The sequence below is a fragment of the Microbacterium azadirachtae genome (genome assembly GCF_000956505.1).
Taxonomy (GTDB): domain Bacteria; phylum Actinomycetota; class Actinomycetes; order Actinomycetales; family Microbacteriaceae; genus Microbacterium; species Microbacterium azadirachtae_A.
Genome location: NZ_JYIX01000025.1, coordinates 1 through 56111 on the forward strand (window position 1 = coordinate 1; position 56111 = coordinate 56111).

At 70.5% G+C, this 56111-nt stretch carries 55 protein-coding genes (1 of these 55 running past the window's edge); 17 read left to right on the top strand and 38 right to left on the bottom strand.

Going from position 1 to position 56111, the window contains the following annotated elements; all coding sequences use genetic code 11:
- Positions 1-37: 37 nt before the first annotated feature.
- The 6 genes from cydB to glp form a co-directional block, all read right to left on the bottom strand.
- Positions 38-1063 carry a cytochrome d ubiquinol oxidase subunit II gene (gene cydB / locus RS86_RS02965; RefSeq protein ID WP_045270733.1) on the bottom strand — a complete coding sequence of 342 codons (1026 nt, stop codon included), beginning with the start codon at positions 1061-1063 and terminating at the stop codon, positions 38-40.
- A 14-nt stretch (positions 1064-1077) separates the two neighbouring features.
- Complete coding sequence (locus RS86_RS02970; protein ID WP_045270734.1) at positions 1078-2490, bottom strand: cytochrome ubiquinol oxidase subunit I; 1413 nt, start codon at positions 2488-2490, stop codon at positions 1078-1080.
- The gene (locus RS86_RS02975) at positions 2477-3208 is read right to left on the bottom strand and encodes a helix-turn-helix transcriptional regulator (RefSeq protein WP_082076526.1); all 732 of its coding nucleotides are present in this window, start codon (positions 3206-3208) and stop codon (positions 2477-2479) included. Before RS86_RS02975 ends, RS86_RS02970 begins: the two co-directional genes overlap by 14 nt.
- A 143-nt stretch (positions 3209-3351) precedes the next feature.
- On the bottom strand, positions 3352-3624 hold the full coding sequence (locus tag RS86_RS02980; RefSeq protein ID WP_045270735.1) for a DUF6457 domain-containing protein: 273 nt from the start codon (positions 3622-3624) through the stop codon (positions 3352-3354).
- Entirely contained in the window at positions 3621-4322 is a 702-nt protein-coding gene (gene mobA, locus RS86_RS02985; protein ID WP_052680037.1) for a molybdenum cofactor guanylyltransferase, read from the bottom strand. Before mobA ends, RS86_RS02980 begins: the two co-directional genes overlap by 4 nt.
- A complete protein-coding gene (gene glp, locus RS86_RS02990) occupies positions 4307-5542 on the bottom strand; it encodes a gephyrin-like molybdotransferase Glp (protein ID WP_045270736.1) in 1236 nt (411 codons plus the stop codon). The genes mobA and glp overlap by 16 nt, the downstream gene beginning before the upstream one ends.
- 105 nt (positions 5543-5647) lie before the next feature.
- On the opposite strand from glp, the gene radA reads away from it, so the two are divergent.
- Positions 5648-7015: a DNA repair protein RadA gene (gene radA, locus RS86_RS02995; protein WP_045270737.1), complete on the top strand. Its 1368-nt coding sequence runs from the start codon at positions 5648-5650 to the stop codon at positions 7013-7015.
- A gap of 7 nt (positions 7016-7022) precedes the next feature.
- Here radA and RS86_RS03000 read toward each other — a convergent pair whose 3' ends face one another.
- The 11 genes from RS86_RS03000 to RS86_RS03050 all read right to left on the bottom strand — a co-directional run bounded on the left by RS86_RS03000 (position 7023) and on the right by RS86_RS03050 (position 17133).
- Positions 7023-7433, bottom strand: a complete 411-nt coding sequence (locus RS86_RS03000; RefSeq protein ID WP_045270738.1) for a dehydrogenase — start codon at positions 7431-7433, stop codon at positions 7023-7025.
- 214 nt (positions 7434-7647) lie between these two features.
- A complete protein-coding gene (locus RS86_RS03005; protein WP_045270739.1) occupies positions 7648-8328 on the bottom strand; it encodes a hypothetical protein in 681 nt (226 codons plus the stop codon).
- 9 nt (positions 8329-8337) lie between these two features.
- Positions 8338-8841 (bottom strand): amino-acid N-acetyltransferase, encoded by a 504-nt coding sequence (locus tag RS86_RS03010; RefSeq protein ID WP_045270740.1) that lies wholly within the window; start codon positions 8839-8841, stop codon positions 8338-8340.
- Positions 8842-8943: 102 nt separating this feature from the next.
- Positions 8944-9333: a Rieske (2Fe-2S) protein gene (locus tag RS86_RS03015; protein WP_045270741.1), complete on the bottom strand. Its 390-nt coding sequence runs from the start codon at positions 9331-9333 to the stop codon at positions 8944-8946.
- Complete coding sequence (locus RS86_RS03020) at positions 9330-9641, bottom strand: hypothetical protein (protein ID WP_045270742.1); 312 nt, start codon at positions 9639-9641, stop codon at positions 9330-9332. The genes RS86_RS03015 and RS86_RS03020 overlap by 4 nt, the downstream gene beginning before the upstream one ends.
- 1 nt (position 9642) lies before the next feature.
- Positions 9643-10908, bottom strand: coding sequence for an amidohydrolase family protein (locus RS86_RS03025; protein WP_052680039.1), 1266 nt, complete (start codon positions 10906-10908; stop codon positions 9643-9645).
- A gap of 26 nt (positions 10909-10934) precedes the next feature.
- Entirely contained in the window at positions 10935-12107 is a 1173-nt protein-coding gene (locus tag RS86_RS03030; RefSeq protein ID WP_045270743.1) for an ABC transporter ATP-binding protein, read from the bottom strand.
- Positions 12108-12152: 45 nt separating this feature from the next.
- Entirely contained in the window at positions 12153-13271 is a 1119-nt protein-coding gene (locus tag RS86_RS03035; protein WP_045270744.1) for an ABC transporter substrate-binding protein, read from the bottom strand.
- A 20-nt stretch (positions 13272-13291) separates the two neighbouring features.
- A complete protein-coding gene (locus RS86_RS03040) occupies positions 13292-15067 on the bottom strand; it encodes an ABC transporter permease (RefSeq protein WP_045270745.1) in 1776 nt (591 codons plus the stop codon).
- Between the two features lie 239 nt (positions 15068-15306).
- On the bottom strand, positions 15307-16356 hold the full coding sequence (locus RS86_RS03045; RefSeq protein WP_045270746.1) for a pyridoxal phosphate-dependent aminotransferase: 1050 nt from the start codon (positions 16354-16356) through the stop codon (positions 15307-15309).
- A gap of 96 nt (positions 16357-16452) precedes the next feature.
- On the bottom strand, positions 16453-17133 hold the full coding sequence (locus RS86_RS03050) for a FadR/GntR family transcriptional regulator (RefSeq protein WP_045270747.1): 681 nt from the start codon (positions 17131-17133) through the stop codon (positions 16453-16455).
- A gap of 158 nt (positions 17134-17291) precedes the next feature.
- On the opposite strand from RS86_RS03050, the gene RS86_RS03055 reads away from it, so the two are divergent.
- The gene (locus tag RS86_RS03055) at positions 17292-18494 is read left to right on the top strand and encodes a M20 metallopeptidase family protein (protein ID WP_045270794.1); all 1203 of its coding nucleotides are present in this window, start codon (positions 17292-17294) and stop codon (positions 18492-18494) included.
- A 101-nt stretch (positions 18495-18595) separates the two neighbouring features.
- Here RS86_RS03055 and RS86_RS03060 read toward each other — a convergent pair whose 3' ends face one another.
- Positions 18596-20206, bottom strand: a complete 1611-nt coding sequence (locus tag RS86_RS03060) for a thiamine pyrophosphate-binding protein (protein WP_045270748.1) — start codon at positions 20204-20206, stop codon at positions 18596-18598.
- A 146-nt stretch (positions 20207-20352) separates the two neighbouring features.
- Here RS86_RS03060 and RS86_RS03065 point away from each other — a divergent pair, with 146 nt between their 5' ends.
- A complete protein-coding gene (locus RS86_RS03065) occupies positions 20353-21510 on the top strand; it encodes a PucR family transcriptional regulator (protein WP_045270749.1) in 1158 nt (385 codons plus the stop codon).
- 97 nt (positions 21511-21607) lie between these two features.
- A complete protein-coding gene (locus RS86_RS03070) occupies positions 21608-22990 on the top strand; it encodes an aldehyde dehydrogenase family protein (protein ID WP_045270750.1) in 1383 nt (460 codons plus the stop codon).
- Between the two features lie 148 nt (positions 22991-23138).
- Here the strand turns inward: RS86_RS03070 and RS86_RS03075 are convergent, their stop codons facing one another.
- The 8 genes from RS86_RS03075 to RS86_RS03110 form a co-directional block, all read right to left on the bottom strand.
- Positions 23139-24782, bottom strand: coding sequence for an FAD-dependent monooxygenase (locus RS86_RS03075; RefSeq protein WP_045270751.1), 1644 nt, complete (start codon positions 24780-24782; stop codon positions 23139-23141).
- A complete protein-coding gene (locus RS86_RS03080) occupies positions 24779-25456 on the bottom strand; it encodes a 4-carboxy-4-hydroxy-2-oxoadipate aldolase/oxaloacetate decarboxylase (protein ID WP_045270752.1) in 678 nt (225 codons plus the stop codon). Before RS86_RS03080 ends, RS86_RS03075 begins: the two co-directional genes overlap by 4 nt.
- A complete protein-coding gene (locus RS86_RS03085; RefSeq protein ID WP_045270753.1) occupies positions 25453-26106 on the bottom strand; it encodes an RraA family protein in 654 nt (217 codons plus the stop codon). The genes RS86_RS03080 and RS86_RS03085 overlap by 4 nt, the downstream gene beginning before the upstream one ends.
- Positions 26103-26774: an RraA family protein gene (locus RS86_RS03090; RefSeq protein ID WP_045270754.1), complete on the bottom strand. Its 672-nt coding sequence runs from the start codon at positions 26772-26774 to the stop codon at positions 26103-26105. The genes RS86_RS03085 and RS86_RS03090 overlap by 4 nt, the downstream gene beginning before the upstream one ends.
- Positions 26771-27808 (bottom strand): hypothetical protein, encoded by a 1038-nt coding sequence (locus RS86_RS03095; protein WP_045270755.1) that lies wholly within the window; start codon positions 27806-27808, stop codon positions 26771-26773. The genes RS86_RS03090 and RS86_RS03095 overlap by 4 nt, the downstream gene beginning before the upstream one ends.
- Before the next feature lie 33 nt (positions 27809-27841).
- A complete protein-coding gene (locus RS86_RS03100) occupies positions 27842-28843 on the bottom strand; it encodes an amidohydrolase family protein (protein WP_045270756.1) in 1002 nt (333 codons plus the stop codon).
- A 230-nt stretch (positions 28844-29073) separates the two neighbouring features.
- Positions 29074-30954, bottom strand: a complete 1881-nt coding sequence (locus RS86_RS03105) for an FAD-dependent monooxygenase (RefSeq protein WP_052680041.1) — start codon at positions 30952-30954, stop codon at positions 29074-29076.
- A gap of 190 nt (positions 30955-31144) precedes the next feature.
- Complete coding sequence (locus RS86_RS03110; protein WP_045270757.1) at positions 31145-32593, bottom strand: aldehyde dehydrogenase family protein; 1449 nt, start codon at positions 32591-32593, stop codon at positions 31145-31147.
- A 330-nt stretch (positions 32594-32923) separates the two neighbouring features.
- Between RS86_RS03110 and RS86_RS03115 the strand changes: the two genes are divergently transcribed.
- Positions 32924-33181: a hypothetical protein gene (locus tag RS86_RS03115; protein ID WP_045270758.1), complete on the top strand. Its 258-nt coding sequence runs from the start codon at positions 32924-32926 to the stop codon at positions 33179-33181.
- Positions 33182-33345: 164 nt separating this feature from the next.
- Here RS86_RS03115 and RS86_RS03120 read toward each other — a convergent pair whose 3' ends face one another.
- Positions 33346-35871: an ATP-dependent Clp protease ATP-binding subunit gene (locus tag RS86_RS03120; RefSeq protein ID WP_045270759.1), complete on the bottom strand. Its 2526-nt coding sequence runs from the start codon at positions 35869-35871 to the stop codon at positions 33346-33348.
- A 347-nt stretch (positions 35872-36218) separates the two neighbouring features.
- Between RS86_RS03120 and RS86_RS03125 the strand changes: the two genes are divergently transcribed.
- From RS86_RS03125 to RS86_RS03135, 3 genes are read left to right on the top strand one after another with little or no spacing between them, the layout of a single operon-like run.
- Positions 36219-36854, top strand: a complete 636-nt coding sequence (locus RS86_RS03125) for a hypothetical protein (RefSeq protein ID WP_045270760.1) — start codon at positions 36219-36221, stop codon at positions 36852-36854.
- Entirely contained in the window at positions 36851-37492 is a 642-nt protein-coding gene (locus RS86_RS03130; protein ID WP_045270761.1) for a hypothetical protein, read from the top strand. The genes RS86_RS03125 and RS86_RS03130 overlap by 4 nt, the downstream gene beginning before the upstream one ends.
- Positions 37489-37728 carry a helix-turn-helix domain-containing protein gene (locus RS86_RS03135; RefSeq protein WP_045270762.1) on the top strand — a complete coding sequence of 80 codons (240 nt, stop codon included), beginning with the start codon at positions 37489-37491 and terminating at the stop codon, positions 37726-37728. The genes RS86_RS03130 and RS86_RS03135 overlap by 4 nt, the downstream gene beginning before the upstream one ends.
- Positions 37729-37757: 29 nt before the next feature.
- On the opposite strand, the gene RS86_RS03140 is transcribed toward RS86_RS03135, so the two are convergent.
- The 3 genes from RS86_RS03140 to RS86_RS03150 all read right to left on the bottom strand — a co-directional run bounded on the left by RS86_RS03140 (position 37758) and on the right by RS86_RS03150 (position 40361).
- Complete coding sequence (locus tag RS86_RS03140; RefSeq protein WP_082076527.1) at positions 37758-38363, bottom strand: hypothetical protein; 606 nt, start codon at positions 38361-38363, stop codon at positions 37758-37760.
- Between the two features lie 5 nt (positions 38364-38368).
- Positions 38369-38815: a YbjQ family protein gene (locus RS86_RS03145; RefSeq protein ID WP_045270763.1), complete on the bottom strand. Its 447-nt coding sequence runs from the start codon at positions 38813-38815 to the stop codon at positions 38369-38371.
- Positions 38816-38921: 106 nt separating this feature from the next.
- Complete coding sequence (locus RS86_RS03150) at positions 38922-40361, bottom strand: HNH endonuclease signature motif containing protein (RefSeq protein WP_052680042.1); 1440 nt, start codon at positions 40359-40361, stop codon at positions 38922-38924.
- A 264-nt stretch (positions 40362-40625) separates the two neighbouring features.
- Between RS86_RS03150 and RS86_RS03155 the strand changes: the two genes are divergently transcribed.
- Positions 40626-41885: an LCP family protein gene (locus RS86_RS03155; protein WP_235281569.1), complete on the top strand. Its 1260-nt coding sequence runs from the start codon at positions 40626-40628 to the stop codon at positions 41883-41885.
- 27 nt (positions 41886-41912) lie between these two features.
- Here the strand turns inward: RS86_RS03155 and RS86_RS03160 are convergent, their stop codons facing one another.
- On the bottom strand, positions 41913-42503 hold the full coding sequence (locus RS86_RS03160) for a hypothetical protein (RefSeq protein WP_045270764.1): 591 nt from the start codon (positions 42501-42503) through the stop codon (positions 41913-41915).
- A 99-nt stretch (positions 42504-42602) separates the two neighbouring features.
- Here RS86_RS03160 and RS86_RS03165 point away from each other — a divergent pair, with 99 nt between their 5' ends.
- A complete protein-coding gene (locus tag RS86_RS03165) occupies positions 42603-43337 on the top strand; it encodes a hypothetical protein (protein ID WP_152642052.1) in 735 nt (244 codons plus the stop codon).
- 85 nt (positions 43338-43422) lie between these two features.
- On the opposite strand, the gene RS86_RS03170 is transcribed toward RS86_RS03165, so the two are convergent.
- The gene (locus RS86_RS03170; protein ID WP_152642053.1) at positions 43423-43791 is read right to left on the bottom strand and encodes a hypothetical protein; all 369 of its coding nucleotides are present in this window, start codon (positions 43789-43791) and stop codon (positions 43423-43425) included.
- Positions 43792-44152: 361 nt separating this feature from the next.
- Between RS86_RS03170 and RS86_RS03175 the strand changes: the two genes are divergently transcribed.
- On the top strand, positions 44153-44773 hold the full coding sequence (locus RS86_RS03175; protein WP_045270767.1) for a VOC family protein: 621 nt from the start codon (positions 44153-44155) through the stop codon (positions 44771-44773).
- Between the two features lie 277 nt (positions 44774-45050).
- Complete coding sequence (locus RS86_RS03180) at positions 45051-46529, top strand: dicarboxylate/amino acid:cation symporter (RefSeq protein ID WP_082076528.1); 1479 nt, start codon at positions 45051-45053, stop codon at positions 46527-46529.
- 79 nt (positions 46530-46608) lie between these two features.
- On the opposite strand, the gene RS86_RS03185 is transcribed toward RS86_RS03180, so the two are convergent.
- The 4 genes from RS86_RS03185 to RS86_RS03200 all read right to left on the bottom strand — a co-directional run bounded on the left by RS86_RS03185 (position 46609) and on the right by RS86_RS03200 (position 49821).
- A complete protein-coding gene (locus RS86_RS03185; protein ID WP_045270768.1) occupies positions 46609-46926 on the bottom strand; it encodes a type II toxin-antitoxin system PemK/MazF family toxin in 318 nt (105 codons plus the stop codon).
- Positions 46926-47159 carry a hypothetical protein gene (locus RS86_RS03190; protein WP_045270769.1) on the bottom strand — a complete coding sequence of 78 codons (234 nt, stop codon included), beginning with the start codon at positions 47157-47159 and terminating at the stop codon, positions 46926-46928. The genes RS86_RS03185 and RS86_RS03190 overlap by 1 nt, the downstream gene beginning before the upstream one ends.
- Positions 47160-47221: 62 nt before the next feature.
- Positions 47222-48964 (bottom strand): cation:proton antiporter, encoded by a 1743-nt coding sequence (locus tag RS86_RS03195; protein ID WP_045270770.1) that lies wholly within the window; start codon positions 48962-48964, stop codon positions 47222-47224.
- 209 nt (positions 48965-49173) lie between these two features.
- Complete coding sequence (locus tag RS86_RS03200; protein WP_045270771.1) at positions 49174-49821, bottom strand: phosphoribosyltransferase; 648 nt, start codon at positions 49819-49821, stop codon at positions 49174-49176.
- A 181-nt stretch (positions 49822-50002) separates the two neighbouring features.
- Between RS86_RS03200 and RS86_RS03205 the strand changes: the two genes are divergently transcribed.
- Positions 50003-51046, top strand: a complete 1044-nt coding sequence (locus RS86_RS03205) for an LLM class flavin-dependent oxidoreductase (protein ID WP_082076532.1) — start codon at positions 50003-50005, stop codon at positions 51044-51046.
- A gap of 13 nt (positions 51047-51059) precedes the next feature.
- Here the strand turns inward: RS86_RS03205 and RS86_RS20575 are convergent, their stop codons facing one another.
- Positions 51060-51749 carry a hypothetical protein gene (locus RS86_RS20575; RefSeq protein ID WP_045270773.1) on the bottom strand — a complete coding sequence of 230 codons (690 nt, stop codon included), beginning with the start codon at positions 51747-51749 and terminating at the stop codon, positions 51060-51062.
- Between the two features lie 69 nt (positions 51750-51818).
- Here RS86_RS20575 and RS86_RS03215 point away from each other — a divergent pair, with 69 nt between their 5' ends.
- Entirely contained in the window at positions 51819-52448 is a 630-nt protein-coding gene (locus RS86_RS03215; protein WP_045270774.1) for a nucleoside/nucleotide kinase family protein, read from the top strand.
- A 77-nt stretch (positions 52449-52525) separates the two neighbouring features.
- Here RS86_RS03215 and RS86_RS03220 read toward each other — a convergent pair whose 3' ends face one another.
- Positions 52526-53578 carry a LacI family DNA-binding transcriptional regulator gene (locus RS86_RS03220; protein WP_045270775.1) on the bottom strand — a complete coding sequence of 351 codons (1053 nt, stop codon included), beginning with the start codon at positions 53576-53578 and terminating at the stop codon, positions 52526-52528.
- 131 nt (positions 53579-53709) lie between these two features.
- Between RS86_RS03220 and RS86_RS03225 the strand changes: the two genes are divergently transcribed.
- From RS86_RS03225 to RS86_RS03235, 3 genes are all read left to right on the top strand, one after another.
- On the top strand, positions 53710-54813 hold the full coding sequence (locus RS86_RS03225; RefSeq protein ID WP_045270776.1) for a substrate-binding domain-containing protein: 1104 nt from the start codon (positions 53710-53712) through the stop codon (positions 54811-54813).
- A 65-nt stretch (positions 54814-54878) separates the two neighbouring features.
- Positions 54879-55931 (top strand): ABC transporter permease, encoded by a 1053-nt coding sequence (locus RS86_RS03230; protein ID WP_045270777.1) that lies wholly within the window; start codon positions 54879-54881, stop codon positions 55929-55931.
- Positions 55928-56111, top strand: the 5' end (the start) of a protein-coding gene (locus RS86_RS03235) for an ATP-binding cassette domain-containing protein (protein WP_045270778.1). It continues 596 nt past the right edge of the window; only the first 184 of its 780 coding nucleotides appear in the window; it begins with the start codon at positions 55928-55930; its stop codon lies beyond the right edge, outside the window. Before RS86_RS03230 ends, RS86_RS03235 begins: the two co-directional genes overlap by 4 nt.

Genomic DNA, 56111 nt, shown 5'->3' on the forward strand with positions numbered 1-56111 from the left:
GGCCGGGACGGCGGGGACGGCGGGGACGGCAGGGGGCTCATGCGTGCGCGGGCGCCGCCTCGATCGTCGACCGGCGCACGCGCTTGCGGAACACCCAGTACGTCCACGCCTGGTACGCGAGGACGAGTGGCATCGCCACGAGCGCGGTCCAGCTCATGATCTGCAGCGTGTACGGCGTGCTCGACGCGTTCTGGATCGTGAGCGAGTTCGCCGGATCGATCGTCGACGGCAGCACGTTCGGGAACAGCGCGGAGAACAGCATGAGCACGGCCGTCAGGATCGTGACGACCCCGGCGGTGAACGCCCAGCCGTCGCGGCCGCGCAGCGAGAACACCACCGACACGATGAGGAACACCGCGGCCACGGCGCCGAGCCCGATCGTCGCCCAGAGCAGCGACGGGCGTCCGGCGGCGATCGCGATCGTCCACACCACGGTCCCGGCCGCAGCGAGGATCGTCGGCAGGGCGGAGAGCCGCGCCACCCGGCGAGCGCGCTCGTGCACGACGCCGTCGGTCTTGAGCGCCACGAAGTACAGCCCGTGCAGGAAGAACAGCAGCAGCGTGGTGACGCCGACGAGCAGCCCGTACGGGTTCAGCAGATCGAACACGGATCCGCGGAAGATGTGCCTCTCATCCAGCGCCACGCCCTGCACGATGTTGCCGAACGCGACGCCCCACAGCAGTGCGGGGACGGCGGATCCGATCACGATCATGGTGTCGAAGCGGCGCTTCCAGCGCGGGTCGTCCCGCTGGTGCCGGTACTCGAACGACACCCCGCGCAGGATGAGCGCGAGCAGGATCACCAGGAGCGGCAGGTAGAAGCCGCTGAACAGCGAGGCGTACCACTCGGGGAACGACGCGAACAGGCAGGCGCCTGCCACGATCACCCAGGTCTCGTTGAGGTCCCAGACCGGCCCGATCGTGTTGATCACCTGGCGGCGCGAGACGTCGTCCTTGCCGAGGAACGGCAGCGACATGCCCACCCCGAAGTCGAAGCCGTCGAGCACGAAGTAGCCCACGAAGAACAGGGCGACGATCCAGAACCAGAGCGTTGCGAGATCCATGTCCGTCTCCTTCCTCAGTACACGACCGACGGGACAGGGGCGTCCTCGTCGTGCTTCTCTGTGATGTCGGGCCCCTTCTTGGCGGCGCGGACGATGAGCCCGACCTCCACGACTGCGAGGGCGGCGTAGATCGCGGTGAAGGAGATGAGCGAGATGAGCACTTCGACCCCGCTCACCCCGGGCGAGACGCCGTTCTTGGTCGTCATCAGGCTGAACACGATCCAGGGCTGTCTGCCCATCTCGGTGAAGACCCAGCCGACGATGTTCGCGCCCAGCGACAGCGGGAACGAGTAGATCGCGATCTTCCACATCCACTGCGCGGGCTCGCGCTTGGCGTTCTTGCGGGTGAACCAGAGGCCGGCCACGGCGACCAGCGCGTGGGCCATCCCGAGGCCGATCATCCAGCGGAAGGCCCAGTACGTGACCCACAGCACCGGGTTGAACTCGGTGAGGCCCGTGGAGGCGAACTTCTGCGCATACTCCGCGTTCAGGTCGTTGATGCCGTGCACGCAGCCGTCGATGGTGTGGTTCGACAGCAGCGACAGCAGATAGGGCACGCGGATCGAGAACAGCTCGCTCTTGCCGTCGGGGGTGCCGAGCGTGAACAGGCTGAAGGCCGCGTCCTTGCCGCACACCGTATTGAAGGTCGCCTCGGCGGCGGCCATCTTCATGGGCTGCGTGGCGTACATCGCCAGGCCCAGCTGGTCGCCGGAGAGCACGATGCCCGCGGTCGCGACGAGGATCGCCCACAGTCCGAACTTCAGCGACTTCCGCATGGTGGCGACGTGCTGGCCGCGGGCCAGGTGCCAGGCCGAGACCGAGATCACGACGCCGGCCGCGAGCATGAACGCGCCGAAGATCGTGTGCGGGAACGCGGCGAGCGCGACCTTGTTGGTCAGCAGCGCCACGAAGTCGGTCAGCTCGGCACGGTTGGTGGCGGGGTTGTACGTGTAGCCGACCGGGTTCTGCATGAACGCGTTCGCGGCGATGATGAAGTACGCCGACAGGATCGTGCCGATCGCGACGCCCCAGATGGTGGCGAGGTGCACCTTCTTCGGCAACTTGTCCCAGCCGAAGATCCACAGTCCGATGAACGTCGCCTCGAGGAAGAACGCGAGCAGTCCCTCGAACGCGAGCGGGGCGCCGAACACGTCGCCGACGAAGCGGGAGTAGTCCGACCAGTTCATGCCGAACTGGAACTCCTGCACGATGCCGGTCACCACACCCATGGCGAAGTTGATCAGGAAGATCTTCGAGAAGAACCGGGTCAGGTGCAGGTACTCGATCTTGCCGGTGCGCACCCACGCGGTCTGGAAGATCGCGGTGACGGTGGCCATGCCGATCGTGAGCGGCACGAACAGGTAGTGGTAAACGGTCGTCAGCCCGAACTGCCAGCGGGACAGGACGAGCGGATCAAGCCAATCCATGCGCGGAGCCTCCTGCGTTCGTGGATCCGGTGCGGGATCCGGTGCGGTGAGCGGATGCGGATCCGGTCGGGGATCCGACGCGGTCGTCGATGGCGAAGCGGGATCCGCCGACCCGGTCCAGTTCGACCGTGCACTCCTCCGGCCGCGCCGCCGAGCGTACGCAGCGCGCGGTCAGCGGCCCTCCGGCCTGGGCGAGCACGCCCTGCATGAGGCCGAGGTGCACCTGGCACAGCACGGGGCGGTGCTCCGGCCGGGCGGCGGCGTGCGGGCACGGGGTGAGCTCGACGGTGAGCCGGTCCTCGTCGATGACGGGCTCGAAGCCGCTCTCCTCGAGGTGTTCGACGAGGGCGTCGAGCTGGTAGACCGCCTGCTGGCCGAGGCCCGAGGATTCGATCTGCAGCATGCGCCGCAGCAGGTCCCCGCGGCGGGCGGCGTCATCGACCTTCTGCTTGGCGACAGGGCTCGACGCCTCCGGCGCGCCCGTGGCGGCGCTGTACAGTACCCGCGGACGTCCGCGGGTCGTGCGGTGCTCGGTCGCCTGCACGACGTAGCCGCCCTCGATCAGTCGCTGCAGGTGCTCGCGCACCGTGTTCGGATGCAGCGCGGTGGCCTCGCACAGCTCGCCGATCGTGCGGTGCGGACGCGCCTGCACGAGGTGCAGGATCCGTACTCGCGAATAGCTGGAGATCGGCCCGCAGACGGGCCCGGCGCTGGCCATGGCTCCATACTCGCATCGCGCCTCGCCGCCGACGGGGACTTCGGCCGTGAATAATGCCGCACGCGATAGGAGGTTCGGATCACCACCATGCGGATCCCGGATGCCCGGATCCCGGATGCCCGGAACTCACCCGCGGGGAGCGATCAGTCCCGGCCGTGCGCGAGGGCCAGCTGCGAGATCGCGGAGACCGCGGCACGCACGTCGTCGGGGCTCCCGCCCGCGCGGCCGGCCACGAGCCCTGCGACGAAGGCGCTGAACGGCGCGGCGGGACGCGCGACGCCGTTCGCGACGTCGCGCGCGAGGTCCAGGATCAGGGCGATCGGCACGTCCTCCTCGGCGAGGTCGAATCGCTCGCGCAGCTCGGCGGCCCAGTCGTCCAGCGCCTCGGGGGGCAGGGTGCGGTCGTTCGGGGTCATCGGGACTCCTCGTCGTGGTGGGCGTACGGGTCGTGGGTGGCCGGCGGGTCGGCGAGCACCGCCCGGGCCCGTTCCAGGTCGGCGGGAGTGTCGATATCGGCCGTGATGCCATCCTCGTCCGGGATCCACCGGGTCGGAAGCCCTCCGAGCAGTTCGCGGGCGGCGGCGCCGGACGGTTCCACGATCGCGGTGAGCGCGGCGCGCACCGCCGCGACGCGGTAGGCGCCGGCCAACCACTGCGCGCGGTCGTCGGCGCGGAACACGATCGCATCGACGGGGTCAGGGGCCGCGTTCTCCCCCTCGTCGGCGCGCACGGCGTCGCACAGCGTCCGCACGACGTCGGCCGGATGCACGAGGTCCCCGGCGAGCAGCAGCGCCCACTCCACCCCGGCGAGCAACGGCAGCCCCGCCGCGATCGCCGCGACGGGCCCGCCGTAGGGCGGATCCTCCCGTACCCAGATCACGGGAGCGTTCGCCGCGCCGGCCATCGGCGCGGTCTCATCGGTGTCCCAGGCGGCCCCGACCGCGACCACCGGGGCGACTCCCCTCTCCCCGAATGCGGCGAGCGTGCGCTGCCACGGCGTCGATCCGCCGAGCTCCTGCAGGGGCTTGGCGGCGCCGTCGAAGCGCCGCGCGCGACCGCCCACGAGCACGAGGGCGGCGACGGCTCCCACGGGCGTGCTCAGTGCAGCTCCCACACGTCGACGAGATCCCCGACCTCGACCGCCTCGACCTCAGCGGGAACGATCGCGTAGGCGGTGGCGCCGGCGAGCCCCACCGTGAGGTGCGAGCCGGATCCGCCTCGCGTCGCCGGCACGACCGCGCCATCGACGATCACGGCCGGCAGATACTGGCGGCGCGCCGGAGGAGTGCGCCAGGCCGCGCCCGCGGGCAGGCGGCGGGGCGTGCGGTGCACCTCGGCCCGACCCTGAAGCCGCAGCAGCGCGGGGCGCACGAACGTCTCGAACGACACCGCGGCGCTGACCGGATTGCCGGGCAGCCCGAACAGCAGCATGCCCTCGGCGGTCGCGCCGAACGCCTGCGGCTTGCCGGGCTGCATCGCCACCGCGACGAACTCCATCGTCTCGCCCATGCTCAGCCGCACGGCCTCGTACGCACCCGCGCTCACCCCGCCGGAGAAGATCACCACGTCCGCGCCGAGCGTCGCGGCCCGCGCGGCGGCCTCGGCGGGCCCGTCGCCCTCGTCGCCGACGACCTCGCGCAGCACGACCTCGGCCCCGGCCTCGGCCGCGAGGCCGGCCAGCAGCACGCCGTTCGACTCGGGGATCTGCCCGCGCTGCAGCGGTGCGCCGGGAGGCACCAGCTCGGATCCGGTCGACACCACGGCCACCCGCGGCCGGGGCGCGACCTGCACCTCGGCGATCCCGACCGATGCGAGCGCCGAGAGCTGCCGCGGTCCGAGCAGCGCGCCGGCGGGCAGGGCCACGGAGCGGGCGGCCGCGTCAGCCCCGGCCCGGCGCACGTGCGCCCCCTCCGCGCGCGGCGCGCGCTGCACGACGGCGGTCTGCAGCGAATCCGCGAGCCCGCCGACGGTGTCCTCGAACGGGACGATCGTGTCGGCCTGGGTCGGCAGCGCGGATCCGGTCATGATGCGCACCGCGGATCCCTGGGCGAGGGGCGGATCCTCCGGACTCCCCGCCGCCAGATCCGCCGTCACGCGCAGGGTCACAGGATCCGCCTCGCTCGCGGCGGCGACGTCGGCGTATCGCACCGCGAAGCCGTCCATCGCGGAGTTGTCGAAGACCGGCACCGGGTTCACGGCGACCGCGTCGACGGCGAGCGTGAACCCGGCGGCCTCATCCACGGGGATCGACACCGCGGCCCGCGGGCGGACGGCGGCGAGCACGCGCTGCTGCTGCTCCTCGACCGTGCGGAAGGTGGTGGTGCCCTGGCTCATGCGCGCTCCCTCGTCGTGTGGTTCGAGGCTACCGGTGCGCCCCTCGCCCCGCCCGTCGTCGGCGTCACGAGACGGAGCGTCGGTGCCCCCGGCTAGCCTTGCTGCATGGCCTCCCGGAAACCCTCCGCACCCGCGTACGTCTGCACCGAGTGCGGATGGACGACCGCGAAATGGGTGGGCCGGTGCGGTGAGTGCCAGCAGTGGGGCACGGTGACCGAGCAGGCCGCGCAGACCGGCATCGTGCGCCGGATCGAGGCGACGACCCCGTCCGCCGGCCGGCAGGCGCGCCCGATCACGTCGCTCACGTCCCAGGACTCGCCACGGCGCTCGAGCGGGGTCGCCGAATTCGACCGCGTGCTCGGCGGCGGCATCGTGCCCGGCGCGGCCATCCTGCTGAGCGGCGAACCCGGCGTCGGCAAGTCCACGCTGCTGCTCGAGGTCGCGGCCGCCGCGGCCCGTTCCGGCCGGCGGGTGCTCTATGCGAGCGGCGAGGAGTCCACGGCGCAGGTGCGGCTGCGCGCCGAGCGCACCGGCGCTCTGCACGACGAGCTGTATCTCGCGGCGGAGACCGACCTCGGCACGATCCTCGGCCACATCGACGAGGTCTCCCCCGAGCTCGTGATCGTCGATTCCGTGCAGACCGTCGCCTCCGCCCTGTCGGATGGTGCCGCAGGCCAACCCGCGCAGGTGCGCGAGGTCGCGTCGGCGCTCATCCGGGTCGCGAAGGATCGGGATCTCCCGATCGTCATCGTGGGGCATGTCACGAAGGACGGGTCCGTCGCCGGTCCTCGCGTGCTCGAACACCTCGTCGACGTCGTCTGCCATTTCGAGGGCGACCGGCAGACCTCACTGCGGTTCATCCGCGCGCTCAAGAACCGGTTCGGTCCGACCGATGAGGTCGGCTGCTTCGAGATGACCGGATCCGGGATCGCGGAGGTGCCGGATCCGTCGAGCCTGTTCCTCTCGCGCGGACGTCCCGTGCCCGGCACGTGCGTCGCGATCGCGCTCGAAGGCCGACGTGCGATGCCGGTCGAGGTGCAGGCGCTCACGATCCCGACGCAGGCGCCGAACCCGCGCCGCGTCGTGAACGGACTCGACTCGTCACGTGTGGCGATGGTCCTCGCGGTGCTCGAGCGCCGGGCCGGCATCAAGACCAGCGACAAGGACGTGTACGTCTCGACCGTGGGCGGCGTGCGCTTCGTCGAGCCGGCGGCGGATCTGGCGATCGCGATCGCGGTGGCCGGCTCGCTCATGGACAACGCCGTTCCGCGCACGCTCGCCGCGGTGGGTGAGCTGAGCCTCGCGGGCGAGGTGCGCCCGGTCACCCAGGCGGCGCAGCGCCGCTCGGAGGCGGCCCGGCTCGGCTATGCGCACGTGATCGACGACCGCTCTGCGACCCTGCGCGGCGCGCTCGGCGACGTCAAGGCGCACCGTGCCCCGCGCCGTCTCGACGACGAGGTGCCCGCATTCTGACGCCGGGTCAGGCCTCGAGCGCGCGCAGCAGCTCCTCCGGAGGCGCCTGCATCGGGTGCGGGCCCGCGATGTCGAGGAACACGGTCGTGATCACCTCGCGATGGGTCGTGAGGAACGAGCGCAGCCACAGCGGCGAGTAGATGCCGACGCCGGGCGGGAGGTTCGCCGGCTTGTGCTTCGCGTCGCTGAACAGCAGCAGCGCGACGTCGCCCGTGGCCGGATCCCGGTATGTCCACACCTCGCCGCCGTCCCGCGGGTCATCCCTCGCGCCGGGCCGGATCAGCGGCACGACCGTGTTGCCGTTGCGCAGGGCGAGCGCCACCGCGGCCATGTCCTGCTTCTCGAGCGCCTGCGCGAGCGCCTCGGAGCGGAAGTCCGCCGCGGCCGGTGCCTTCTTCTTCGACTTCTTCACGGCCATCGTTCCAGCATAGGAGAGGACCTCTTCGCTCATCGCTTGGGGACAGACGATCGAAGAGGCCCTCAAAGTCCTCGACGACGGACGACGATGCGCTGGGGACGCTTAAGATTGTCGAAGCCACTGGGGATGGCAACCGTCAAGATCTCGAAGACTTGGTGTCTATGGTATCCCAAAGGTTGGACCCAGGCGACATATTCCCACTTTCCGTCCAGGTTCAATTCAGCAGGAACTGCACCGGATTCGTACTCTGGAACCCTCCGATCGACACGGTCAGGCGGTAGGCCGCCCCACCACCAGGGGCACGCTGCCGGTCGGTCGCCTCGCAGGTGTCGACGCTCGAGCGCGTGCGATCCCAGACGACCGGGTTCGAGCTGGTGATCGTGGCACCGGCCTTGATGGTCTGGATCGCGTCGCTCGGGGTCTGCTGGCAGTCCGTGGAGCGCCACCAGGTGTCGCTCCCGCTCGTGATCGTGAACGCCTGCGTCGTGGTGCCGACGTTCATCGTGCAGTCCTTGCCGCTGTTGTTGGTCAGCGAGATCGACAGCTTCGGGTTCTCGTCGGCGGAGTAGCTGTCGTGATCGGCGACGGCCGTGACCTGCACCTCTGCCGCGGTGCACGGCACTGGCCCCGCGCCCGCCGTGCTCGTCGGCCCCGGCGTCGTCGCGGCGGGGTCTGGGCTCGCGTCCGCGCTCGGATCCGGAGTGGCGGGAGGCACCGACGCCGTCGGCGACGGCGTGGACGACGTCGTGGGCACCGGCTTCGGATCCCCGCCGGACGCGCCGCGCCCGACGAGCGCCCACACGAGCACGATCAGCAGCGCGAGCAGCACGATGATGATGCCGAGGACCACGATCCGCCGGCGACGATAGACGGCGGCGGACTGGCGAGAGCTCATGATTCCAGGTTAGACAAGGTGCTTGAGCATCCGCGTGTTGCCGAGCGTGTTCGGCTTCACGTGCGCGAGGTCCAGGAACTCGGCCACGCCCTCGTCGCCGCTGCGCAGCAGCTGGGTGTAGACGTCGGGGTCCACGACCTGCTCGCCGATCTGCGCGAAGCCGCGACGCTCGAAGAACGGCACCTCGAAGGTCAGGCAGAACAGCCGGCTCAGGCCGAGGTCCACCGCGTGGGTCTCGAGGCGCTCCACGATGGCCCGCCCCACGCCGTGGTGCTTCCACCCCTCCTCGACGAGCAGGGTGCGCACCTCGCCGAGGTCTTCCCACATGACGTGCAGCGCGCCGCAGCCGATGAGCCGGCCGTCGGCCTCCGCCACCACGAACTCCTGCACCGCGCCGTAGAGCACCGCGATGTCCTTGCCCAGCAGGATGCGTCGTTCCACGAGCGGCTCCAGGAGTGCGTAGATGCCCTGGACGTCGGCGGCCCGCGCGGGCCGGACGAGATAGTCGCTCATCCCTCCAGCCTACGACCGCCATCCTGTACGCCCGCGGACGACGCGGCCCCGTCGTCCTGCTCGCGGGGAGCAGGACGACGGGGCCGGGGCCCGGGCGTCGCGTCAGACCGTGACGATCACGTCGTCCGCGTCGACGCGGACCGGGATCGGGCGCAGCCCGACACGGCGGTCCGCGGGGTGCTTGCCGGTGAGGACGTCGAACTCGAAGCCGTGCCAGGGGCACACGATATTGCGGTCGGTGGGGTGGAACCCCGGCCCTCCGCTCTTCAGCCCGCCCTCGCCGCGCACCAGCTGCACGGTGCGCGGCATGATCTTGCCCTGGCAGACGGGCCCGCCCTGGTGCGGGCACACGTTGTGCCATGCACGCACCTCGCCGGCGTGGAAGTACAGGCCGAGCTCCGTCCCGTCGACGTCGACGATGATCCGCTCCCGCTCCCGCAGGTCGGCGAGGCTCGCGACGACGACGTCCCGGCGGACGACCTGCGCGCTCATTCGGCCCTCCGGTACCAGATCGCCATGTCGAAGAGGTTCACGTCGGCGGCGTCCAGGAGCGCCGTGACGAGCACGACGGTCTCGGTCGCGTTGAGCGCGTCCTCGCGGACCGGCCAGGCGATCTTGCCGACCCGGTCGGTCTTCGCGGAGAAGAGCCGCGCGGCCGCATGGAGCACGTCGGCGATCTGCTCGTCGGAGACCTCGGCTCCGCGCTCCTCGTCGCTCACGTGCTGCACGAGCTCGCCGAGGCGGGTGACGACCGCCGAGAGCTCGGCGATCTCGGGGGTGGTGGTGATGTTCTCAGTCATGTCAGGAGATCCCGGGTCGCTCCTGGAGCACACGCTCCGCGGAGGGCTTCTGTCGGTCGGTGGGGAGGTTGAACACGCGTGCGGCGTTCAGCCCGAGGATGTTGCGCTTGGCCTGCTCGGAGAGGAAGGGCAGGCGGGTGATGGTGGACGGGGCGTCCCAGTCCCAGTGCGGCCAGTCGGACGAGTAGAGCAGCTGCGTCTCCGCGTTGAACGACTTCATGGTGGCCTCGAGCAGCTCCATGTTGGTCCGCTCCATGGGCTGGGTCGTGTACCACATCTCCTTCATGTACTCGCTCGGCAGGCGCTTGAGACCGGGGGCCTCACTCGGCCGCATGAGCACCTCGTGATCGAGGCGCTGCATGAGGAACGGGATCCAGGCCAGGCCGCTCTCGACCCACACCATCTTGAGCTTCGGGAAGCGCTCCGGCATGGCGTTGATGATCCAGTTCGTGACGTGGATCTGGTTGTAGTGCGTGAAGGAGAGCGCGTGCATCGAGAGGAAGCGGTTCAGCTGCGCGAACGACGGGTCCCCCCAGTGGTAGCCGGAGTGGAAGGCGAGCGGCTTTCCGCTGTCCTCGATGAGCTTGTACAGGCGCGTGTAGACGTCGGAGTGCACGGGGTTGTTGCGCGTCGAACACACCGTGTAGCCGATGATGCCCGGATCGTCGGCGTACTTCTCTACCAGCTCCTCGCACACCTCGGGCGTGTTGTAGGGCAGGTAGAGCATGCCCTTGAGGCGCGGGTTCGGCGGCAGGATCACCTCGGTGAGCCAGCGGTTGAAGGCACGGCCCAGCACGACCTCGACCTCGTCCTGCGGGTGCATGCCGAGCAGCAGCATCGCGCTCGGGAACACCACCTGGTAGTCGAGTCCCATCGCGTCCATGCCGCGCCGGGCGGCGGTCACGAACGGGTGCCCCTCCGTGCCGTCGGTGGGCTCCTTGCGCCCCTGGTGGCCGATGCGGCCGCCGACGCTCTGCTGCGACATGCCGGGCTGGATGTTGAGGAGCGCGTTGTTGCCGGCGAATCCCGCGTACTGGCTCATGCCCAGGTCGCGCCAGACGTCGTTGTCGATGAGGCTCAGCACCTCGCCCCAGAAGTGATCCTCGGAGACGTGCGCGTCGATGTCGACGATGAAGTAGTCGTCGTAGTCGTCGCGCGCCTGCTTGGTCGCGTGGGCGAGCACGTCGCGCGTGTCGGAGCGGCCGCCGATCTCGGCGAGCTCGCGAATGCGCGGCGCGTCGGAGCGGGGGGTGGGCAGGTCACTCATGGGCGTTCCTCTCAGGCGTCGATCGCTCAGTGCGCGGCGACGATCGCATCGGTCATCGTGGTCAGGTAGTCGTCCTCGGCGGGTGCCGCCGCCGCGCGGTGCGGGATCACGACCGCACGGGCGGGGTTGATCGCGAAGCCGTACTCGTCACCGGGACGCGGCACCGCGTCCGCGGTCATCTCGCCCGTCTCGACCCGCACGCGGAGCGGCAGCCGGTCGGCGCGGACCAGCAGGTTGACGGCGCTGCCGAGATAGGTGCTGCGCTCGACGTCCGCGCGGAACCGCCCGGCTCCGGCAGCGAGATCGCCGGCGGGCATGATCCTGGCGTGCGCGGCACGGAAGGCCACATCGGCCCTCTCCCCCGGCGCCGCCTCCCCGGTCACGACGCCCGCGACGACGAGCGAGGTGCCGTCGACCTCGACGTCGGCGATGCCGTCGCGCACCGCGCGGATCGTTCCGGGGAGGATGTTCTGGAAGCCCATGAAGTCGGCGACGTACGCCGAGTTCGGGCGGTCGTACAGCTCGCTCGGCGTGCCGTCCTGCACGATCGCGCCCTCGCTCATCACGATGATCCGGTCCGAGAGCGTGATCGCCTCCTCCTGGTCGTGCGTGACGTAGACGGAGGTCGTCTCGAATTGGTTGTGCAGCGCGCGCACCTGCTGGCCCATCTGATAGCGCAGCTTGGAGTCGAGGTTGGAGAGCGGCTCGTCGTAGAAGATGATGCCCGGCCGGGCGGCCAGAGCGCGGGCGAGAGCTACCCGCTGCTGCTGACCGCCCGACAGGGCGGTGACCGGTCGGGTCTCGAAGCCCGCGAGTCCCACCGCGGAGAGCATGTCGGCGACGCGGGTGCGGCGCTCGGCCGCCCCCACCTTCGCGACTTTGAGCGGGTACGCGACGTTCTCCGCCACGCTCATGTGCGGCCAGAGCGCGTAGCTCTGGAAGACCATGCCCACCTGCCGCTTGTCCGCCGGCACGAACGTGCGCCGGTCGGTGTCCACGACGATGCGATCGCCCATGCTGATGCGTCCGCCCGTGGGGCGCTCGAGACCGGCCAGGCACCGCAGGGTCGTCGTCTTGCCGCAGCCCGAGGGGCCGAGCAGGGTGACGAACTCGCCGGATCCGATCGTCAGATCCAATCCGTGCAGAGCGGTCTTGCCGCCGTAGCGCTTGGTCAGTCCTGATACCTGGACCTCAGTCATGCCGATCAGTGCTCTCTCGCTGGGGGACGTCGGATTTCGAAACGGCTACTTCTTGAACTGCGCGTTGATGAAGTCGAAGTAGGGCTGGTTGAAGTTCGGGTCGGGGTTGGAGAACGGCAGGCGTCCGAGCTTGCTCAGCGCCGGAGCGCCCTGCGGGCCGGGAGCGTCCGGCGTCCAGCCGTACGACTTGTTCTTCTCGGCGAGCGCCTTCTGCCCCTCGGGCGAGTACAGCCAGTTGATGTAGAGCTGCGCGGCGTCCGCGTGCGGGGCCTTGTTCACGATGCACATGCCGGTGCGGGACATGAAGTTGCCGCCGTCGTCGAGCGGGAAGACCGCGGCGACCGGGCCGCCCTTCGCCTTCACGTCCTCGTAGAAGCCCTGGTAGACCGCGATGCCGATCGGGAACCGGCCGCTGGCCACGTCCGCGGGGACGTTGGGCTCGGACTGCGCGAACTGCACGTCCTGCTGAGCGAGCGCCTCGACGTAGGGCTTGCCCCACTTGTCCGCGCTCTCCGGCACCATGAGCGAGGTGAGGATGTAGCGGATGCCGCCGGGGACGGTCGGGTCGCCGACCGTGATCTTGCCCTTCCACTTCGGGTCGAGCAGGTCCTTCCAGTTCTTCGGGGCCTCGTTCTCCTTCACCATGTCGGTGTTGTAGACGAACACGAAGTACCGCATCGCGTAGTAGGTGAGGCGGCCGTCGAAGTTGGTCGGGATCTCGAAGCCGTCCGGAGCCGTCTGCACGTCGGCCTTGGTGCACAGGTCGGCCTTCGCGGCGACCTGGGGCGACTCGCCGCCGTCGTAGATGTCGGCGATGCGGTTGCCGCTCTGCGCCTCGGTCTCGATCTTGGTGATGCTCTGCGCGTCCGGCTGATCCTGCTGGACCACCTTGATCCCGGGGAAGCGGTCCGTGAAGGCCTTGAACAGCGCCTTCTGCGAGGAGACGCTGGGGCCGTAGACCACGATGTCGGTCTTGCCTCCGGAGACGGCCTTGTCGTAGAGGTCGTTCATGTGCGCGTTGCCGGCAGCGCTCGTGCCGGGGACCTCGATCGGGGTGTCCGGCTTGGCGGCGGCGGTGCCGGAGGAGCACGCGGTCAGGGCTGCGAGCGCGCCGACGGCCAGGGTGGCCGTGGCGAGGCGGAGGGTGTTGCGGGAGAACGTCATCATTCTTCCTCTCGGGTGTGTCAGGGGGTGATCCGGGTGAGGGGGACTGAGGGGGCACGGCCGGAGCGTCCGGCGCGGGCGCGGAGGACTGCGGCGAGCTTCATGGAGCCGGCGGCGAGCGCGAGCACGGCCATGGCCGCGACGAGGATGATCATGAACAGGGCGGCGCCCTGCGACATGTTGCCCTGCAGGAACTGCTGGAACGCGGTCAGCGAGACCGGCTGCAGTCCGGGAGGGGCGAGCAGCATCGGCACCGACAGGTTGCCGGCGATGAACAGTGCGGAGAGGAACCAGCCGGACAGGAAGCTGGGCACGACGAGGCGGAGCACGATCGTGATCAGCACGCGCCAGGACCCGGCGCCGGACGTGCGTCCCGCCTCCTCGAGCTCCGGCGAGAGCTGCGCGAGCGCCCCCTCGGCGATCCGGCTGGAGACCGGGATCGTCGCGACGATGAGCACGAGCGTCATGAGGAACGCGGTCCCGTAGAGGCTGCGGAAGGCCGGCACGTAGAGCACCGCGAACATGTACGCGAGCGCCAGGACGATGCCGGGCAGCGCCCACGGGATCCACACCGAGAACGACGTGTACGAGCGGATGAAGCCGGTGCGGCGCGCCGTGACGTAGGTCGTGAGCAGGGCGACCGCGATCGAGCCGAAGCCGCCGATCACCGCGAGCCAGGCCGTGAGTCCCAGGCTCGAGCTGAACTCGGGATCCGTGAGCATCTGCACGTAGTTGTCGAACGTCAGCCCGGTGCTCATCACCCCGAAGATCGGCTGCAGGCTGCCGAGGATCATCGCGAACAGGGGCAGGATCAGGTTCAGCAGCAGGAAGACGACGATGAGGGCGGAGAGCACCCAGCGCACGGGTCCGAGCTCCTGCGGCTCGCGGCGGGAGGTCTTGCCGGAGAGGGTCGTGAAGCTGCGCCCGCGGAGGATCCAGCGCTGCGCGAGGAAGAGCAGCAGCACGAGCACGATGAGCACGAGCGAGAGCGCGAAGGCCTTCGTGTACTCGGCGGGCGCCTGGTCGCGCACGTAGTGGAAGATCTGCGTCGAGAACACGAAGATGTTGGCCTGACGCCCGATCAGCTGAGGGCTGTCGAACGACTGGAACACGAGCACGGCGATGAGGATCGCGGCCCCGGTGATCGCGGGCCCGACCGAGGGGATCGTGATCGTGAAGAAGGTCCGCACGGCTCCCGCGCCGCTGATCGAGGCGGCCTCGTCGAGCGACTGATCCCGGTTCTTGAAGGCGCCGAGCATGAGCAGGTACGCGAACGGCATGTAGCCGAGCGACATGAGCAGGAACAGGCCGCCCCAGCTCTGGATGTTGATGAGCGGCCCCTGCATGCCGAGCATGCGGCCGAACTGGTTCAGCAGGCCGTTCTGCGGGTTGCCCAGCATGATCCAGCCGAGCGTGTGGAACAGCGGCGGCACGAACAGGTTGACCGCCATGAGGGGCGTCAGCAGGCGGCGGCCGGGGACGTTGGTGTTCGCCGCGATCCAGGCGAAGAGCCCTCCGCCGGCGACCGAGATCGTGCCGCACACGACGACGAGCAGCAGCGAGTTGCCCATGGTCTTCCAGGTCTCGGGATCCTGGAACGCCGCGAGCAGTCCGCCGAGCGTGAAGGGCAGATCGTCCGACGGGAGGCCGTCGCGGAACGCGCCGATCGCGATCATCGAGACCGGGTAGACGAACACGAGCGTCAGCGCGGCGAGGAACACCGTCCACCCGAACCCGCCGGTCATCGAGCGCCGGATCGATGCTCGCCGGTCGCGTTCGAAGTCGCTTGCCGTCACTGCCCTCTTCTTCCGTTCGCGAGAGCGGATCCGAGACCTCCGGTCACCCGGGATCAGACCGCTCCGTCTGTCGTGTTGTCAGCGTAGGAAGCCGCTGCGCGGGCCTCATCGGGCCCGGCTCCGAAGTCCTTCCCGGGCGATCCGACACGGTGTCGGAACCCGGGCCGCCAGGGGTGCGATCGTGTCCGTCGGCGATCCCCGGCGCGCGATCGCGACGCGCCGGGGATCGATCAGGGGGCTCAGAGAAGGGCGGCCAGGACGGCGTCGTTCTCCGCGGGGAGGCCGACCGTGACGCGCGCGCCGCCGGCGTTCGGGAACGGCCGGGCGAGGACGCCCTGCTCCGCGAAACGCGCCATGAGCGCTCCCGCGTCGCCCGGGAGGAAGAGGAAGTTGGACTGACTGGGGAGCACCGCCACGCCCGCCTCGTCGAGGGCGCGTACCATGCGCGCGCGCTCCGCGACGATCGTCGCCACCCGTTCCTCGGCGATCGCGATGCCCTCGGGGCTGAAGGCCGCGATGAGGGCGGCCTCGGCGATCCCGTTCAGCGCGAAGCCGACCGAGGTGCGCCGCAGCGCCTCCGCGATCCGCTCGGAGGCTGCGGCGTAGCCGGCTCTGATGCCGGCGAGTCCGTGCGACTTCGAGAGCGTGCGCAGGATCACGAGGTTGTCGAACTCGTCCAGCAGTGGCAGGGCGGCCTCGACCGGCTCGTCCGTGACGAACTCCCGGTAGGCCTCGTCGAGCACGACGATCACGTTCTCCGGCACGCTCCGGAGGAACTCCCGCAGGCCCTCGACCGGGATCAGACCGCCGGTCGGGTTGTTCGGGTTGCAGAGGTACACGATGCGCGTCTCGGGGCGGATCGCGGCGGCCATCGCCGCGAGGTCCATGGCGCCGTCCTCGGCGAGACTGACCGCGGTCGCATCGGCCCCGGCGAGACCGAGCGCGGCCTTGTACGCCTCGAAGGACGGCACAGGGTAGACGCCGTGCACGCCCGGCTCGCAGACCAGCCGCGCGAGACCGTGCAGGAGCGATCCGGATCCGTTGTCCACGGCCACGCGGTCCTGGTCGACGCCGAGCGCTCCGGCGATCGCGGCACGGGCCGCGGCACGGTGGTAGTCGGGGTAACGGTGCGACGTCTCGACCGCCGCGGTCATCGCCGCCACGATCGGCGCGGACGGCGTCCAGGGCATCTCGTTCTGGGAGAGCCGGATGGGCGGCGGGGTCGCCCCAGAGGGACGGTTCGGGGTCTGCAGCATCTCATCGACGACGCCTCGGAACTCGAGCGGCATGCGTCCTCCTCGGGGCGGAAGTTAATTCTTAATAATGAATATGAACATTATTGAAGACGCGTCGTCCTGTCAACCCGCGCCGCCCCCTCCGAACCCTCAGGAGAGCAGCGTGGCGACCGAGGAATGCCGGTGCCGCTCGGCCGCGGAGCGCGCGAGGGCATGATCGCGTCCGGCGACCGCCGCCGCGAAGTCCAGGTGAGTGCGAAGCCGCGCCGGCGTGCTGGGCGCCGTGGCACCTTCGAGCTGCTCGGCGATGATGTAGTCGACGAGGTTGGTGTAGAGGCTGCGCAGCAGCTCGTTCGGGGTGATCAGGGCGATCCGCGCGTGCAGCGCCCAGATCGCCGAGGGCCCCTTGTCGGTGTCCCACACGGCCTGGAGCCGATCGGCGAGCGCCGTGATCTCGGCGATGTCGTCGTCGCCCGCGTGCTCGATCGCATCGTGCAGCACGAGCCCGTCCAGCGCGTCCAGCACCCGGAGACAGTCGCTCGCCGTCGCCTTGCCCTCGCGCAGCTGCAGCAGCTGGTCGCTGAGCTGCATGAACGGCGAGCGCGACGCGACGAAGATGCCGCCACCGGGACCGGGCTTCGCATCGACGATGCCGCGCGAACGGAGCAGCTGGATGGCCTCGCCGAGGGTCGCCGGCGCCACGCCGAAGCGGGTGGCGAGCTCCTGCCGCCGCCCGATGAAGTGCCCCGCCTTCCAGCCGCCCGAGACGATCTCGTCCTCGAGCGACTTCGCGACCTGCACGGCGACAGCGGCGTTGGTGATCTGCGTCATGACTTTCCCCCGGTGATCCCTGCGGTGACCCCGAGCCGGCCACGCGTGAGTACAGAGTATGAGGTGACCCGCGTCGGCGCACCATCTATTGGATATATTCATCATATCCAATGACCATCGACGGCCTCGGATCGTCGATCAGGGACGAAGGAGTCCTCATGACGGATCCCGCCGCGCTCCGCGCCGACGCCGGAGCCCTCCTGCCTGAGCTCGTCGCACTGCGGCGGGCCCTGCACGCCCATCCCGAGGCGGGATTCGCCCTCCCCCGGACGCAGCGCGCCGTGCTCGACGCCCTCGACGGGCTCGACCTCGAGACGACTGCGGGCCCGGGGGACTTCTCCTCGGTCACCGCTGTCGTGCGCGGCGCCCGCCCCGGTCCCGCCGTGCTGCTGCGCGCCGACATGGACGCCCTCCGGGTGCAGGAGCGCACCGGACTCCCCTACGCCTCGGGCGTCGAGGGGGTCATGCACGCCTGCGGGCACGACCTGCACACGGCGGGCCTCGTCGGCGCGGCACGGCTGCTGGCCGCACGCCGGGAGCGGCTGACGGGCTCGGTCGTGCTCATGTTCGAGCCGGGCGAGGAGGCCGGAGGCGGGGCGCTGCGGATGATCCGCGAGGGCGTCCTCGACGCGGCGGGGCCGCGCGTCGAGGCGGCCTACGGCGTCCATGTGCTTCCCGGGCCGGCCGGGGTGTTCTCGACCAGGGGCGGCACGATCATGGCGGGAGCCTGCGCGCTCGAGATCGTGGTCGAGGGCCGCGGCGGACACGGATCCCGCCCGCATCAGGCGATCGACCCTGTACCGGCCGTCGCGCAGATCGTCCTCGCCCTGCACGCGTTCGCGACCCGCCGCTTCCCGACCTCGGATCCGATCGTCCTCTCGGTCACGAAGCTCGCCGGCAGCGAGATCATCAACGCGATCCCCGACACGGCCTCCCTCGGCGCGACGATCCGCATCCTCTCGGAGCGCAGCAGACGGACGCTGGAGGCCGAGCTGCCCGCGCTCGCGGAGGGGATCGCGGCCGCGCACGGCTGCCGTGCCACGGTCTCGTTCCGCACGGTCTATCCGGTCACCGTCAACGACGAGACCTGCGCGGAGCGGGCGCTCGCCACGATCGGCGGGCTTCTCGGCCCGGAGCGCGCGGCGCTCGCGACCGAGCCCTCGATGGCGTCGGAGGACTTCTCCGCGGTTCTCGACGAGGTGCCTGGCGCGTTCCTCTTCCTCGGCGCCACCCCCGCCGGGATCGATCCCGACGAGGCGGAGATGAACCACTCCCCCCGCGCCTTGTTCGACGACGGCGTGCTCGCGGATCAGGCTGCGGCGCTCGCCTCGCTCGCCCTCGCGCACGTCGGCCCCCGATGAGGTTCGCCGCATCACGCCGGCGCGTCACCGGACACCGGATCGGGGGCTGCCGCGGACGGACGGGATCGCTCCCCCACCGGCCGCCGCAGCCCCCGCGCGGATCAGTGCTTCTCGTGGATGAGCGACCAGGGCGAGGGGAAGACGTCCACCCGCACCCGGACGATCGCCGGGCGCCGGGCCGCGATCGCGGCCTCGATCGCCGTACGGACGCCGTCCGCATCCTCGACGTCGACGAAGTCGATGCCGAACGCCTGCGCGAGCACCGCGAAGTCGGGGTTCACGAGCTCGGAGCCGATGAACCGCCCGCCGTACGTGTCGCGCTGGATGCGCCACACGTTGCCGAACCGACCGTCCTCGAACAGCACCGTGACCAGGGGGATCCCGTAGCGCTTGGCGGTCGCGAACTCCTGCAGCGACCAGCCGATCCCGCCGTCCCCTGTGACGGCGACGACCGGGCGCCCGCCCGCGCCGACCGCCGCGCCGAGAGCGGTGGGCATCGCGTAGCCGAGCGTGCCCTGGTAGCCGGGCCACACGTACGAGTGCGGAGCCTGCACGGGGAAGCCGTACGTCGAGACGTATCCGATCTGGGTGAGCTCGTTGACGTACACGCCGTCCTCGGGCAGGGCGGCGCGGATGGCGTCGACGAAGGCCATCTGCGGCGCGACGCGCTCGCGGATCCGCTCCTCGCACTCGGCGCGGAGGCGGCGCAGCTCCTCGCCCCAGCCCTCGCGCGCCGGCGCCTCGGCGACGAGCGCCTCGAGCAGCGCGGTGGCGTCGGCCCTGATCGCGAGGTCGGGCTTCCGGGGCGCGCCGAGATCGGCCGCCTCGACGTTCACGAGTGCGACCTTCGCCTCCCCGACGTTCACCTGCTGCCCGAACGGGGTGAGGAACCGGCTCCCGAAGGAGATCACGAGATCCGCCGTGGCGCGCAGCTCCCAGAGGGCGAAGGCGGGCAGAGCGTGCGGATCCCGTGCGTCGATCGCGCCGCGGCCGTTCTCGCTCATGACCACGGGGGCGTCCAGCCGCTCGGCGAGGGCGGCGATCAGCGCGAACGCGCGATGCCCGCGCACGCCGCCGCCGACGTGCAGGACCGGGCGCTCGCTCTCGGCGAGCAGGCGCAGGAGCGCCGTCACGTCTTCGGCGGGCGCGACCGGCGCATCCACGGCGAAAGGATCGCCGACCTCGACGTCGATCTCGGCGTGCAGCAGGTCCGGTCCGAGCTCGAGCGCCACCGGGCGGGGACGCCCCGTGCGCATCTGCCGGAAGCCCTCGTGCACGAGCTCGGGGATCTCCTCGGCCCTGGTCGGGCGCATCGACCACTTGGTCAGGCCCTCGACGGTCTCGGTCTGACGCGGGATCTCGTGCAGCGCGCCGAGGCCGCCGCCGACGAGACGGGAGGGGATCGTGCCGGCCAGCAGCATCACCTGCGAGGAGCACGCATAGGCCGTCGCCATGCCGGCCCCGGCGTTGAGCACGCCGGGACCGGGGACCACCATCGCGACACCCGGCTTGCCGGACGCCCGGTGGTAGCCGTCCGCCATGTAGGTCGTGCTCTGCTCGTGCCGCGGGACCATCAGGTCGATCTCGTCCCGCTTGCGGTACATCCCGTCGGTGAGCCCGTCGAGCTGCACGCCCGGGATTCCGAAGACCGTCTCGACACCCTCGCTGAGCAGGGCCAGGGTGAGCGCGTCGCCGCCTGTCATCTTTGCCATCGCATCGCCTCTCAAGAAATGAATATAATGAATATAGATCTATTTCCCGATTCCCTGCAACGCGGGCGCTCACGCTCACACCTCGCAGGGGTTCGCGACGGCTTCCGGCGGACAGCGGGGAGCGCAGGAAGACAGGGAGGCGGGCGATGACCCTCGAAGCGCAGGTGCAGGCCTATGCGGACCGGCTCGGGCGGCCCATCATCGTGTTCGACGCGGAGTTCACGGTCACCGCGTTCAGCGTGCACGACGGGGATGTCGACCACGCGCGGCTGGCGATCATCCTGGCCCACCGCGGGTCGTCCCGCGCCCGGGAGTCGATCAAGGAGTTCCGGGTCGGCCAGGCCGACGGCCCCGTGCTGATCCCGGCGATCGAGGGCGGGCAGACCAGGCTCGTCGCGCCGATCCGGCACGACGGCCACCTCGTCGGCTACGTCTCGTCGACGATCCCCGACGGACACGAGCCCGTCGCCGACGACGAAGTGCTGCGCACCGGGCGCGAGCAGCTCGGCGTGGTGCTCGCGGCGATGGCGCTCGGCAACCGGCAGGACGAGGACAGGGCCCTGCGCCTGCTCTCCGCACTGTTCGGCGGCACGGAGCACCGCGCGCGGGCGGCGGACGAACTGCTCACGAGCGGCCTGCTCTCCCCCGCCCCGCACTACACGGCGATCTCGCTCACCGTCGCCCCCGGCGCGGCTGCGAGCGTGGCAACCCTGCGGCTGCTGCTGGACAGGGCCGTCGCGAGCATCCCGGTGTTCCCCACGCTCAAGGCCGTCGGGGCCGTGATCGACGGCGAGGCCGTGATCGCCGTGCCCTACGAGATCGACGCCGACCGCCTCACGGCCCTGCTCGCCCAGCCGGCGTTCTCCGCGCTGCGCGCCGGGATCGGCGGCGCGCACGCCCCGCTCGCCGCAGCCTTCCGCTCCCTCCGAGAGGCACGGATCGCCCAGCGCGCCGCGGTCGTCGACGACGACCGCGGGAGCGTCGCGCACTGGGCGGACCTGGGCCTCGACCGCGTGCTGCTGCAGCTGCCGCTCGCGGAACTCGCCCTGACCGACCTGCCCGAAGCCGTGCAGCGCCTCCTCGACGCGCAGTCCGGCCCCGATCTCGCGCACACGCTCGAGGCCTATCTGGACTGCGGATGCGATGCGCAGCGCACCGCCCAGGAGCTCCACGTGCACCGGAGCACCCTCTACTACCGACTCGACCGGATCCGCGCCATCGCCGACGTCGACCTCGCCGACGGCGGTGTGCGTCGCGAACTGCACACGGCACTGCGGGTCGCGACGCTCGCCGGCCTGCGGTGATCGGGAGACACGGATCCACTAATTGACTATATTGATTAGAGTCGATTGCGGGGCACCCTCCGAACGCCCCGGTCCCGCCGCACGCAAGGGAGCTGCCATGAACGCACTGCTGACCTCGGTCTCCGTCCCCGACGGTCGCCCGATCCTGGACGCCGCCACCCGCGCGGAAGTGGGACGCGCGCCGGTCCGCTCGGTGGCGGACCTGGATCGGGCGATCGACGCCGCCCGCGCCGCGCAGCCCGGCTGGGCCGCCCTCGGCCACGCCGAGCGCTCACGCCTGCTGCACCTCATCGCCGACGACCTCGACGCGCACGCAGAGGAGCTCGGCGAGATCGTCACGGCGGAGCAGGGCAAGATCGACGGCGCCGGCGAGGTGCACGGCGCCGCGCACTGGCTGCGTGCCGCGGCCGACACCGCCCTGGATCCGCAGGTGCTGCGCGAGGACGGCGCCTCCCGCACCGAGCTGCACTACGTCCCGCTCGGCGTCGTCGCCTCGATCGGTCCCTGGAACTTCCCCGTCATGATCTCGGTCTGGCACATCGCCCCTGCGCTGCGCATGGGCAACACCGTCGTCATGAAGCCCTCCGAGAACACGCCGCTGAGCGTGCTGGCCCTCGCCGAGATCTTCCGCCGGCACCTGCCCGCGGACGTCGTCACCGCGATCTCCGGAGACCGCGGGGTCGGCGCCGCCCTGGCCGCCCACCCCGGCATCGCCAAGATCGTCTTCACCGGATCCACCCCCACCGGCCGCCGCATCGTGGAGAGCTCTGCACACAACCTCGCCCGCCTCACGCTCGAGCTCGGCGGGAACGATGCGGGGATCGTGCTGCCGGGCACGGACGTCTCCGCGATCGCCGACCGCCTGTTCTGGGGCGCGTTCATGAACACCGGCCAGGTGTGCGCCGCGCTCAAGCGCCTCTACGTGCACGATTCGGTCTACGACGACATCGTCGCGGCCCTCGCCGAGCGCGCCGAGGCGGCCCCGATGGGGTCGGGACACGACAAGAGCAACCGGCTCGGCCCGGTGCAGAACCCGGCGCAGTTCGACATCGTCACGCGCCTCGTAGAGGACGCCCGCGCCCGCGGGGGCAGGATCGTCACGGGCGGAGAGCCGGCTGCCGAGCTCGGCCCGCTGTTCTACCGCGCCACGATCGTCGCCGACGTGGAGGACGGCGCGGCGATCGTCGACGAGGAGCAGTTCGGACCCGTGCTGCCCGTGGTGCGCTACTCCGACGTCGACGATGCGGTGCGCCGCGCGAACGGCACCGAACAAGGCCTCGGCGCCTCGGTGTGGGGCCCCGATGCCGATGAGGCCGCCGCCGTGGCGCAGCGTCTCGATGCCGGAACGGTCTGGATCAACCAGCACGGCGGCGTCGACCCTTCGATCCCGTTCGGCGGCACCAAGGCCTCCGGCTACGGCCTGGAGTTCGGCGTCGAGGGGCTCAAGGCGATGGCGGCGACGAAGGTCATCCGCCGCTGACGTGCCGGCGCCCGCCGGGTGGGGACCTTGTTTCGTCTCGATCCGGCTGCGCCGGGGCTCGCTCAACGACCCCGAGTCTCCCTCCCCGGGATCGTTGAGCGAGGACGCCGCAGGCGACCGAGACGAAACGCGGCAACCGCCAGGCGGCTCAGGCGGCGCCGCGCAGCCGCTCCCAGAGCGCGGCGGCCTCCGGCGCGGTGGGGGCGGCGCCGCGCCAGACCACGGTCTGATCCTGCCGCACGAGCGTGATCGGCTGGTCGTACTCCGCCGGTGGCCGAGGGGCCTCGATCACGGCGAACGGGATCCCGCGGAGCTCGGCGGCCGCCGCGAGGACGTCGACGTGTGCGCCGGGCGTGCAGACCGCGGTGTATCCCGGGGAGAGCAGATCGTAGAGCGAGGCGCCGTCCTCGAGCCGGAAGTGCGGGGCGCGGCAGCCGGGCACGGTCGAGGGCGTGTACGCGCCCATCGTGTAGCCGGGCGCCTTCCCGCCGTCGTAGCGGATGATCGGCGAGGCGTCGTAACTGTAGCCGTAGTTGAGCCCCGCGGCCGCGAACTGCGGCTCGTTGAGGTCGTGCACGGCGGCGCCGAAGGCACGTCGCGCCTCGTCCCCCTCCGGCCCTTCCTCCTCGAGCGCCGCGGGCAGCCCCGGCTTCGCGAGCTTCTGCTGGTGGCTCATCGCGAAGTGCGAGACCTGCTCGGTGATCGGGCGCCGCTCGGCCTGGTAGGCGTCCAGGATCCGCTCGTCCGCCCAGCCGGCGATCCGCGCGCCGAGCAGCCAGGTGAGGTTCAGGACGTCAGCGATGCCCGCGTTCATGCCGAACCCGGCGAACGGCACCCAGAGGTGGCACGCGTCCCCCGCGATGAAGACCCTGCCGTCGCGGAAGCGGTCCGCGAGCAGCCGCCGCGCGACCCAGTCCTCCTTCGAGACGACCTCATAGGCGAAGTCCTCATCGACGCCCAGGATCGCGCGGATCGAGGCGTCGCGGTCGACGGATCCTGGATCCTCCGCCTCCTCGGGCGAGAGGTAGGTGTGCACGAGGAAGGTTCCGGCGCCGTCGATCGCGTAGACGTGTCCGACCCGCCGCGGGTTGAAGGTGTAGTAGCCCCACGCGCGCGGCTCCTCGGCCGACATGAGCCCGTACAGGTGCGGAGCGCGGATGCAGGTGGACTGCACGTGCTGCAGCACCGGGTCGCCGCTGAGCTTCGCGCCGGTCTGCTTGCGCACCGCGGATCGTCCGCCGTCCGCGCCGATGAGGTAGCGGGCGCGCAGCGTGCGCTCGTTCCCGCCGTCGAGCTCGCTGATCGTCGCGGTCACCCCGTCATCGTCCTGCGCGAAGGAGTGGAAGCGGGTGCGATTGAGGAGCGTCACGCCGGGCGCCGCGGCGGCGCGCCGGGCGAGGATCGGCTCCAGGAACGTCTGGTTGATGCGGTGCGGCGGCTCCGGGGTCGCCCACGTCGTGTCCGGGCCGACGGTCGCGGTGTACCGTTCGCCGCTCGCCGGGATCGGGATGCGGGACAGCTCGGTCCCGGTGAGGGACGTGCGGAAGGCGACGTCCTGCGGGTAGTCGGCGGGCAGACCCGCGGCGCGCACCTCGGCGGCGATCCCCAGCCGGCGCAGGCTCTCCATCGTGCGGGAGGCGACGTGGTTGCACTTCACGTTCGGCGGCTCGAGGAAGTCGCGCGTCTCGACCACGACCGCGGAGACGCCACGGGACGAGAGATCGAGCGCGGCCAGCAGGCCGACCGGGCCCGCTCCGATGATGAGGACGTCGGCGTCCGTCGTGCCGGTCATCGTGCTCCGTTCGTGTCGGCCGCCCGGCGGATCGGATCCCCGAGGCGGCGGAAGTCGTAGAGGTCGAGGGTGAGTTCGCCCGCGCGCAGACGCGCCAGGTAGGCGTCCTCCTTGGCGGCGCGGGCGCGGGCCGCGTCCAGGATCCGGTCGACGTCGCCGGAGGGCAGGATCGCGACGCCGTCACGGTCGGCGACGACGAGGTCGCCCTCATGCACGACCCGGCCGCGCAGCGTGATCGGTATCCCGATCGTCCCCGGCCACTGCTTGATCGTGCCGCGGATCGAGATCGAGGTGCTGAACGCAGCGAAGCCCAGCTCCTGCAATTGCGCGGTATCGCGCACCCCGCCGTCGATCACGAGCCCCGCGATGCCGCGCGCCTGCGCCGCGACCGCCATCACTTCGCCCCAGTATCCGAAGGGCGCTCCTCCGCCGTCGACGACGAGCACGTCGCCAGGGCCCGCGGCCTCGAGGCCGTGGTGCAGCGCGAGGTTGTCTCCGGCCTGCGCCGACACGGGCACCGCGCGGCCCGCGATCGCCGCCCCGTCCCAGGCGGGACGGAACGCGGCGTCGAGGAAGCAGTCCAGCCCCGACGCCTCGTACAGGGTCGCGCTCCCGAGTCGCAGCAGCTCCGCGACGTCGTACTCCGCGACCTCGCGCGCTCCGGCGCCGCTCACGCCTCGGCCCGCTGCAGGTCGTGATAGCCGTAGCGCGCCCTGGCCTCGGCGATCGAGGCTCCGCCGAGCGCCGCGGCCAGGATCGACTCCTCGCGGGCGTGTATGCCTTCCGCGACCTCGAGCACCTCGGCCTCGCAGTCCTGCGGGATCACGATGACCCCGTCGGAGTCGCCGAGCAGGATGTCGCCCGGACGCACGGTGACGCCGCCGATCGTCACCGGCCTCTGCTCCTCGGCGACCTCGACCCTGTCCTTGCCCGTGCGCATGAAGCGTCCCCGGCTGTAGATGGGGTAGCCGATCGAGAGGGCGCGGTGCGTGTCGCGGCAGACGCCCTCGATCACGGTCCCGGCGATCCCGCGGTGGTGCGCGACGGCGGTGAGGATGTCGCCCCACACGGTGCAGTCCACGCGTCCGTCGTTGTCGAGCACGACGACCTGGCCCGGCTCGACCTGGTCGATGAAGTCCCCGACCGTTCCCGCCGGGACCTGGGCGCTGACGTAGCGGACCGTGAAGGCGCGGCCGACCATGTGCTGACCGTCGGCGAGGGGGGCGAGGCCGAGCAGGCTCCCCGGGCGGCGCAGCTTGTCGAGCGCATCGGAGACGGTCGCGGTGCCCAGCGCGCGGAAGCGCTCGATGAGGGGGTCGGTCATGGGGTTCGCTCCTCTGCGGTGACGGTGGGGAACTGGGAATCGTGCATGACCTCGCTCACGTCGCGGCCTGAGCGCACGGCCTCCGCCATGCGCTCCTCGCGGTCGGCGATGCGCCTCGCGAGGCCGACGATGCGCTCCGCCTGATCCGCGGCGACGAACACGACGCCGTTCACGTCGGCGATCACGTAGTCGTACGAGGCGACCGAGACGCCGGAGATCTGGATCCGCTCGTCCGAGGCCAGCTGCACGATCCGTCCGCGGGCGCTCACCGGCACCGCGGCGCGGGCGTACAGCGGCAGGCCGAGCGCGGCGCTCTCCTGCACGTCGCGGCAGGCGCCGTCGACGATCACGCCGGCGACGCCCCGGCGCACGGCAGCCTCGGCGAGCAGGCCGCCCCAGCACGACACGTCGGTGCGACCGTGGTTGTCGATCACCACGACGTCGTCGGGCTCGGCGACCGCCACGAGCGGGGTCGCGATGTGCGTCGCGGGCCCGCTCCTCGCCTTGGGGCCCGCCGTGACCGTGCGCACCCGGCCGGCCGTCACCGTGCCGGACGGCCAGCGCGGCGCCAGCGCGGTCACCGCGCCGGGCAGGCCGAGCGTGTCCAGCGCGTCCGACACCGCGCAGCTGTCCAGCCCGCGCAGCGCCGCGACGATCGGATCTGTCATCGGGCGTTCCGCTCCCCGGTGTTCGGCTCCCAGGTGAGGAAGCCCATCGCGTTGCCCGTGCCGGCCTCGGTGCGGTAGCAGGGCTCGTAGTCGACGTTCGTGACGCCGAGGCCCGCCTCGTCGGCGATCCCGGCGACCGCGATCCAGTTGCGCAGCTCGGAGGCACCTGACATCATCTCGCCCGCGGGGACCGAGGACAGGTACTCGGCGTCATGGTCCTTCATCGCCTGGATGAACTCGGAGTCGAGCTTCTCGTCGATCACGAAGTGGCTGAGGCCGCCCGAGGCGACGACGCCGACGCGCAGGTCGCCGGGGAAGGACTGGATCGCCCGGCCCACCGCGCGGCCGAAGTCGTAGCAGCGCTTGGCGCTCGGCGGGTTCGGCTCCCAGAAGGTGTTGATGAAGATCGGCACCATCGGGATCGTCGACTCCTGGCCGAGGAAGCGCTGGTAGATGAAGCCGAAGCCGTGCGGGATCGTGTGGTTCTCGTAGCGGCCGGCGGGGATGACCTCGGTCGCGCCGGTGTCGAAGTCGTCCGCCTGGGTGGACTGGATGATGTGCTTTCCGAGCGCACGGTGCGTGGGCCGCATGACCGTGCGGTCCGGGACGTCGCCCATCGCGGCCTCGGCGAGACCGGGCGCCATCTTGTCCAGCTGCGCCTGGGTGTACGGCGCGTGCGCGACCTCGTCGCCCCAGAAGACCGAGAACGGCGCGAGCCACTCGTCGCCGTAGGTCTCCTTGTGGTCGCTCGAGATGATGACGAGCACGTCCACGTCCTGCTCCTCGATGAAACGGGAGAGGGCGTCCATCGACGCCTGGCAGCTGTCCCAGCGGCGCTGCATGACGTCATGAGTGATCTCGGCGGAGAAGTCCTCGCGGAGGGCCTTGAGCTCCTCGAACGAGTACGTCCCGCCGCGGAACTTCAGGCCCTTGCTGCGGCGGTCGGCGACCCCGCGGGTCTCCCAGGCCTCGGGCGGCGCCGCCTTGAGCTGCGGGCCGTGCGAGGTGCCGAATCCGGCGACGATCTCGGTCATGGTGGATCCTTTCTCGGAGTGCGGGCGCGGCCTTCAGAGGCGGAAGAGGGCGCGCGCGTTGTTCTCGAGCACGTCGGCGCGACGGTCGTCGTCGAGCCACTCGATGTCGTCGATGAGCAGGTGGATGTCGTCGAACCAGCGTCCGGTCGCGGGGTCGATCTGCGACCCTGTTCCCGGCTTCTCGGATCCGAAGAGCACCCGGTCGGTGCCGACGGCCTTGAGCAGCAGTTCGAGGCTCTCCTGCGTGTAGAGGCAGGAGTCGAAGTGGAAGTTGCGCAGCTTGTCGAGGTAGGAGACCCCTGTACGCACGACCGAGGGCAGGAAGCGGCCCATCTGGTACGGGATCGCTCCGCCGCCGTGCGCGACGACGACCTTGAGGTCGGGGAAGTCGGCGAACACGTTCGCCTGGATCATGCTCCAGACCGAGACGGTCTCCTCCTGGATGAAGTGCAGGCTGTAGGGCTCTCGGGACGGGAACTTGCACCCCGCGGAGTGCAGCAGCATCGGCACGTCGAGCTCGCAGAGCGCCTCGTACAGCGGGTACCAGTAGCGCTCCCCCATCGCCGGCGGCACCTCGGTGCCCTCGAAGGGGTCGGAGTTGACCATCGCCCCGACGAAACCGAGCTCGGTGACCGCGCGACGCAGCTCGGGGAGCCACTGCTCGACGCTCAGGTACGGGCTCTGCGGGATCCCCGCGATGCCCTGGAACCGGCCGGGGAAGAGCTCGGTCGCGCGGTGGATGAGGTTGTTGGTCTCGGCCGTGAACCACTCGACGATCTTCGTCGGGCGCTCCGAGTGCATCGCGTGGAACGGACGCGGTGAGAGCAGCTGCAGATCGATCCCCGCGCCGTCGATGTGGTCGAGGTGGGAGATGTTCCCGAAGCTCGGGTGCGGCGCGTTGTAGGAGGCGATGAGGGCGTCGTCGCTGATGACCGGAGGCTTGCCGCCGTGCGAACCCCGCGCGGCGAGCAGCGAGGCCTTCCACGCGTAGTACGCGTCCGGGGCGGACATGTGGCCGTGGACATCGATGATCACGGGGGCTCCTTCTGAATCTTCTGCGGTCCGGAGGGTCGGGGCTTCGTCGCTGTCTCGACGCTATGAGAGCCCGCATCGGGGCGGATCGGCGGGCTGCGGGAAACTCCTCCTGGTGGATCCGACACGGTGTCCGAATCGGATCCGCCCGAGGGGCCGCGGTTCAGGCCGCGGCCCGAGCCCACTGCACGAGCTCAGTGCACGCGCTCAGTGCACGAGCTCACTGCACGAGCTCACTGCACGAGCACGCTCGCGGCCGCACGGATCCGCTTCAGGAACGGCTCGGCCGGATCCGCGGCGGGGGCGCGGCCTCCGCGGAGGATGACCGCGAGCGCGTCGTCGAGCACCATCGAGGGGTCCGCCGGCATCTCGGCCGCACGCCAGGCGACCTTGCGGTCGGGGCGCACCAGCAACGCACCATCGTCGCCGATCTGGCGCGCGGCGCGCCAGGCCTCGTCGGCGTCGTCGATCGCGACGACCGTGACGGGTAGGGCGCCGCCGATGAGGTCGATCGCCTCCTGCCAGCGCGCGGCGGCGGACGTCGAGGTGAGCAGGGTCAGTCCCACCCGCGCGACGAGGTCATGCGAGGACGGCGCCGGGCCGTCCTGAGCGGTGCGGCTCTGCAGCCAGACGTGCGGCAGGTGGTGCCCGGGACGCGAGGTGGCCTGGAAGTCCGTCGGATCCGACGGGTCTCCCGGCACCGGAGTCCCGTCGGGAACCAGCGCCCCCGCCTCGTAGTGGAACCCTGCCTCGACGCCCAGCTGGCTGTAGTCGTGCGCGTTGTGCGCGACCTCCGTCGCGACGCGAGCGCGCATCGCCTCCCCCTCCGGGGTGTCGCTCACGAACACCTCGAGGTTGCGGAAGCCCTCGGCCTCATCCTCGCCGAACCCCAGGGCTGCGGCGATCGGAGGGTGCCGGTTCGCGTTCTCCAGCGAGTGCGCGGTGTACCAGGCCACGATCGGCCGGCGCTCGGCCTGATAGCTGTCCAGAAGCGCATCCGGCGCCTGGCCGTCGAGCACCGCGGCCAGCTTCCAGCAGAGGTTCTGCGCATCCTGGATGCCGCTGTTCAGTCCGAGACCGCCGGTCGGCGGATGCTTGTGCGCGGCGTCGCCGGCGAGGAAGACGTGACCCGCGCGGAAGCGTTTCGCGACCAGCCCGTTGTAGGTCCAGCGGGTCATCGAGTGCATCGTGATCGCGTGATCCTCGCCGAGGCCCAGCATGCGCCGGATGGAGTCGAACAGCGCTGCCTCGTCATGCGGATCGCCCTCGACCATCCAGCCGGCGACCGACACCAGCCACTCCTCGGAGTCGCGGTCGTAGTGCGTGGGGCCGAGCGCCTGGATCGTGCCGCGCCGCCGCGCCCCGCCCGCGGGGTGCAGGAAGTGGCCGAGCAGGGCGTCCGGCTCCGACCAGGCGGAAAGATCGAGGCTGACGTGGTAGTTCACGACCTCGCGCATGTCCCGAGGCCCCTCCAGCTCGACGCCGAGCAGGGCCGCGCTGTCGCGCCCGCCGTCGGCGGCGATCACGTAGCGCGCACGCACCTCGCGGACATCGTCCGTGACGGCGTCGCGGATCACGACGGTCGCGGAATCCGCGTCCTGCCGGATGTCGACGGCCTCCTGCTTCGCGCGGATCCGGCCCGGTGCGGCGGCGACCGCATGCCGGTGGATCAGCGGGTCGAGCCGCAGCTGCGGCATGTTCGCGAAGGCGCGGGGACTCGAGGCGCGGTACCGCTCGGCGTCGGGTCCGCCGCCCCACGCCGGGACCTCGCCGATCTTGAGGCCGTCGAATCGGCCCGGCCCCGTCGCGGTCGTGTACCAGACCGCCTTGCGCCAGCGATCGTGGGTCGGGGTCGCCGCGTAGATGTCCTCCGCGACTCCCATGTCGTGGAACGCCTCCATGGTGCGCGGGTTGAGCAGGTGCGCACGGGGGAACCGGAACACGAAGTCGCGGCGCTCGAGGAGCAGCACGTCGATCCCGCGCTGGGCGAGCAGGATCGCGCAGCTCATGCCGACCGGCCCGCCGCCCATGATGACGACCTCGACGGCCTCGGGCCACTCGTCCTCGCCGAGCGGCGGCAGGGCGGCGCGGGGGCTCTTCACGGATGCGGTCACGGATTCCTCCTCGAATGCGGAGATCCCAGGCTAGGGAGACGCCGGAACGCGACGATACGTGCCATGAGCGCGAAAGTCGGCCGGCGATTCCGACACGATGTCGCATCCCGTCAGCGCGCGCGGAGACGACGAAGGAGGACGTACCGTCCCCCTCGGAGCAGCACGTCCTCTTCCGCCCGCGGGCCGGTTCTCAGCCCGAGATCGTAGGGACCGTCACCCACTGCCAGTAGGTGAACTCGTCCAGATTCCAGTGGCCGCCATGGCGGCCTCCGTTGCCGGATGCGCCGATGCCGCCCATCGGGATGTGCGCGGCGTCGTAGATCGTCTGCCCGTTGACGGCCACCATGCCGGCCCTGAGCCGTGCGGCGAAGCCGAGCGCTCGGGCCACGTCGCGCGTGTGGATCGCGGCCGTGAGGCCGTAATCGCTGGCGTTGGCCAGCGCGAGCGCCTCCGCCTCGGTGCGGAACCGGGTGACCGGGGCGACGGGACCGAAGATCTCCGAGCGAAACGCGGCATTGCCCTCGTCGACGCCGTCCAGCACGGTCGGCTCGTAGAACAGCCCGTCGTGCGCGCCGCCGTGCACGATGCGCGCGCCGTCCGCGACCGCGGCCTGCACGATGTCGTGCACGCGCTCGGTCTGCGCGGCCGTGATGAGGGGACCGAGCGTCGTGCCGGCGAGGAGCGGGTCTCCCGGCACCAGCGCCGCGGCGGCGGCGCGCAGGCGCTCGACGTACTCGTCGGCGATGCTCTCGTGCACGAGATGGCGTCCCGTGGCCATGCAGATCTGTCCCTGATGCCGGAAGGATCCGGCGACGCCCGCGGCGACCGCCTGATCCAGATCCGCGTCGGCCATCACGACGAAGGCGTTGTTGCCGCCGAGCTCGAGCACCACGCGCTTGAGAAGGCCGCCCGCGACCTCGCCCACCCTGCGGCCCGCAGCCGAGGAGCCGGTGAAGGAGATCACGGTCGTGTGCGGCGAGCGCACCACGGCCTCGCCCGTCGCGGGGCCGCCGGGAAGCACGTGCAGGACGCCGTCCGGGAGCCCGGCTCGGCGGAACACCTCGGCGATCGCGGCGCCGCCGGAGAACGCCGTCTTGACGTCGGGCTTGAGCAGCACGGCGTTGCCGAGCGCGATCGCCGGCGCGACTGAGCGGATCGCGAGCATGAGCGGGGCGTTCCAGGGCGAGATCACGCCGACCACGCCGACGGGGATCCGCCGCGCCATCCCGATCGTCCCCGGATCCTCGACGGGCAGAAGGTCGCCCTGGGACATCGTCACGAGGCCCGCCGCGGCCACGAGCTCGTCGATCGCCTTGTCGACCTCGTGGCGCGCCTTGCCCGGCAGGGATCCGCTCTCCCGGATCAGGACGTGCTCGACGTCCTCGCGGATCTCGCGCAGCGCGGCGGCCGCGCCCATGAGCACGTCGGATCTGGTGCGGTACGACGTGCGGCCCCATGCGCTCTGCGCCACGACGGCGCTCGCGCCCGCGCGCTCGACGTCGGACTCGTCCGCGAGTCCTGCCCGAGCCACGACGCGGCCGTCGCCGGGCGACACGATCGGCTGGACGCCGCCGGTCCCCTCGCGCCATCCGTCCGAGAAGATCAGCCCGTCGATGTCCTCGATGTCCCACCGTGCCATCGCCGTCTCCGTCCTCCTCGTCGAGTGCTGCCAGGGCGATGCTATTCGACGTCCGCGTCCGGTCTCCCCGTCGCGGCGGCGCAAGGCGGGGCGCTCGCCTCAGACACCGTGTCGTGGGGCGCGGTTCCGGTGCGCGAGCGCTGAAGTATGCACGAGAGCGCAGGATCTGCTAGGCTCGGAGATTCCGCGCCTGGACTGCCGACGTCTCTTCGGCACCGCGCGAACCCCCTCGGCCGGAGCATATGCCCGCGAACCGCATCGACGCGCGTCCGCGCGCCCGGCGAGATCCTTCCGGCGGTCGACACCGCCCTCGAACATCTGAGCATCATCATGAACATCACCTGGAAACAGGCCGACCACGACGTGTACGTGGCGACCCGAGACGGCGAGTATGCCGGTTTCGTGGCCGTCGACGGCGCGTCCCACGTCCTGCACGATCGACACAGCCGCCGCCTCGGCAGCTACCCGTCCCTCTCCGCCGCGCGCAGCGCGCTGGAGTCCTTCGGTGCGCCCGCCTCCGCGTCAGCGCACCGCCCGCGTCGCTCCGCCCGCAGCCGGCGCCGCCCTTCCACCGCGCGGAGCCGCTGAGCGCAGCCCTCTCCGAAGACTCCTCGCTCAGGAACCGATCCCAAGAACGGTCCCTGAGCGAGCGCAGCGAGACGAAGGGCGCTCAACGACCCCGTCGAACACACGAAAAGGGGGACGAGCACCGAAGTGCTCGTCCCCCTTTTCCGTACGGGATCCGGATCCGATCAGGCCGCGCCGGCCGCGATGTCCGGCGTGGTCGGGATCGCGCCGGGCGTGTTCACACCGACAGAGACCTTCTCGCCACGCGGACCCGTCGTGAAGACGAACTTCCCGCCCTGCGCGTCCACGTGCACGTGGTCGCCGGGGGTGAGCTCGCCGTGCAGGATCCTCTCGGACAGCTGGTCCTCGACCTCGCGCTGCATCGCACGACGCAGCGGGCGGGCGCCGAGCGTCGGGTCGAACCCGATCTCGATGAGCTGGTCCTTGGCGGCGTCCGTCAGCTCCACCGTCATGTCGCGGTCGAGCAGGCGATCGCTCAGGCGCTTCACGAACAGGCCGACGATCTGACGCAGCTCGTCCTTGTTGAGCTGCGGGAACACGATGACGTCGTCGAGGCGGTTCAGGAACTCGGGCTTGAAGTTGCGCTTGAGCTCCTCGTCGACCTTCCCCTTCATCCGCTCGTAGGTCGTCTGCGAGTTGCCCTCGATCTGGAAGCCGACCGGGCCACCGGCGATCGCCGACGAACCGAGGTTCGTCGTCATGATGATCACGGTGTTCTTGAAGTCGATGACGCGACCCTGGCCGTCGGTGAGGCGGCCCTCCTCGAGGATCTGCAGCAGCGAGTTGAAGATGTCGGGGTGCGCCTTCTCGATCTCGTCGAACAGCACCACGGAGAACGGCTTGCGGCGCACCTTCTCGGTGAGCTGGCCGCCCTCTTCGAAGCCGACGAACCCGGGAGGGGCTCCGAACAGCCGCGAGACGGTGTGCTTCTCGCCGAACTCGCTCATGTCGAGCGAGATCAGGGCGCCTTCGTCGTCGAACAGGAACTCGGCGAGCGCCTTGGCGAGCTCGGTCTTTCCGACGCCCGTGGGGCCGGCGAAGATGAACGAGCCCGAGGGACGCTTCGGGTCCTTCAGACCCGCACGCTGACGGCGGATCGTCTTGGACAGGGCGGCGATCGCCTCCTCCTGGCCGATGACGCGCTGGTGCAGCGCCTTCTCCATGAAGACGAGGCGGCTGGACTCCTCCTCGGTGAGCTTGAACACCGGGATGCCCGTGGCCTGGGCCAGCACCTCGGCGATCAGGCCCTCGTCGACGACCGCATTGGTCGCGACGTCGCCGGAGCGCCACTGCTTCTCCAGTCGCAGCCGCTCCGCGAGCAGCTCCTTCTCCTGGTCGCGCAGGGACGCCGCCTTCTCGAAGTCCTGCTCCTCGGAGGCCAGCTCCTTCTCCTCGCGGACCTTGGCGATCTTGTCGTCGAACTCGCGCAGCTCCGGCGGGGAGGACAGGATCGACAGGCGCAGGCGGGCGCCGGCCTCGTCGATCAGGTCGATCGCCTTGTCGGGCAGGAACCGGTCGGCCACGTAGCGGTCGGCGAGGTTCGCCGCGGCGACGAGCGCGCCATCGGTGATCTGCACCTTGTGGTGCGCCTCGTAGCGGTCGCGCAGACCCTTGAGGATGTTGATCGTGTGCGGCAGGTTCGGCTCGTTGACCTGGATCGGCTGGAACCGGCGCTCGAGCGCGGCGTCCTTCTCGAAGTGCTTGCGGTACTCGTCGAGCGTCGTGGCGCCGATCGTCTGCAGCTCGCCACGGGCGAGCAGCGGCTTCAGGATGCTCGCCGCGTCGATCGCGCCCTCGGCGGCGCCCGCACCCACGAGGGTGTGGATCTCGTCGATGAAGACGATGATGTCGCCGCGGGTGCGGATCTCCTTGGTGACCTTCTTCAGGCGCTCCTCGAAGTCTCCGCGGTAGCGGGATCCGGCGATGAGGGATCCGAGGTCGAGCGAGTAGAGCTGCTTGTCCTTGAGCGTCTCGGGGACGTCGCCCTTCACGATCGCCTGGGCCAGGCCCTCGACGACGGCGGTCTTGCCGACGCCGGGCTCGCCGATCAGCACAGGGTTGTTCTTGGAGCGGCGGGAGAGGATCTGCATGACCCGCTCGATCTCCTTCTCGCGCCCGATGACCGGGTCGAGCTTGTTGTCGCGCGCGGCCTGCGTCAGGTTGCGCCCGAACTGGTCGAGCACCTGGGATCCGCCCTGGGCCTGCTGCTGGGTGTCGTGCGCGGCGCCGGAGACGGCGGCGGGCTCACGCCCCGGGGATCCGGAGAGCATCTGGATGACCTGCTGGCGGACCTTGTTCAGGTCGGCGCCGAGCTTGACGAGCACCTGGGCCGCCACGCCCTCGCCCTCGCGGATGAGGCCGAGGAGGATGTGCTCGGTGCCGATGTAGTTGTGGCCGAGCTGCAGCGCCTCGCGCAGGCTCAGCTCGAGCACCTTCTTCGCGCGCGGCGTGAAGGGGATGTGGCCGGTCGGCTGCTGCTGACCCTGGCCGATGATGTCCTGCACCTGTTCGCGCACGGACTCGAGGGAGATGCCGAGCGACTCCAGCGCCTTCGCCGCAGCTCCCTCGCCCTCGTGGATGAGGCCGAGGAGGATGTGCTCGGTGCCGATGTAGTTGTGGTTGAGCATCTTCGCCTCTTCTTGGGCGAGGACGACGACACGACGGGCTCGGTCGGTGAATCTCTCGAACATGTCACTCCTTGTTCGTTGCCCGGTGGGGGCGGTGGCACAGTTCGTGCCGGATACATCGAGAGTAACGACCGGGCGAGGGGTGCAAGCCGTTGTTCGCCGTCGGCTGACCCGTGCGACGAAGCATGACGCGGCGGCCCCGCACCCCGTCGGGGCACGGGACCCGCCGGAGAACCGAGGACGTTCGCGACTCTGAAGGCGATCCGGGCCGGATCCGTCCTTCCGAGTTGCCATCGTCCTGCGGAGTCGCCGACCCGCGCAGCTGATGGGAGATCCCACCCTTGACCCTTTTATCGATTGTCGTTATGTTAACGACCATCGATAACACTCGCATCGACAGAGGGGGAACCATGACCGCGGCCACACGATCCGGAAGACAAGGACCGACGACCCGTTCCGAACGCGCGGACGCGACCGCCGTGCTGATCGTCGGCACGCTTGTTCTCGCCGCCGCCGTCACGGTCGTGGTGCTGCGCGCCGCGCAGACCTTCCGCCCGGACGGCATCGCCTGGGTCCTGCCCATCGACCAGCAGCCGATCGACGCGACGGTGGGATCGGGCAGTTCCGCTGTGCACGGCTATGCCACGCAGGCTCTGGTGATCGTCCGGGGATTGAGCCCGGTGGGCACGGGCGCGATCGTGCTCTCGCACGTCGTGTGGGCGGCGGCCGCTGTGCTCGTCATCGGCTCCTCCCTCTTCATCGCCTGGTCCTTCCTGCGCGGGCGATTCTTCGCACCGGGAACGGTGCGCGCCCTCGCGATGATCAGCTGGGCGCTCGCGATCGGCGCCGGCGCCGTGCATCTTCTCGACGGGTTCGGACGCAACAGCATCGTGGCGGCGCTGGACCCGGATCACGGCGCCGTCTACGACGCGCCCGACACCTGGTCCTGGCTGCCGGTCTTCGCCGTCGGCGTGGCGCTCGGCCTGATCACCACGGCCTTCCGCCGCGGTGTGCGCCTGCAGAAGGAGACGGAGGGGTTGGTATGAGCGCGTCGGGAAAGCACCACGGACGGGCGGGGTCCCGCCTCGGCGAGGGGTTCGTCCTCGGACTGATCGCAACCGGCGCCGTGAGCGTCGCGATCGCCGCCATCGTCGCGATCGTGCTGCGCGGCATCGATCTGTTCGGCGATGCGGTCGCCGTTCCGCTCCCCCTCCACGACGGGGGCATGGTCGGCGCACTGAAGGATGCGCCCGCAGTGCTGTCCTCGAGTTACTCGGCCGCGATCGTGACGATCGACGGTCTCCCCGCGGGGGCGCGCTGGCTCTTCCTGCTCGAGGGGGCGCTGCCGGCGCTCGCGACCGTCGGCGTCTGCGCCGTCGCATGGTGGCTCGGGGTTTCGCTGATCCGGTCGCGCCCGTTCCGTCGCTCGATGTCGGTCGCGATCGGCATCGCCGCCTGCTTCGTCGTCGCGGGAGGCGTGCTCGGCCAGTTGGCCGGCGCCTTCGGGCGCGCGATCGCCGTCGGCCACCTCGCCGAGGCGGATCCGCGCGTGCACGATGTGCTCTGGCCCTTCCTCGGGCAGTTCGACCTCGCCCCGGTCGGGTGGGGCTTCGCGCTCGCGCTCGTCGCGACCGCGTTCCAGCTCGGCACCCGTCTGCAGAAGGACGCGGAGGGGCTGGTGTGACTCCGGCGGCGCAGGACGAGGAGGATTCCGGGATCCATTGCCGTCTCGATGAGCTGCTCGCCGCCCGCGGGATGACGTTGACGCAGCTGAGCGAGCGGGTGGGGGTGAGCATCGTGAACCTGTCGGTGCTCAAGAACGACCGGGCGCGCGCGATCCGCTACTCGACTCTGCGTGCGATCTGCGACGCGCTGCAGTGCGAGGTCGGAGAGCTGCTCGTCCTCGCGCCACGAGCCTGAGCCGGATTCGGAACGGCCGGGGGATCCCGCTACGGCAGCCGGTCGAGGGCGAGCAGCGGGAACCAGTGCCGCTCCTTCAGCGACGAGGTCTCCTCCCCTGCGTCCAGCCACTGACCGTCGATGTGCGGCATGCTCTGCATCTGCCACACCCCGAAGTGCGCGACCGGGGCCGGCCATCCGTAGTCCCCGGAAGGGGCGGGCACGATGTTCCGCACGGCCCCCACCCAGCGCGGAGGTTCGGTCGAGCCGGTGACCTCGATGCCGAGCGCGAGGACCGCCTTCAGGCCTGCAGGATCCGCCTCGCTCACTCGCCGCGTCGGGAGGTCGAGCGCGCCGCTGCGCTCACGTGGGACGCAGAAGACGCGATCGCCGTCACGGATCAGCAACCGCACCAGGCCCATGGGCGATGGCGGCGCGGCGCCGGCGATCCACTGGACGCGACTTCCCGCAGGCAGCCACGACGGGGCGAACTGTTCGCCCACGATGCGCTCGGCTGTCGTCGCCGGTGCCGCGGTGCTGAGGCCGACATCGATGGACGATGCGGCCGCGGGAGTCGCGCCGCCCTCGGAGAACACGCCACTGCCGACGGGCGCGCCGCTCGCGGGGAACGCGCCGGCGCCATGCCCCTGCGCCACCGGGATCAGGCCACGGGCGGCGCAGGCGGTGCAGCAGGCTGTGATGGGGCGGCCGGGGCAGCCGGAGCAGCCGGAGCAGGCGCAGCGGCCTGTGCCGGGGCAGCCGCTGCCTGTCCCGGGGCGGGCATAGCGCCGTCCACCGGCTGGATCACGACAGCGGTGCCGTAGGCGCACATCTCGCTGAAGCTGCCGAGGGAGCCGGAGTCGAAGCGCATCGCGATCACGGCGTTGGCTCCGCGCTGCACCGCCTCGGACCACATCCGGTTCATGACCTCATACCGGCTCTCGTACATGAGCTGCGTGAACTCGGGGATCTCACCTCCGCCGAGGGCTCGGAAGCCGGCGGTGAAGCCCTGCCCGAAGTTCGTGGAGCGCACCGTGAGGCCCATGACCTCGCCGAGCACCTGAGTCACGCGATAGCCGGGAACGTCGTTCGTCGTCACCATGAACATGCGCTCATCGTCGCACGACGAACGAGCCTGCGCACCTGTCTCTGCATCTTGATCTGAGGCCGACAGGGTGGCCACCCTGCACAGCGCCCCCTTCTCCCCCGAGAGCTCAGGCGGCGGGTCGGAATCGTTTGGGTGGTGGGTCGATGTTTCCCCACGCGTAGCGGAGTGGGAGCCTCGGGTGCAGCACGGATCGTTGCCCGTCGGGGTGGTGCAGGACGAAGTCGTGTTTCCCGTCGCGGGTGATCTGCCATCGGCCGTGGTGGAGTTCCATGTGATGGAACCGGCAGAGCAGGATCCCCCGGTCGATGTCCGTACGACCGTCGTCGCGGGCCCATTCATCGATGTGGTGCGCTTCACAGTAGGACGCGGGCCTGTCGCACCCGGTCCACCGGCATCCGCCGTCACGGACAGCGAGTGCGATGCGTTGTTTCGGGGTGAACAGGCGTGATTCGCGCCCGACGTCGAGGGGGTTCCCGTACGAGTCGACGGTGACGGGGATGGTTCCGGTGTCGCAGATGCGTCGTTCCGCGACCGCGGCGGGGAGGGCGGTGAGGCCGTCCTCGGTGACCGCGACCCTGTTCGGTGTGTCGGTGGGATCGACGATCTGGACAAGGCGGAGTCCGGCCTGCCGGGTGCCGAACACGGCGGCAGGGTCGGCGAGGGTGCCGGCGCGGACGAGATCGAGGAGCAGGTCGTAGGAGAGCTGATCGTTGGTCCGCGGATCCGCCGACAACTCTGCCTCGGACGCCTTCTCGGAGGCGTCGACGAATCGGGGTCCACCCCGACGAGGTCGCAGCGCGGCAGCAAAGATCGTGTCCACGAACGCGCCGCCTTCGTCGTCGAACGCGATCGACGCGCGTCGCATCCCGTCCTGGTCGAACCAGGTCCGGAATGAACGCTTCTCGAAACGAGCGGCGAACCGGGCCTCTGCGCCGTCCGGGTCGAGGAGGTCTCGGATCGTTCGCGCGGCCGCGGTCAGTTCTTCCACGGTCCGCCGCCCAGCCTCCTCGATCAACTGCGCGACGGCCTCCGCCCACGCATCCTCGGCGCCCTCAGGCGGATCCCCGAGGCCGCGACGGATCGCATCGAACTGTGCCGACGTGACCGTCCCAGATCGCAGCCCGTCCCGCAGCACCTGCCGCCAGCCCACGGAGGTCGCTTGTTCCGGGGGCAGCCCACCAACCTCGACACTCTCCACCGGGGCATCCTCGAGCAGCGCCTCCCCCACCCGCACCTGCCGGGCGGCCTCGGTCTTCGTGACCCCGGTGACCTGTTGCACCAGCGAGACCGCCGAGGGATATCCGCGCGACTGCGCCAGCCCGCCGTGACCGGCCTCGCGTGTCGAGCGGCCCGCGATCACCCCTGTCACGATCAACCGCAACTGATCCAGCAGCCGGACGTTCTCGGAGATCTCCTCGAGCGCCGCCACCGCCGCGTCATCCGCGAGCCTCTCGACGACCGCCTGCACGTCCGACGCGCCCGCACCCGCACTGATCCGCCCGGCCAGGGTCGGGATCAGCGCCGCGATCGCATCCAACGTCTTCATACCCCCATCCTCCTCGGGGCCACCGACATTCGAACCCCAGATCAACCCAGATTTCCAAACAGGGGATAACTCAATCGAAGACCAGGCTGTGGAGGACGATCGGCCAACCGGGAACGCGCTGATTCGAGCCCTTTCCCACGGCATTCCCGGAGTCCGCACAGGTGTCCGACGGAGGATCGACGGGGCCCCCGGCGCGTCCTAACAGCGCCCGCACGGACCCCACCGACCCGTCCACAGCCAAGCCCCCAGGAACGGATCCGCACGATGACGATGAGCCCCCAGCACGCCGCCCGGCGCCGCATGTACCGTCGACGCCGGTGGACCGTGGGCATCATCGCCGTGGTCGTGCTCGCACTGATCGCGGCCGCCGCATTCGTCGTGATCACGTACGCCGACGCGAACAACGGGATCCATCGTTCCTCGATCGCGGGGCTGACCGGACCGGAGCAGAACACGGGCGAGTCGAACATCCTGATCATGGGACTGGACAGCCGGGTGGACGAGAACGGCAAGCCCTTCCCGCAGGCGATCTACGACCAGATCCATGCGGAGGACGCGTCCGTCGGCGGGTACAACACCAACGTGCTCATGCTGATCCACATCCCCGCGAACGGCGGCAAGGCCGTGGGGATCTCGATCCCGCGCGACGACTACGTGGACTTCCCCGACTCCCCCGATGGCGTGGACAAGGGCAAGATCAAGGAGGCCTACGGCGATGCCATGGACGCCTCGATGACGAAGCTCACCAACAAGGGCGTCGCCGAGGCCGATGCGTATCAGCAGTCCAGGACGGCAGCACGGCAGAGCACGATCAAGACCGTGTCGGCGTTCCTCGGCGGCGTGCGGATCGACCACTTCGTCGAGGTGACGATGGCCGCGTTCTACGAAGTGGCGCAGGCCGTGCAGCCGATCACGGTCTGCCTGAACCACGCCACCGCCGACACCTTCTCGGGCGCGAACTTCCCCGCGGGCGTGCAGGAGCTGAACGCGGCGCAGTCGATGGCGTTCGTGCGTCAGCGCCGCGACACCACCTCGAGCGACTTCGACATGACGGATCTCGACCGCACCCGGCGCCAGCAGGCGTTCATGGTGTCGCTGGCCGTCAAGCTCAAGCAGGCGTCGACGTTCACGGACTTCGGCAAGCTGCAGAAGCTCATCGACGTGGCGAAGAACGACGTGGCGATGGACGACAAGCTGGATCTGCTGTCGTTCGCCCAGCAGGCGCAGAGCCTGGCCGGCGGGAACATCTCGTTCGTGACGCTGCCGATCGACCACTTCGACACGGTCGACGGGCAGAGCGTGAACATGGTCGACGTCGACGCGATCCGGGCGCAGGTGCACGACCTGCTGAACCCGCCGACGCCGACCGCCGCGCCTTCTCCGTCCCCGAAGTCGTCGTCCTCCGGATCTGGTTCCTCTGAATCCACGGGGTCCTCCGGATCCGGCTCGACTCCCGCGCCGCACCCCGTGTACACGGACTCGTCGTCGCCCCTGCAGTCGGGCAACGTGCCCTGCGTGAACTGACGACCCTGCGGGTACTGACCGCGGCGCCTACTGGACGTAGGGCACGGTCAGCACCGCGTCCGCGAAGCCCGGAGCCGAGAAGCGGATCGTGATCACGCCGTCCCAGAACGAGGAGCCGTTGTCCGGCGTCTCCGCGCCGTACATGAAGCCGTTCGCAGTGGATCCGTCGTAGCTGGAGACGACCGGCGCCTGTGACGCGCCGGCGGGGACGATCGTCTCGAATACGAAGGTCTGGTGGAGCTGGTCGTCGGGCGCGCCCGTCACCGTGGTCCAGCCGACGATGCCGGCGTCTCCGCCCGGGATGTTGCCCTTGTAGAGGTAGAGGCCCTGGGCGGCGGCGTTGGATCCCGTGCCCTGCCACGTGACGGTCGCCGACACGGTCGTCGCCGTGGGCGCCGTCTGCGGCAGTTGGAGCGCGCCGCTCAGACGGAACTCCGAGCTCCACTGCGGCCCCGTGAACGTGAGCGAGACACCGGTGGCATCGATCGCGGCGACGCTCGCCGCGCTGAACGGGATCGCGACCGCCGCGACCACGACGGGAGTGCTCCACGCCGCGGCACGGAGCACCGTGCGGCGGGAGAGCGTGCTGCGGGAAGAGGGTGCGGGGGCGTCGGTCATCGGAGTCCTTCACTTCGACGGCGGGCTGCAGCCGTCGGGGTTCCGGCGCACGCAGCATCCTATGGCGTCGACACGCCCGGCCGCACTACGGTGATCCTCGTGAGCCGCGCAGCCAAGGTCGCCACCGGTATTGCGGCCGCCGTCGTGGTCGCGGGCCTGGTCGTGCTCGCCTATCCTGCCTTCGCCGCCCTCGGCGGTCTTGAGCACCCGAGCGTGAGTGCAGCGTCCGCGGCCCCGAGCAAAGCGGCCACGACCGAGCCGACGGCCGCGCCGTCGCCTTCGCCGACCAAGGACGATGGATCCGATGATTGCCCGACGGAGGAGGCAACGATCAGCATCACGGGCAAGGGCGACGGTGCGCCTACGGCGAAGCTGGTCTTCGCGAGTTCACTGACCGACAAAGGTGCGCGGCCCGGCGCGCGCGGCGAGGTCGTCAGCAATGCTCAGGGCATCTACTCCTACATCGTTGCGCCGAACGACAATCTGATCTCGATCGAGCAGCGGCTGTGCATCGACTACGGATCCGTCAGAGTCTTCGATCATGTGCTCGGCAGCGCGATTCAGCCCGGCGCGCAGCTGATCCTCCGCCCGGACCCGACGATCCCCTGGATCGAGCCGGTGCCGTTTGACGCGATCCCGAATGTGACCAACATCGTCGAGTTCAGCAGCACGATCTACGAGATGGGCGTCGCCGTGCGCACGCACGATCTGGACACCGCGCGCGCCCTGTGGTCCCGGTCTCTCTCCGGCCACGTGGCGCCGGCTGCCCAGGCCGCCGCCACGAAGGCGCTCGACGACGGCGATTGGCCGGTGCTGGAGCAGCTGTTCCCGTAAGGGGCCCCGATCGAGTCGCTCAGCGAGCGCCCCCGCCGGTCGTTGAGCGAGCGCAGCGAGACGAAACGTCCGCCAGCATCACAGCTCAGCTTCTCCGCGACTCCATCAGCCGTGAAAGCGCGGCCGTGTACGGATCGCCGCTGGCTCGGGCCGCCTCGCCCTCGCGGAGCGCGACGACGAACAGCCCGTGTTCTCCCACCACCGTGCGTGCCGCGAGAAGAGCGCGTTCCCAGAGCAGCACGATCTCCAGCCCACCGGCGTATTCCGGGTCGTCCATCGCGCTCGTCGAGAAGAACTGACGTCTCTCGTTCGCTCCAGCGAGCGCGGTCAGTCGTGCGAGGACCTCGCTGAACGGCTGAGGCGACGGTGCGCGGACGCTGAACACGTCCGCGAAGACCCGTGCGGCCACTTGATCGGCACCATGAGCGAGAAGGCTCGAAACGGGGTCGCTCATAGCGTCGCGCCTCGACCCTCGGCTTGCGGGACGCGCCGTCCAGGAGCGGCAAGCGGATCGTGGTGATCAACCAGGGTGACGTCGGCGACGGATCCCGGCCGGTTGCTGGAGCGGGAGGCGGAATCCGCAGGGGATTTCCCCCGCAGCTGGTCGAAGTATCCCATCGCGATCTCCATGTCTGTGACGGACGGATCCGTCCTGTGCGGACCACCGTAGCCGATTCGGCCGCCGCATCCGGTCGAGATCGAATCGAGCGCGGCTCCGCATACACGCGCACCCGGCCGTGGTTCGCGGACGCACCGCTCGCGTATCGAGCAGGAATCGAGAAGCGCCCCGCCGGCCCGGATCCGAGACTCGAAGCATGAACATTCACCGCATCACCATCGAGACCACCCCCGACGCCGTGCCGGCGGCCGAGGCCCTCTATCGGGACGCCCTGGGCCTCGCGGATCGCGTCGGCGTGCGCGCCACCGCTGAGCCGAGCATCGGGTTCCGCGGCTTCGCGCCCTCGCTGATCTTCGTTCAGCCGGGCGATGTCGACGCCGCCGTCGAGCGGGCACTGGCCGCCGGCGCGAAGATCATCAAGCCGGTCGCGAAGAGCCTCTGGGGCTACGGCGGCTCCTTCCTCGCCCCCGACGGCACGGCGTGGCAGATCGCGAGCGCGAACAAGACCGCGACCGCGCCCGCCACCGGCGAGGTCGAGCGGCTCGTGCTGCTGCTCGGCGTCGACAGCGTCAAGGCCAGCAAGCGCTTCTACCAGGAGCAGGGCCTGACCGTCGCGAAGAGCTTCCCCTCCTACGTCGAGTTCGACTCCGGCGACGTGAAGCTCGCCCTCTACAAGCGCGCCTCGCTCGCCAAGCAGGTCGGCATCGATCCGAGCGGCACCGGGGCGCACCGCCTCGCGGTCGTCGCGGACGAGGCCTTCACCGACCCCGACGGCTACAGCTGGCTCGCCGCGGAGAGCACCGTCAGCGCGGGGTGACGACGGGAGGGAGGGCAAGGATCCGGGCCGCTCCGTCACGTGCCGCGTTTCGTCTCTCTGCGCTCGCTCAACGACCGGGGGTGCGCGAGCGCGCCGCGTTTCGTCTCGCTCCGGCTGCGCCGGTGCTCGCTCAACGACCCCGGGGCGGGGTGGCCGTGTCATCCTTCGTCACACCCGGGTCCGGAATATCAGCGGACGCATAGCGTTGCAGACATCCGGCGCCGTCCACGCGCCGCCCCGCCTCCCGCGCATCCCCGCGCTCCGACTTGGAGTCTCCATGAGCACCTCTACTCCGACCGCACGACGCCCGAAGGCGCCGGACACGCGCGGTCCCGTCCGCAAGCTGCTGACCTCGTTCGGCTTCCAGATCCTCGCCGCGCTCGTGCTCGGCATCGCGGCCGGCCTCATCGGCCGCCAGCTGGGAGCGACGCACGACACCCACACGGTGCTGTCCGACACGCTCGACAAGATCGGCGGCTCTTACGTCACGCTGCTGCGCGCGGCCGTGGTGCCCCTCATCTTCACCGCGATCGTCGCGAGCATCTCCAACCTGCGCCGGGTGCAGAACGCGGCCCGCCTCGCCGGCCAGACCATCCTCTGGTTCGCGATCACCGCGTTCATCGCGGTCTCGATCGGAATCGTGCTCGGCATCACGATCCAGCCCGGCGCGCACGCCGGCACCGACCTGGTGAAGGGCGCCGTCGCGACCCAGGGCACCTGGTGGAACTTCCTCCTCGGCCTGATCCCGCAGAACTTCCTCGGCCTCGCCGTCAACACGACGACCGGTCCCACGGACGGCACGTTCGTCTCCGGCGTGAACTTCAACATCCTGCAGGTCATCGTGGTCGCCGTGGCCGTCGGCATCGCGGCGCTCAAGGCGGGCCGCAAGGCCGAGCCGTTCCTGGCCTTCACGGAGTCGCTGCTCAAGGTCATCCAGCGCGTGCTGTGGTGGATCATCCGCATCGCCCCGATCGGCACCTTCGGCCTCATCGGATCCGCCGTCATCAACTACGGCTGGGACAAGCTGACCTCTCTCGCCTGGTTCGCCGGCGCGATCTACCTAGGCCTCGCGCTCGTGCTGTTCGTGGTCTACCCGATCCTCGTGAAGACGCACGGCCTCTCGGTCAAGCAGTACTTCACGGGCGTGTGGCCGGCCGTGCAGCTGGGCTTCGTGAGCCGCAGCTCGATCGGCACGCTGCCGCTCACCGAGCGCGTGACCGAGCGCAACCTCGGCGTGCCCCGCGGCTACGCGTCCTTCGCCGTGCCGCTCGGCGCCACCACGAAGATGGACGGCTGCGCCGCGATCTACCCGGCCCTCGCCGCGATCTTCGTCGCCCAGTTCTTCCACATCGACCTGAACATCATGCAGTACATCCTGATCGTGATCGTCTCGGTGGTCGGATCCGCCGCGACCGCCGGCACCACGGGCGCGATCGTGATGCTGACGCTCACCCTGTCGACTCTGGGCCTGCCGCTCGAGGGCGTCGGCCTGCTGCTCGCGATCGACCCGATCCTCGACATGGGCCGCACCGCGGTGAACGTCGCAGGGCAGGCGCTGGTCCCGACGATCGTCGCCAAGCGCGAGGGCATCCTCGACCTCGACCTCTACAACGCCCCGCGCAACGGTCTGCCGTTCGCCGAGGACATCGACGACGAGGACGCCGCTTCGGCTTCGACCGCCGACGCCGGCTCGCCGGAGGACGCCGCTGCGGCGGCAGGATCCGCTGACGCTGAGGAGACCGCTTCGGTGCGCTGATCTGCCACGTGCAGGAGAAGGCCCTCGGATCCCCTTTCGGATCCGAGGGCCTTCCCGTGCGTCCTTCGTTTTACGCGATTCACGACTCCATCAGCGGCAGTTCGAGATCGAAGGCGAGCACGATCGCATGAGCCAGCCGGCGCTCCTGCTCTTCGGAGAGGAACCCGATCGTGCGTCCGAGGCTCGCGCTCGGGATCGTCACGAGGTTGTCGATCGATGCCGCACAGGCGTGGTCGAGGCCGTTCTGCGCCCCGAGGAGCACCTCGCTGCTGAGCCCCTTCACGGTCGTGGTGATGGGTGCGACCGTGACCTTGGTCATCGCCGCCCGCGCCACCTCGCGCGTCAGCACCAGCACGGGACGGGTCTTGTCGAGCCGCGCGAGGCAGATCTCGCGCATCAGTCGTCGAGCTCCGCGCGTCCGGCCGTCCAGTCGACGAGTCCATCGAGGTCGTCCGCCGCCCCCTCCCGCCGCAGGATCTCGACGTCGCGCTCGGCGAGGAGCCGACGCATCTCGCGTTCGAGTGCGGATGCCACGACCGCGGCGCGGCTGCTCGCCCGCCCGGCGGAGACCTCCCGATCGAGGAACTCCACGACAGGATCCGGCAGGCGCACAGCGATCTGGGTGCTCATGCCGTCATCATACCCCTGTGAATCCCGAAGTGGGATGCATCCCTGAGGGTGAGGATCCGGAGTCAGCGCTCCGCGGTCGGGCTGGCGAGGCGGGTGTCGAGGGCGAGCTCCTCGGCGTCCATCGCGGTGATGAGCTCGCGCATGACCTCCTCGTTGAGCTCGCCCGCGTCGCGCTCGGCGATGAGGACGTCGCGGCGCACCTGCAACCAGCCCTTGGACAGCCCGACGAGCTCGTCGCGGCTCGGACGCGGCATCCGGTCCTCTTCCCGCTGCCCCTTCTCGGTGTCGCGCTCGACGCGGGTGAAACGCTGCGCGAAGCGATCGAATCCGGCGAGCGCCTCGTGCCCATGCTCCGCCTCCCAGGCCTTGCGCTTGGCGTCGAGGAAGACTTTGCCCGCCTCGCGCGTGCGAGCGCGGACCTGCGCGAGCTGACGCCGGTCCTCATCCTCCTCGTCGCTCACATCGGCGACCCCGAGCCCGTTGATCAGCAGCGGCAGCGTGAGCCCCTGCAGCAGCAGGGTGCCGACCGTCACCACGAACGCGACGACGACGATCGCGTGCGCGGCGTCCGTGTCGAGTCCGGCGAGATCCGCCGCGGCGAGCGCGGTCGCCAGGGTGACCACGCCGCGCATGCCGGCCCAGGAGATCACGGCATTGTCCCGCCAGTTCAGCTGCGACTCGCGGAAGCGCTCGCGCAGCTGCTCCTCGCTGGGTCGCCGGCGGCTGGACCAGCCCCTCCGCGCCCGTTTCTCCTCGACCGCCTGCATCCGCTGCTCGAGCTGCCCAGACTCCAGCGTGCGCTCGAACTGGCGCAGCCGCAGCTTCGACCAGAACGCCCCCCACGCCGACGCGGGATACACGAACAGCGGTCGCACGACGAGCACGGCCACGAGCACCGCGGCCGCCAGCCACAGCACGCCGGCGACCTGGGTCGCGCCCAGCTCCGCGATCACCGGCGGCAGCTGCAGGCCGATGTACGCGAAGACGAAAGCCTCCAGCAAGAAGTCGGCCGAGAGCCAGATCGGCGCCTCCTGCATGCGCGTGGCGTAGCTCGTGCGCGGCGCGTTGTAGCCGACCACGAGGCCCATCGCGACGACGCCGAGCACGCCGGATCCGCCCAAGTGCTCCGTGATCGCGTACACGCCGAACGGCGCGAGCAGACCGAACGTGCCGATGACGACCGGATCCGAGATGCGCATGCGCAGCTGGTGCATGCCCAGGCCCGCGACCACGCCGATCGCGACGCCCACCACGACCGCCACGACGAACTGCCAGACGCCGCCGCCGAGGCTGATCGTCGCGCCGGCCAGGATCGCCGCGAACACGCGGTACAGCGTCAGCGAGGTCGCGTCGTTGATCAGGCTCTCCCCCGACAACACCGTCATCACCCGGCGCGGCAGACCGAGCCTGCGGCCGATCGCCGCGGCGGAGACGGCATCGGGCGGTGCGACGATCGCACCGAGAAGTAGCGCCCCCGGCAGGGTCAGGGACGGCATGATGAGCCACGCGATCAGTCCCACCACGGCCGTGGTCACGACGACCAGGCCGATTCCGAGCCGGCGGATCTGCGGCATGCTGCGGCGGAAGCTCACGAACGAGACGTCCAGCGACGCGGAGTACAGCAGCGGTGGCAGCACGAGGTTCAGCAGCACGTGCCCGTCGATGCGCAGATTGGGCACGGCAGGGATGAAGGACACGGCGAGCGCGACGACCGTCACGAGCAGCGGCGCGGGCCAGCCCCTCCAGCGCGCGATCGCCGCGACGACCACCGATCCGACCAGCACGTAGAAGATCTCGGGATCCATGTCGCCAGGCTAGCGGGACGCCGCTGTCGTGCCTCTGTCAGGGCGCTGTCGGCGCGGATCCTGATCCGGATCCGACCGTGTCCCACTTCCGGTCAGACCGTGTCCCACTTCTGGTCCGACCATGTCCCACTTCTGGCGGACTATGGGCCCCGAAACCGACCAGAAGTGGGACATGGTAGGGGGATCCGGATCCGAGGAATCCGGACCCGTCAGCGCGCGGCGGCGAGCAGGCGCACGACCTCCTCGTCAGGCGTCTGCCGGAAGTCGACGTAGTGCATGCCCACCGCCATGAAGCCGTCGGGCGCCTCGAGGCAGACGACCTCGTCGGCGTCCGGATCCGATCCGCCCCGCAGCTCCTCGAGCGCCTTCGGCGGTGCCACCGGCACGGCGACGACCACTCGCGCGGCACCCCTGGCACGAGCGATCGCGCAGGCCGCGCGCACGGTCGCGCCCGTGGCGATGCCGTCGTCCACGATGAGCGCAGTGCGCCCGGCGAGCGGCTCGGGCGCGCGCCCGTCACGGAACAGCCCCGCCCTGCGCTCCACTTCGGCGCGCTCACGACGCTCGGCCGCGCGCAGGGTCTGCTCGTCGACCCCGGCGGCACGAACGACGTCGGGATTGCGCACGGCGGCGCCCTCCTCACCGACGGCGCCCATCGCGAGCTCGGGCTGCCACGGAACCCCGACCTTGCGCACGACGAGCACATCCAGCGGTGCGCTGAGCGCCCGCGCCACCTCGGCCGCCACCGGAACGCCGCCGCGGGGCAGACCGAGCACGATCGCGTCCGGAGGCGGATCCGCCTCCAGCAGCGCCGCGAGCCGCCGCCCGGCGTCGGCGCGATCCGCGAACCCGTGCATGACTCCGGACTACGCCGGTGCGGGGGCGAGGTCAAGGGCGTGCCCCACGGGGTCACCGGCGCGGCTCTCCGGGGCCGTTGAGCGAACCCGGCGCAGCCGGAGTGAGACGACTCGGGGTGCTCTCGCGGATCCGGGAGACGGATCCGGAATGCTCGCCGATCCGTTCGCGTTGTCGAAAACGATGTCTTCTCTCGCACTCTCCGTCCTCGACCTCGTCCCGGTGCGCACCGGGCAGACCAGCGCCCAGGCGGTGTCCTCGTCGCTCGCGCTCGCCGCGCGCGCCGACGAACTCGGCTATCGGCGGTACTGGTTCGCCGAGCACCACAACATGCCGGCCGTCGCCTCGACCGCCCCGCCCGTGCTGATCGCCGCGGCCGCCGCGCGCACGCAGCGCATCCGGGTCGGATCCGGCGGGGTCATGCTGCCGAACCACGCGCCGCTCATCGTCGCGGAGCAGTTCGCTGCGCTCGAGGCGATCGCCCCCGGCCGGATCGACCTCGGCCTCGGCCGCGCCCCGGGCAGCGACCCCGTCATCACCCAGTTGCTGCGCTCCGCCGGAACCGCGGGCGACGTCGAGCGCTTCCCCGATCACGTGCAGGACATCGCGCTCATGCTGCAGCCCGACGGCGCGACCGTGCAGTTCACCTCGGGCGGCGAGTACGCGGTGCGCTCCACGCCCGCCGCGACGGGTGCCCCCGAGGTGTGGCTGCTCGGATCCAGCGACTACTCGGCGCAGCTCGCGGCCTCGCTCGGTCTGCCGTATGTGTTCGCGCACCACTTCTCCGGCCAGGGCCTCGACCGCGCCCTCTCGCTCTACCGCGAAGGCTTCCGTCCCTCAGAGGCGCATCCGGAACCGCGCACATTCCTCACCGCGAACGTCGTCGCGGCGCCGACCGCCGAAGAGGCCTCGGAGCGCGCGATCCCGCAGCTGCGGATGATGGCGCGACTGCGGCTGAACCGCCCGCTGACCGCGCTCGAGACCGTGGAGCAGGCCAGAGCAGCCCTTGCCGCGAGCCCCGATCCGCAGGAGGAGCAGATCCACGCGGCCGCGCTCGCCAACTGGTTCGTCGGGGACGGCGCGACCGTCCGCGGCGAGCTCGAGGCCTTCGCGGCGAAGCACGGCGTCGAGGAGATCATGATCTCCCCCGTCGCCGGATCCTTCGCCGCCGAGGATCCAGAGCACACGCCCGGTCGCACGCAGACGCTGGAGCTGCTCGCGAGCTGAAGCGTGGCCGCGCTCAGAACGGGAGCTTGGCGATCGTCTCCACGACGTGCCGGGCCTGGTCCGCACCGATCCCGAGCTGGGAGCGGATCCGGGCCTCGGCCTCGGCCGTGCGCCCCTGCCCCACCAGGGCGATGATCTCGTCGGGAAGCTTCGCCGAGAACGACGACGCCGTGGTGCCAGGGGACTGAGTATCCGCGGATCCGCGCCGGCTGGCCGAGCTCGACCAGCTGATCGAGGTCGAAGTCGTCGTCGAGGACGAGCTCGACGACGTCGCCCCACCGGGGACGCCGCCGTCCGCGAGATACGCGGCGAGGTCCATGGTCGACAGGGAATCGACGGCGCGCTGCGCCCACGCCGGGTCCTGGCGGCCCGTGGCGGTCATGAGCGCCGTCACCGCTTCGGCCGTGCGCCCCTCCGACACCAGGCGCACCACGTCATCGGGGATCGGGCGAGCGCCGCTCGGCGATGCATCCGGCACATCCGACGCGGGCGCGGTCGCCGTCGGCACGGCGTGGGCCGGAGCAGCGGTCCGCGGATCGGCGGTCTGCGGATCGGCGGACGACGGGTTCAGCACTGCGCCGGACGGCAGCGTCACCCCGATGCCGCGGTCGTCGCCGGCGCGCCGCCGCAGCAGCACCCGCACCAGGATCACGGTCGCCACGACGACGACCAGCACGGCGATCATCAGCCCACTCGAGATCATGACTCCACCGTAGGGCGTGCCGCTCCGCGACCGCTGCCGGCCGACGGCGCGAGCCCGTAGAGTGCGAGGATGCTCGAGCTCGAACCGGCCCTCGTCGACCGCGCCGCGGCGCTCGCCGGGCGCAGCGACCGGGTCGTGCTGGGGATCGTCGGCGAACCAGGATCCGGCAAGACCACCCTGACGACCGCTCTCCTCGCGGCGCTCGAAACACGAGGCATCGCCGTCGCGTGGCTGCCGATGGATGGCTTCCACCTCGGCGACGCCAGCCTCGACGCCCTCGGACTGCGCAGCCGCAAGGGCGCCGTCGAGACGTTCGACGGGTGGGGGTACCTCGCCGCCCTGCGCCGGGTGCTGACCGAGGTCGACAACCCCGTCTACGTTCCCGGCTTCGAGCGCGGACTCGAGCAGCCCATCGCCGCCGACCGCGTGATCCCGTCGGGCCCGGCGCTCGTGATCACGGAGGGCAACTACCTGCTCGACGAGACCGACCCGTGGCCACTCCTCCGCGAATCCGTCGCCGAGATCTGGTACGCCGACGTTCCGCAGGATCTGCGACGCGAACGCCTCGTCGCACGGCACATCGCGTTCGGGAAGACGCCTGCCGCCGCGGACGCCTGGGTCGCGACGGTCGATGAGCCGAACGCGGAACGGATCCGCGCGCGCAGAGGCCTCGCCGACCTGATCGTGCCGGTCGACTGAGCCGGAGCCGACCGGCATCGGTCGCGGTGCTCATCGACGGTCTTCGCGGCCAGCGACGAGCCCGCGGCCGGTGAACCTCAGGAACCGGCGGACGGTCCAGGACGGATCTCGCCGGATCCGCGCGGGATCAGGTCCACGGGCACGACGACAGGGGCCGGCTCCGGACGCTCTCCGGCGTCGAGCAACGAGAACAGGCGGTCCGCCGCGAGTCGCCCGAGTTCCTGAGGGCGCTGCGCCACGACGCTGATGCCCGGATCCATGAGGTCGGCGAGCTCGACGTCGTCGAAGCCGACGAGGGCGACATCGCGGTGATGGCCGAGTTTGCGCAGCGCGTGCACCGCACCGACGGTGATGAGGTTCTGCCCGCTGACGATCGCGGTGGGCGCGTCCGGGGCGCCGAGCAGCGTCATCACGGCACGCTCGGCGGCATCCTGATCCGACAGGTCGGCCACGATCGTGGCGTCCCCCGCCGGCACTCCGAACTCGTCGAGCGCCGCGAGGAAGCCGCGCTCGCGCTCGCGGGCGGTCCAGATCGCGCGGCGGTCGATGAGCAGCGCCAGGCGCCGGTGGCCGAAGCCGAGCAGATGCCGGGCGGCGAGCCTGGCGCCTCCGACGTTGTCGGAGTGCACGGTGTCGGCCGCAAAGCCGGTCGGCTCGCGGTCGATGAAGACCACGGGCATCTCGGGAGGCACGAGCTCTGTGAGATATGCCTGGCTCTCGGCCACGCAGGTGAGGATCAGCCCGTCGACCTTGCGGCGCACGAAGGCTTCGACGGCCGCGATCTCGCGCTCCGGATCGTCGTCGAGGCTCGATGCGAACACGGCGACGTCGCGGTGGATCGCGACGTCCTCGATCGCCCGGTGGATCGTCGCCGAGAACGGGTTCGCCACGCTGCCGAGGAGCAGTCCCACGGATCGCGTACGCGTGGTCGTACGGCGCAGGTTCGAGGCGTGCGCGTCGGGTTCCCACTGCAGCGCCTCGATCGAGGCGCGCACGCGCGCCGCCGTGGCGGGAGCGACATTCGGCTCGCTGTTGACCACGCGCGACACCGTCTTGATACCGACACCCGCATGCTGCGCGACCTCCCGGATCGTGACGCGGGGCGGCTTCGATACTGATAACGGTGTCATTCGGCAACCATCCTGCTTTGTCTGACCTCTTGCGTGATCTGATTCGATGGGCTAAACATACATCTGACACCGTTGTCAGTCGACAGTGGTCCACCACGATGTGAACCTCCGATCCCGTTAGGACAGCAAAGATGCCCCTTTCCCTGACCCGCCGCGGCACCCTGATCGCCGCCGCCTCCCTGGCGGCCGTCGCCGCTCTCTCCCTCTCGGCGTGCTCTTCCGGCGGAACGGCGGGATCCACGGCCGGCGCGAACGACAAGGTCGGCGTGACCCTGATCGTGAAGACCACGACCAACCCCTACTTCGTGTCGATGGAGGACGCGGCCAAGGCCGACGCCGCCAAGGCGAACGTCACCCTCACCCTGGCAGCGGGTAAGAAGGACGGCGACACCGACAGCCAGATCCAGGCGATCGAGAATGCGATCTCCCGCGGCGACAAGGGCATCCTGATCACCCCGAACGGCACCGCGGTCAACAACGAGATCGCGAAGGCGCGCAAGGCGGGCCTCTTCGTGATCGCCCTCGACACGGTTCCGGATCCGGCCGACTCCGTCGACATCACGTTCGCGACGGACAACTTCGCCGCGGGCGAGCTGATCGGGAAGTGGACGGCCGCCAAGCTCGACGGCAAGAAGGCCACGATCGCGATGCTCGACCTGTTCAGCGACCAGATCGTCTCCGTCGACACGAACCGCGACCAGGGCTTCCTCAAGGGCATGGGCATCGCCGTGCCGGACAAGAGCAAGAACGGCTCCGAGGCCGCCAGCGGCAGCTACACCGGCGGCAAGGGCGGCGACTACACGGTCGTCGGGCACCAGCCCACGCAGGGCGCAGAGGACGGCGGCCGCTCGGCCATGGAGACGCTGCTCTCGAAGAATCCGGACATCAACGTCGTCTACACGATCAACGAGCCCGCGGCCTACGGCGCCTATCAGGCGCTCAAGGCGGCCGGCAAGGAGAAGGACGTGCTGATCGTCTCGATCGACGGCGGCTGCGCCGGCGTCGGCTACGTCAAGGACGGCATCATCGGCGCGACCTCGCAGCAGTACCCGTCGAAGATGGCCTCGCTCGGCATGGAGGCGATCGCCAAGATCGCCCGCGGCGGCGAGGCGCCCAAGCCCAGCGACGGACTCGACTTCTTCAGCACCGGCCAGACGCTCGTCACCGACCAGGCGATGACCGGCATCGACAGCGTCACCTCCGCCGACGCCACCAGCACCTGCTGGGGCAAGTGACTCCTGGGGCGCCGGCATCGCCGCCGGCGCCCCGCACCCCTTCCCTCCGATTCCGGGAGAACACCATGTCAGACAGCACGTCCACCGCCGCTCAGGCGGGTCCGCCGACATCGGCGCTGCATCTCGCCGACGAGTTCCTCGCCCGGCAGACCCCGGTGCAGCGGATCCGCGCCATCCTCTACCGCTACCCCGCCATCAGCCCCGCGCTCGTGCTCATCGTCGCGGTCGTGATCTTCGGCGTCATCAACCCTCGCTTCCTGGCCCCGACCAACCTGTCGCTCATCACCCAGCAGGTCGCCGTGATCGGCACCCTGGGCGTCGCCCAGACGCTCGTCATCCTCACCGCCGGCATCGACCTCTCCGTCGGCGCCGCCATGGTGCTGAGCTCGATCGTGATCGGCAACGCGGCCGCCGGCATCGGGCTGCCCGGGATCCTCGCCCTCGTCGTCGGCCTCGTCGCCGGTGTCGTGACCGGCGTCGTGAACGGCCTCCTCGTCACCCGGCTGAACCTGCCGCCGTTCATCGTCACCCTGGGCACGCTCAGCATCTTCACCGCGCTCACGCTGCTGATCTCCAACGGCGCGACCGTGCAGGGCCTCAAGCTGCCCGACCTCATCACCTGGACCGGCAGCACCTTCCACCTCGGCGTCGACGTCACCTACGGCGTGCTCATGATGATCCTGCTCTACGTCGTCGTGGCGTTCGCGCTCGGGCGCACCTCCTGGGGCCGGCACGTGTACGCGGTCGGCGACGACAAGGAAGCCGCCCGCCTGAGCGGCATCCGCGTGAACCGCGTACTGCTGAGCGTGTACGTGGTCGCGGGCGCGATCGTGGCGCTGGCCGCCTGGATCCAGATCGGCCGCGACTTCGGCTCCAGCCCCAACGCGGCCGTCGACGCGAACCTGAATGCCATCACGGCGGTGGTGATCGGAGGCACCAGCCTCTTCGGCGGACGCGGCAACGTGTGGGGCACCCTGCTCGGCGCTCTCATCGTCGGCGTGTTCCGCAACGGCCTGGCCCTCGCCGGGCTGGACGTGCTCTACCAGACCCTCGCCGTCGGCATCCTCGTGATCGTCGCGGTCTCCATCGATCAGTGGATTCGGAAGGTGCGCAAGTGAACGCCACGGCAACCGAGACCCGCACGCCCGTCCTGTCGGCGAAGCGGCTCGTCAAGACCTACGGTCACGTCGTCGGACTCGACGGCGTCAGCCTCGACCTCTATGCCGGCGAGGTGCTCGCGATCATCGGCGACAACGGCGCCGGTAAGACCACCCTCATCAAGTGCCTCACGGGTGCGG

Coding starts and splice junctions, on each gene's coding strand:
- RS86_RS03005 (WP_045270739.1), bottom strand. CDS start 8,328: ATGAGCTCTCGCCAGTCCGCCGCCGTCTATCGTCGCCGGCGGATCGTG.
- RS86_RS03130 (WP_045270761.1), top strand. CDS start 36,851: ATGAGCGCGTCGGGAAAGCACCACGGACGGGCGGGGTCCCGCCTCGGC.
- RS86_RS03020 (WP_045270742.1), bottom strand. CDS start 9,641: ATGACTGAGAACATCACCACCACCCCCGAGATCGCCGAGCTCTCGGCG.
- RS86_RS03225 (WP_045270776.1), top strand. CDS start 53,710: ATGCCCCTTTCCCTGACCCGCCGCGGCACCCTGATCGCCGCCGCCTCC.
- RS86_RS03030 (WP_045270743.1), bottom strand. CDS start 12,107: ATGACTGAGGTCCAGGTATCAGGACTGACCAAGCGCTACGGCGGCAAG.
- RS86_RS03220 (WP_045270775.1), bottom strand. CDS start 53,578: ATGACACCGTTATCAGTATCGAAGCCGCCCCGCGTCACGATCCGGGAG.
- radA (WP_045270737.1), top strand. CDS start 5,648: ATGGCCTCCCGGAAACCCTCCGCACCCGCGTACGTCTGCACCGAGTGC.
- RS86_RS03050 (WP_045270747.1), bottom strand. CDS start 17,133: ATGACGCAGATCACCAACGCCGCTGTCGCCGTGCAGGTCGCGAAGTCG.
- RS86_RS03085 (WP_045270753.1), bottom strand. CDS start 26,106: ATGACCGACCCCCTCATCGAGCGCTTCCGCGCGCTGGGCACCGCGACC.
- RS86_RS03065 (WP_045270749.1), top strand. CDS start 20,353: ATGACCCTCGAAGCGCAGGTGCAGGCCTATGCGGACCGGCTCGGGCGG.
- RS86_RS03160 (WP_045270764.1), bottom strand. CDS start 42,503: ATGACCGACGCCCCCGCACCCTCTTCCCGCAGCACGCTCTCCCGCCGC.
- RS86_RS03000 (WP_045270738.1), bottom strand. CDS start 7,433: ATGGCCGTGAAGAAGTCGAAGAAGAAGGCACCGGCCGCGGCGGACTTC.
- RS86_RS03190 (WP_045270769.1), bottom strand. CDS start 47,159: ATGAGCACCCAGATCGCTGTGCGCCTGCCGGATCCTGTCGTGGAGTTC.
- RS86_RS03055 (WP_045270794.1), top strand. CDS start 17,292: ATGACGGATCCCGCCGCGCTCCGCGCCGACGCCGGAGCCCTCCTGCCT.
- RS86_RS03060 (WP_045270748.1), bottom strand. CDS start 20,206: ATGGCAAAGATGACAGGCGGCGACGCGCTCACCCTGGCCCTGCTCAGC.
- RS86_RS03045 (WP_045270746.1), bottom strand. CDS start 16,356: ATGCCGCTCGAGTTCCGAGGCGTCGTCGATGAGATGCTGCAGACCCCG.
- RS86_RS03185 (WP_045270768.1), bottom strand. CDS start 46,926: ATGCGCGAGATCTGCCTCGCGCGGCTCGACAAGACCCGTCCCGTGCTG.
- RS86_RS03070 (WP_045270750.1), top strand. CDS start 21,608: ATGAACGCACTGCTGACCTCGGTCTCCGTCCCCGACGGTCGCCCGATC.
- RS86_RS03115 (WP_045270758.1), top strand. CDS start 32,924: ATGAACATCACCTGGAAACAGGCCGACCACGACGTGTACGTGGCGACC.
- RS86_RS03015 (WP_045270741.1), bottom strand. CDS start 9,333: ATGAGCGCGCAGGTCGTCCGCCGGGACGTCGTCGTCGCGAGCCTCGCC.
- RS86_RS02980 (WP_045270735.1), bottom strand. CDS start 3,624: ATGACCCCGAACGACCGCACCCTGCCCCCCGAGGCGCTGGACGACTGG.
- RS86_RS02975 (WP_082076526.1), bottom strand. CDS start 3,208: ATGGCCAGCGCCGGGCCCGTCTGCGGGCCGATCTCCAGCTATTCGCGA.
- RS86_RS03175 (WP_045270767.1), top strand. CDS start 44,153: ATGAACATTCACCGCATCACCATCGAGACCACCCCCGACGCCGTGCCG.
- RS86_RS03090 (WP_045270754.1), bottom strand. CDS start 26,774: ATGACAGATCCGATCGTCGCGGCGCTGCGCGGGCTGGACAGCTGCGCG.
- RS86_RS03155 (WP_235281569.1), top strand. CDS start 40,626: ATGACGATGAGCCCCCAGCACGCCGCCCGGCGCCGCATGTACCGTCGA.
- RS86_RS03010 (WP_045270740.1), bottom strand. CDS start 8,841: ATGAGCGACTATCTCGTCCGGCCCGCGCGGGCCGCCGACGTCCAGGGC.
- RS86_RS03195 (WP_045270770.1), bottom strand. CDS start 48,964: ATGGATCCCGAGATCTTCTACGTGCTGGTCGGATCGGTGGTCGTCGCG.
- RS86_RS03215 (WP_045270774.1), top strand. CDS start 51,819: ATGCTCGAGCTCGAACCGGCCCTCGTCGACCGCGCCGCGGCGCTCGCC.
- glp (WP_045270736.1), bottom strand. CDS start 5,542: ATGAGCCAGGGCACCACCACCTTCCGCACGGTCGAGGAGCAGCAGCAG.
- RS86_RS03110 (WP_045270757.1), bottom strand. CDS start 32,593: ATGGCACGGTGGGACATCGAGGACATCGACGGGCTGATCTTCTCGGAC.
- RS86_RS03180 (WP_082076528.1), top strand. CDS start 45,051: ATGAGCACCTCTACTCCGACCGCACGACGCCCGAAGGCGCCGGACACG.
- RS86_RS03170 (WP_152642053.1), bottom strand. CDS start 43,791: ATGAGCGACCCCGTTTCGAGCCTTCTCGCTCATGGTGCCGATCAAGTG.
- RS86_RS03075 (WP_045270751.1), bottom strand. CDS start 24,782: ATGACCGGCACGACGGACGCCGACGTCCTCATCATCGGAGCGGGCCCG.
- RS86_RS02970 (WP_045270734.1), bottom strand. CDS start 2,490: ATGGATTGGCTTGATCCGCTCGTCCTGTCCCGCTGGCAGTTCGGGCTG.
- cydB (WP_045270733.1), bottom strand. CDS start 1,063: ATGGATCTCGCAACGCTCTGGTTCTGGATCGTCGCCCTGTTCTTCGTG.
- RS86_RS03120 (WP_045270759.1), bottom strand. CDS start 35,871: ATGTTCGAGAGATTCACCGACCGAGCCCGTCGTGTCGTCGTCCTCGCC.
- RS86_RS03035 (WP_045270744.1), bottom strand. CDS start 13,271: ATGACGTTCTCCCGCAACACCCTCCGCCTCGCCACGGCCACCCTGGCC.
- RS86_RS03205 (WP_082076532.1), top strand. CDS start 50,003: ATGTCTTCTCTCGCACTCTCCGTCCTCGACCTCGTCCCGGTGCGCACC.
- RS86_RS03145 (WP_045270763.1), bottom strand. CDS start 38,815: ATGTTCATGGTGACGACGAACGACGTTCCCGGCTATCGCGTGACTCAG.
- RS86_RS03125 (WP_045270760.1), top strand. CDS start 36,219: ATGACCGCGGCCACACGATCCGGAAGACAAGGACCGACGACCCGTTCC.
- RS86_RS03230 (WP_045270777.1), top strand. CDS start 54,879: ATGTCAGACAGCACGTCCACCGCCGCTCAGGCGGGTCCGCCGACATCG.
- RS86_RS03150 (WP_052680042.1), bottom strand. CDS start 40,361: ATGAAGACGTTGGATGCGATCGCGGCGCTGATCCCGACCCTGGCCGGG.
- RS86_RS03095 (WP_045270755.1), bottom strand. CDS start 27,808: ATGACCGAGATCGTCGCCGGATTCGGCACCTCGCACGGCCCGCAGCTC.
- RS86_RS03025 (WP_052680039.1), bottom strand. CDS start 10,908: ATGAGTGACCTGCCCACCCCCCGCTCCGACGCGCCGCGCATTCGCGAG.
- RS86_RS20575 (WP_045270773.1), bottom strand. CDS start 51,749: ATGATCTCGAGTGGGCTGATGATCGCCGTGCTGGTCGTCGTCGTGGCG.
- RS86_RS03200 (WP_045270771.1), bottom strand. CDS start 49,821: ATGCACGGGTTCGCGGATCGCGCCGACGCCGGGCGGCGGCTCGCGGCG.